Origin of the sequence: Allocatenococcus thiocycli, assembly GCF_921292965.1 — a bacterium.
GTDB classification, from domain to species: domain Bacteria; phylum Pseudomonadota; class Gammaproteobacteria; order Enterobacterales; family Vibrionaceae; genus Vibrio; species Vibrio natriegens.
In genome coordinates, this window is the sequence record NZ_CAKLCK010000047.1 from 115,344 (window position 1) to 173,014 (window position 57,671).

At 43.5% G+C, this 57,671-nt stretch carries 52 protein-coding genes (1 of these 52 only partly in view); 34 read left to right on the plus strand and 18 right to left on the minus strand.

Annotation, left to right across the window (positions count from 1 at the left end):
* Positions 1-1,939 carry the 5' portion of an ATP-binding protein gene (locus L9Q40_RS19895; protein ID WP_498794321.1) on the minus strand. It extends 491 nt beyond the left edge of the window, so only the first 1,939 of its 2,430 coding nucleotides appear in the window; the start codon lies at positions 1,937-1,939; its stop codon lies beyond the left edge, outside the window.
* A gap of 36 nt (positions 1,940-1,975) precedes the next feature.
* Positions 1,976-3,088, minus strand: a complete 1,113-nt coding sequence (locus L9Q40_RS19900; RefSeq protein WP_498794322.1) for a response regulator — start codon at positions 3,086-3,088, stop codon at positions 1,976-1,978.
* A 528-nt stretch (positions 3,089-3,616) separates the two neighbouring features.
* Between L9Q40_RS19900 and L9Q40_RS19905 the strand changes: the two genes are divergently transcribed.
* The 17 genes from L9Q40_RS19905 (at position 3,617) to L9Q40_RS19985 (ending at position 23,155) form a co-directional block, all read left to right on the plus strand.
* Positions 3,617-5,254 (plus strand): BCCT family transporter, encoded by a 1,638-nt coding sequence (locus tag L9Q40_RS19905; RefSeq protein WP_498794323.1) that lies wholly within the window; start codon positions 3,617-3,619, stop codon positions 5,252-5,254.
* Positions 5,255-5,793: 539 nt separating this feature from the next.
* Positions 5,794-6,576 (plus strand): hypothetical protein, encoded by a 783-nt coding sequence (locus L9Q40_RS19910; protein ID WP_498794325.1) that lies wholly within the window; start codon positions 5,794-5,796, stop codon positions 6,574-6,576.
* A gap of 28 nt (positions 6,577-6,604) precedes the next feature.
* Positions 6,605-7,315 (plus strand): hypothetical protein, encoded by a 711-nt coding sequence (locus tag L9Q40_RS19915; RefSeq protein WP_329354125.1) that lies wholly within the window; start codon positions 6,605-6,607, stop codon positions 7,313-7,315.
* Positions 7,315-8,493, plus strand: a complete 1,179-nt coding sequence (locus tag L9Q40_RS19920; RefSeq protein WP_020335415.1) for a hypothetical protein — start codon at positions 7,315-7,317, stop codon at positions 8,491-8,493. The genes L9Q40_RS19915 and L9Q40_RS19920 overlap by 1 nt, the downstream gene beginning before the upstream one ends.
* Positions 8,475-9,872: a hypothetical protein gene (locus tag L9Q40_RS19925; RefSeq protein WP_498794326.1), complete on the plus strand. Its 1,398-nt coding sequence runs from the start codon at positions 8,475-8,477 to the stop codon at positions 9,870-9,872. Before L9Q40_RS19920 ends, L9Q40_RS19925 begins: the two co-directional genes overlap by 19 nt.
* Before the next feature lie 18 nt (positions 9,873-9,890).
* A complete protein-coding gene (locus tag L9Q40_RS19930) occupies positions 9,891-11,189 on the plus strand; it encodes a hypothetical protein (protein ID WP_498794327.1) in 1,299 nt (432 codons plus the stop codon).
* On the plus strand, positions 11,179-11,943 hold the full coding sequence (locus tag L9Q40_RS19935; RefSeq protein WP_498794328.1) for a hypothetical protein: 765 nt from the start codon (positions 11,179-11,181) through the stop codon (positions 11,941-11,943). Before L9Q40_RS19930 ends, L9Q40_RS19935 begins: the two co-directional genes overlap by 11 nt.
* A 23-nt stretch (positions 11,944-11,966) precedes the next feature.
* Positions 11,967-13,283 carry a transglycosylase SLT domain-containing protein gene (locus L9Q40_RS19940; protein ID WP_498794329.1) on the plus strand — a complete coding sequence of 439 codons (1,317 nt, stop codon included), beginning with the start codon at positions 11,967-11,969 and terminating at the stop codon, positions 13,281-13,283.
* 11 nt (positions 13,284-13,294) lie between these two features.
* Positions 13,295-13,873: a hypothetical protein gene (locus tag L9Q40_RS19945; protein ID WP_498794330.1), complete on the plus strand. Its 579-nt coding sequence runs from the start codon at positions 13,295-13,297 to the stop codon at positions 13,871-13,873.
* 145 nt (positions 13,874-14,018) lie between these two features.
* On the plus strand, positions 14,019-14,909 hold the full coding sequence (locus L9Q40_RS19950) for an alpha/beta hydrolase (protein WP_329354113.1): 891 nt from the start codon (positions 14,019-14,021) through the stop codon (positions 14,907-14,909).
* 186 nt (positions 14,910-15,095) lie between these two features.
* Positions 15,096-16,898 (plus strand): Lnb N-terminal periplasmic domain-containing protein, encoded by a 1,803-nt coding sequence (locus L9Q40_RS19955; RefSeq protein WP_498794331.1) that lies wholly within the window; start codon positions 15,096-15,098, stop codon positions 16,896-16,898.
* Between the two features lie 4 nt (positions 16,899-16,902).
* Positions 16,903-17,343, plus strand: a complete 441-nt coding sequence (locus L9Q40_RS19960; RefSeq protein ID WP_020335405.1) for a DUF3015 family protein — start codon at positions 16,903-16,905, stop codon at positions 17,341-17,343.
* Positions 17,344-17,715: 372 nt separating this feature from the next.
* Positions 17,716-18,744 carry a Gfo/Idh/MocA family protein gene (locus tag L9Q40_RS19965; protein ID WP_498794332.1) on the plus strand — a complete coding sequence of 343 codons (1,029 nt, stop codon included), beginning with the start codon at positions 17,716-17,718 and terminating at the stop codon, positions 18,742-18,744.
* 154 nt (positions 18,745-18,898) lie between these two features.
* Complete coding sequence (locus L9Q40_RS19970; RefSeq protein ID WP_317587070.1) at positions 18,899-19,363, plus strand: Lrp/AsnC family transcriptional regulator; 465 nt, start codon at positions 18,899-18,901, stop codon at positions 19,361-19,363.
* A 227-nt stretch (positions 19,364-19,590) separates the two neighbouring features.
* Positions 19,591-20,193, plus strand: coding sequence for a YitT family protein (locus tag L9Q40_RS19975; RefSeq protein ID WP_065301646.1), 603 nt, complete (start codon positions 19,591-19,593; stop codon positions 20,191-20,193).
* Between the two features lie 14 nt (positions 20,194-20,207).
* Positions 20,208-21,401 carry an amino acid aminotransferase gene (locus tag L9Q40_RS19980; protein WP_081281074.1) on the plus strand — a complete coding sequence of 398 codons (1,194 nt, stop codon included), beginning with the start codon at positions 20,208-20,210 and terminating at the stop codon, positions 21,399-21,401.
* Positions 21,402-22,018: 617 nt separating this feature from the next.
* Positions 22,019-23,155 (plus strand): hypothetical protein, encoded by a 1,137-nt coding sequence (locus tag L9Q40_RS19985; protein ID WP_243978715.1) that lies wholly within the window; start codon positions 22,019-22,021, stop codon positions 23,153-23,155.
* Positions 23,156-23,231: 76 nt separating this feature from the next.
* Here L9Q40_RS19985 and L9Q40_RS19990 read toward each other — a convergent pair whose 3' ends face one another.
* Complete coding sequence (locus tag L9Q40_RS19990; protein WP_498794333.1) at positions 23,232-24,263, minus strand: AraC family transcriptional regulator; 1,032 nt, start codon at positions 24,261-24,263, stop codon at positions 23,232-23,234.
* Positions 24,264-24,447: 184 nt separating this feature from the next.
* Between L9Q40_RS19990 and L9Q40_RS19995 the strand changes: the two genes are divergently transcribed.
* Complete coding sequence (locus L9Q40_RS19995) at positions 24,448-25,950, plus strand: flavin-containing monooxygenase (protein ID WP_498794334.1); 1,503 nt, start codon at positions 24,448-24,450, stop codon at positions 25,948-25,950.
* A 30-nt stretch (positions 25,951-25,980) separates the two neighbouring features.
* Positions 25,981-26,784: an alpha/beta hydrolase gene (locus L9Q40_RS20000; protein WP_498794335.1), complete on the plus strand. Its 804-nt coding sequence runs from the start codon at positions 25,981-25,983 to the stop codon at positions 26,782-26,784.
* A gap of 76 nt (positions 26,785-26,860) precedes the next feature.
* Here L9Q40_RS20000 and L9Q40_RS20005 read toward each other — a convergent pair whose 3' ends face one another.
* The 3 genes from L9Q40_RS20005 to L9Q40_RS20015 all read right to left on the minus strand — a co-directional run bounded on the left by L9Q40_RS20005 (position 26,861) and on the right by L9Q40_RS20015 (position 30,404).
* Entirely contained in the window at positions 26,861-27,283 is a 423-nt protein-coding gene (locus L9Q40_RS20005) for an Hsp20/alpha crystallin family protein (RefSeq protein ID WP_014234844.1), read from the minus strand.
* A 138-nt stretch (positions 27,284-27,421) separates the two neighbouring features.
* The gene (locus L9Q40_RS20010) at positions 27,422-28,909 is read right to left on the minus strand and encodes a sensor domain-containing diguanylate cyclase (protein WP_498794336.1); all 1,488 of its coding nucleotides are present in this window, start codon (positions 28,907-28,909) and stop codon (positions 27,422-27,424) included.
* A gap of 433 nt (positions 28,910-29,342) precedes the next feature.
* Positions 29,343-30,404, minus strand: a complete 1,062-nt coding sequence (locus L9Q40_RS20015; RefSeq protein WP_498794337.1) for a DMT family transporter — start codon at positions 30,402-30,404, stop codon at positions 29,343-29,345.
* On the opposite strand from L9Q40_RS20015, the gene L9Q40_RS20020 reads away from it, so the two are divergent.
* Positions 30,350-31,138, plus strand: a complete 789-nt coding sequence (locus tag L9Q40_RS20020) for an AraC family transcriptional regulator (protein ID WP_014234841.1) — start codon at positions 30,350-30,352, stop codon at positions 31,136-31,138. The two genes, L9Q40_RS20015 and L9Q40_RS20020, sit on opposite strands and share 55 nt — an antisense overlap.
* 333 nt (positions 31,139-31,471) lie before the next feature.
* Here L9Q40_RS20020 and L9Q40_RS20025 read toward each other — a convergent pair whose 3' ends face one another.
* Both L9Q40_RS20025 and L9Q40_RS20030 read right to left on the minus strand, forming a co-directional pair.
* Complete coding sequence (locus L9Q40_RS20025) at positions 31,472-32,710, minus strand: ISL3 family transposase (protein WP_498791601.1); 1,239 nt, start codon at positions 32,708-32,710, stop codon at positions 31,472-31,474.
* Between the two features lie 115 nt (positions 32,711-32,825).
* Positions 32,826-33,755 (minus strand): LysR family transcriptional regulator, encoded by a 930-nt coding sequence (locus L9Q40_RS20030; protein ID WP_498794317.1) that lies wholly within the window; start codon positions 33,753-33,755, stop codon positions 32,826-32,828.
* 128 nt (positions 33,756-33,883) lie between these two features.
* Between L9Q40_RS20030 and L9Q40_RS20035 the strand changes: the two genes are divergently transcribed.
* The 3 genes from L9Q40_RS20035 (at position 33,884) to L9Q40_RS20045 (ending at position 36,516) form a co-directional block, all read left to right on the plus strand.
* Positions 33,884-34,798: an alpha/beta hydrolase gene (locus L9Q40_RS20035; RefSeq protein WP_498794318.1), complete on the plus strand. Its 915-nt coding sequence runs from the start codon at positions 33,884-33,886 to the stop codon at positions 34,796-34,798.
* A 73-nt stretch (positions 34,799-34,871) separates the two neighbouring features.
* Positions 34,872-35,810, plus strand: a complete 939-nt coding sequence (locus tag L9Q40_RS20040) for an alpha/beta hydrolase (protein WP_498794338.1) — start codon at positions 34,872-34,874, stop codon at positions 35,808-35,810.
* 88 nt (positions 35,811-35,898) lie between these two features.
* Positions 35,899-36,516 (plus strand): flavodoxin family protein, encoded by a 618-nt coding sequence (locus L9Q40_RS20045; RefSeq protein WP_498794367.1) that lies wholly within the window; start codon positions 35,899-35,901, stop codon positions 36,514-36,516.
* A 318-nt stretch (positions 36,517-36,834) separates the two neighbouring features.
* On the opposite strand, the gene L9Q40_RS20050 is transcribed toward L9Q40_RS20045, so the two are convergent.
* Positions 36,835-38,595, minus strand: coding sequence for an ABC transporter ATP-binding protein/permease (locus tag L9Q40_RS20050; protein WP_498794339.1), 1,761 nt, complete (start codon positions 38,593-38,595; stop codon positions 36,835-36,837).
* Between the two features lie 427 nt (positions 38,596-39,022).
* Between L9Q40_RS20050 and L9Q40_RS20055 the strand changes: the two genes are divergently transcribed.
* The gene (locus L9Q40_RS20055; protein ID WP_498794340.1) at positions 39,023-40,366 is read left to right on the plus strand and encodes a hypothetical protein; all 1,344 of its coding nucleotides are present in this window, start codon (positions 39,023-39,025) and stop codon (positions 40,364-40,366) included.
* 451 nt (positions 40,367-40,817) lie between these two features.
* Positions 40,818-42,275 (plus strand): DUF3360 domain-containing protein, encoded by a 1,458-nt coding sequence (locus tag L9Q40_RS20060; RefSeq protein WP_020335378.1) that lies wholly within the window; start codon positions 40,818-40,820, stop codon positions 42,273-42,275.
* Between the two features lie 140 nt (positions 42,276-42,415).
* On the opposite strand, the gene L9Q40_RS20065 is transcribed toward L9Q40_RS20060, so the two are convergent.
* A complete protein-coding gene (locus tag L9Q40_RS20065) occupies positions 42,416-43,030 on the minus strand; it encodes a 3'-5' exonuclease (RefSeq protein WP_498794341.1) in 615 nt (204 codons plus the stop codon).
* Between the two features lie 218 nt (positions 43,031-43,248).
* Complete coding sequence (locus tag L9Q40_RS20070) at positions 43,249-44,178, minus strand: M14 family metallopeptidase (protein WP_498794343.1); 930 nt, start codon at positions 44,176-44,178, stop codon at positions 43,249-43,251.
* 187 nt (positions 44,179-44,365) lie between these two features.
* Between L9Q40_RS20070 and L9Q40_RS20075 the strand changes: the two genes are divergently transcribed.
* Positions 44,366-45,271: a DUF808 domain-containing protein gene (locus tag L9Q40_RS20075; RefSeq protein ID WP_065298219.1), complete on the plus strand. Its 906-nt coding sequence runs from the start codon at positions 44,366-44,368 to the stop codon at positions 45,269-45,271.
* A gap of 86 nt (positions 45,272-45,357) precedes the next feature.
* On the opposite strand, the gene pyrC is transcribed toward L9Q40_RS20075, so the two are convergent.
* Positions 45,358-46,386 carry a dihydroorotase gene (pyrC, locus tag L9Q40_RS20080; RefSeq protein ID WP_014234745.1) on the minus strand — a complete coding sequence of 343 codons (1,029 nt, stop codon included), beginning with the start codon at positions 46,384-46,386 and terminating at the stop codon, positions 45,358-45,360.
* Positions 46,387-46,544: 158 nt separating this feature from the next.
* Entirely contained in the window at positions 46,545-46,709 is a 165-nt protein-coding gene (locus L9Q40_RS20085; protein ID WP_014234744.1) for a YqaE/Pmp3 family membrane protein, read from the minus strand.
* Between the two features lie 198 nt (positions 46,710-46,907).
* Here L9Q40_RS20085 and L9Q40_RS20090 point away from each other — a divergent pair, with 198 nt between their 5' ends.
* Positions 46,908-48,725: an MOSC N-terminal beta barrel domain-containing protein gene (locus L9Q40_RS20090; RefSeq protein ID WP_498794345.1), complete on the plus strand. Its 1,818-nt coding sequence runs from the start codon at positions 46,908-46,910 to the stop codon at positions 48,723-48,725.
* Positions 48,726-48,801: 76 nt separating this feature from the next.
* On the opposite strand, the gene nadE is transcribed toward L9Q40_RS20090, so the two are convergent.
* A complete protein-coding gene (gene nadE / locus L9Q40_RS20095) occupies positions 48,802-49,632 on the minus strand; it encodes an NAD(+) synthase (RefSeq protein WP_065298221.1) in 831 nt (276 codons plus the stop codon).
* A gap of 216 nt (positions 49,633-49,848) precedes the next feature.
* On the opposite strand from nadE, the gene L9Q40_RS20100 reads away from it, so the two are divergent.
* Positions 49,849-50,382, plus strand: coding sequence for a nicotinate-nicotinamide nucleotide adenylyltransferase (locus L9Q40_RS20100; RefSeq protein ID WP_014234741.1), 534 nt, complete (start codon positions 49,849-49,851; stop codon positions 50,380-50,382).
* Between the two features lie 14 nt (positions 50,383-50,396).
* Positions 50,397-50,879: a hypothetical protein gene (locus L9Q40_RS20105; protein WP_014234740.1), complete on the plus strand. Its 483-nt coding sequence runs from the start codon at positions 50,397-50,399 to the stop codon at positions 50,877-50,879.
* Between the two features lie 107 nt (positions 50,880-50,986).
* On the opposite strand, the gene L9Q40_RS20110 is transcribed toward L9Q40_RS20105, so the two are convergent.
* Positions 50,987-51,595: an AraC family ligand binding domain-containing protein gene (locus L9Q40_RS20110; protein WP_498794348.1), complete on the minus strand. Its 609-nt coding sequence runs from the start codon at positions 51,593-51,595 to the stop codon at positions 50,987-50,989.
* A gap of 192 nt (positions 51,596-51,787) precedes the next feature.
* Here L9Q40_RS20110 and L9Q40_RS20115 point away from each other — a divergent pair, with 192 nt between their 5' ends.
* The gene (locus tag L9Q40_RS20115) at positions 51,788-52,894 is read left to right on the plus strand and encodes a 1-acyl-sn-glycerol-3-phosphate acyltransferase (protein ID WP_409389259.1); all 1,107 of its coding nucleotides are present in this window, start codon (positions 51,788-51,790) and stop codon (positions 52,892-52,894) included.
* A 65-nt stretch (positions 52,895-52,959) separates the two neighbouring features.
* On the opposite strand, the gene L9Q40_RS20120 is transcribed toward L9Q40_RS20115, so the two are convergent.
* Together L9Q40_RS20120 and L9Q40_RS20125 are read right to left on the minus strand one after the other, a co-directional pair.
* Positions 52,960-53,559 (minus strand): hypothetical protein, encoded by a 600-nt coding sequence (locus L9Q40_RS20120; protein WP_498794350.1) that lies wholly within the window; start codon positions 53,557-53,559, stop codon positions 52,960-52,962.
* Between the two features lie 145 nt (positions 53,560-53,704).
* Positions 53,705-54,004 (minus strand): DUF406 family protein, encoded by a 300-nt coding sequence (locus L9Q40_RS20125; protein WP_014234736.1) that lies wholly within the window; start codon positions 54,002-54,004, stop codon positions 53,705-53,707.
* A 510-nt stretch (positions 54,005-54,514) separates the two neighbouring features.
* Here L9Q40_RS20125 and L9Q40_RS20130 point away from each other — a divergent pair.
* Both L9Q40_RS20130 and hutZ read left to right on the plus strand, forming a co-directional pair.
* Positions 54,515-54,976, plus strand: coding sequence for a TetR family transcriptional regulator (locus L9Q40_RS20130; protein WP_014234735.1), 462 nt, complete (start codon positions 54,515-54,517; stop codon positions 54,974-54,976).
* Between the two features lie 148 nt (positions 54,977-55,124).
* Positions 55,125-55,646 (plus strand): heme utilization protein HutZ, encoded by a 522-nt coding sequence (hutZ, locus tag L9Q40_RS20135; protein WP_422834958.1) that lies wholly within the window; start codon positions 55,125-55,127, stop codon positions 55,644-55,646.
* 69 nt (positions 55,647-55,715) lie between these two features.
* Here the strand turns inward: hutZ and L9Q40_RS20140 are convergent, their stop codons facing one another.
* Complete coding sequence (locus tag L9Q40_RS20140; protein ID WP_498794352.1) at positions 55,716-56,630, minus strand: chemotaxis protein; 915 nt, start codon at positions 56,628-56,630, stop codon at positions 55,716-55,718.
* 255 nt (positions 56,631-56,885) lie between these two features.
* On the opposite strand from L9Q40_RS20140, the gene ppiC reads away from it, so the two are divergent.
* Positions 56,886-57,164 (plus strand): peptidylprolyl isomerase PpiC, encoded by a 279-nt coding sequence (gene ppiC / locus L9Q40_RS20145; RefSeq protein ID WP_005375342.1) that lies wholly within the window; start codon positions 56,886-56,888, stop codon positions 57,162-57,164.
* A 72-nt stretch (positions 57,165-57,236) separates the two neighbouring features.
* Positions 57,237-57,581, plus strand: a complete 345-nt coding sequence (locus L9Q40_RS20150) for a YajD family HNH nuclease (protein WP_014234732.1) — start codon at positions 57,237-57,239, stop codon at positions 57,579-57,581.
* Positions 57,582-57,671: the final 90 nt, after the last annotated feature.

Consider the following 57,671-nt stretch of genomic DNA (forward strand, 5'->3'; position numbering starts at 1 on the left):
GGTAGCTGTCAAATACGACGGCCTGATCGTGTTCAGATAAACCAATCCCCGTATCCATGACACTAAATAGCAGGTGAATATGGTTTTCACTTCTTTGCACGACACTGACTGCGATGGTTACATCTCCTCCTTTAGAAAACTTGATGGCGTTGCTCACGTAGTTCAGGAGGATTTGCTTAATACGAAGTTGATCGCCAACGACCTGAGGAATGGACTGATCAACTTTAGTCATAAGATGAACATCGTTTTTTCTGGATTTATGCTCAACAAGGTCGTGCACATCCTGAATTGTCGCTCGGATATCGAATGGGACCTTCTCAATATCAACCTTATTTGCTTCAAGCTTAGAAAGGTCCAGAATGTCGTTAATCAGTGTCAGCAAGTGCTTGCCTGACTTATCGATTTTCAACAGGTTATCTTTTTGCTCAGATGTGAGGTCCGAATTTAACAGGATGTGAGATAACCCGAGAATCGAATTCATCGGCGTGCGGATTTCATGGCTGACATTTGAAATAAACTGGCTCTTGGCTAGGTTAGCATGTTCAGCCGATAATTTTGCCTCAGTCAGTTCGGAAGTGAGCCTATCCAACTTGCCACCCATGTTGATGATCGCGTTTGCTGTTTCGTTGAGCTCTTTTAAGCGGAAGCCTTCATGAGCTAAGTGAAAATCGCCCAGCCCGACTCGATTGACCATGCTCTGAATCTGAGTTAATGGCTTGGCAATAAATTCGCTCATCTTCTTGGACGAACGCCAGATGAGGATAAAGAACAAGGTGTAGAATGCCACTAAACCGAAGATCAGAATGTAACCAATGTTCTGGTATTTTTGTTCTAGCGCACGAGAAGTCGCGTACATTTCCTTCTCACCAACAATCATCAGTAGGCGCCATTGGGTTTCTGGTATGGTCGACCACGATAGCAGTTTATTTTCACCATTCAGTTTGAGCTGCATAAATCCATTGGTGTTATTGAGTAAACGCATGCTCAAGTCAGCGGTGTTATCACGTTTATACAGGTTAAACGCGTCAGGCTTAAAAATCTCTTTCGTGATTGCTTGCTGGTAGCTGTGCTCAGTGAGTTCTTTCAAGCCAAAATCGTGTTCGCCTTGTGGTGGCAAAGCCATAATTGTGCCGTTACTGCTCGCTAAAATAGCGTAGCCGCCCCAAGGAATGGCAAGATTTTGAATGCTCTCTATAATGTCACTGACTTTGATATCAAGCCCGACAACCCCTTCGAGAAAACCTTGGTTGTAGACCGGAGCGATAGCCGATGCCATCCAGCCGTGACCCGCAGGATCAATGTAAACATCTGTCCAAACTGTCTTTTTGTCAGGATTGTTTTCAGCGTTCGCCAGATAGTAAAAATTGTAATTCGGGATCTCCATTTTAGCAGGATACTGATCGATGGTAGAAAACCATGGGTAAATTCGGTTGTATGAATCCCAGGAATTAAAATAAATCGACGCAACTAATTCGCTGTTATTTTCGATTTGTTTCATAAGTGGATCGAGGTGAGCAAGTCTATACACCTTCTCCCAATCTTTCTCCGCGGTTAGGCCAGAGTAGAAAGAAGCTGAGCCCCCTAAATCTTGTTTAGAATACAAGACACCCTCTTCGCTCACCGCAAGGTTAGATTTTTCTGAGCGGTCAACGGTGTCTGTTTCTGATAAAACACGTTCGGTTTCGTTTTGGTATATGGTTGTTAAGCTTTCTATTGAGAGCAGTTTTTCTCGAATGATTGCCGCTTCTCTATCAGATGAAATTTTCAATTCTTCATTTACTTGTGTGTAAATGTATTCCATGTTGTCGGTACTGATAAAGTGATTACTTATTAGGTAAACGGCGATAAGAACCGATTCCACCAGAATAAGTGGGATGATTCCGGTTTTGACCATTGAACGCCACACCCACGATTGTGTGGTGATTTTCTTGTCTTTCATGTTTGTCCCAGAAACGGCTATAAGTACTTGTCTTATCTAGTTAGTGTATTCTTGAGCGATGGCATCGAGTTCATCTGTAATTTCAGCGAAGGCATCGATGATAGTAGGGTCAAATTGAGTGCCTTTGCCCGACAAAATGATGTTTACTGCATCTAAATGAGTAAAAGCAGGCTTATAAACTCGCTTGCTGATCAGTGCATCATAGACGTCGGCTATCGCCATGAGTCTGGCTGACAACGGAATTTGCTCTCCGGCAAGACCTAATGGGTATCCTTGACCATCCCAGCGCTCATGATGCGAGTAGGCGATCTCTTTTGCGACAGTCAAAAATTTCATTGGCTGATCGCTTACTTTCTCTGCGTTTTTAATCGCTTCATAACCGATGGTGGTGTGAGTTTTCATCACCTGAAACTCATCGTGTGTTAGCGGGCCTTCTTTCAATAAGATAATGTCTGGAATACCTATTTTCCCGATGTCGTGAAGGGGGGCTGATTTATATAATAAATCAATAAACTCATCGTTTAGTTCTGATACATAACGTGTGCTTTTTCGCAATTGTTCCGCTAACCGTTTTATGTAGGCTTGGGTACGTTTGATGTGGTTACCCGTTTCGTTATCACGGGTTTCAGCCAACGATACCATGGCATAAAATGCAACATCTTGAATAGCGTGAAGCTCTTCTTTTTGGCGCAGAGCTTCGGCGGTTCGTCTCTCGACTTCTTGCTCTAGCACTTGATTCTTGTCTTTTAAAATATCGGAAGCCACTTTGAGAGACACATGAGTGTTAACACGTGCTTTAACGATCTCTGGGTTAATCGGTTTGGTTATGTAGTCAACGGCACCCAGTTTTAGCCCTTTATGCTCATCGACTCTTTCAGCTTTCGCAGTGAGGAATATGATTGGGATATCACTGGTTGCAGGGTTTGATTTTAGTTTCTCACATACCTGATAACCGTCTATTTCCGGCATCATAATGTCGAGCAAGATCAAATCGGGGTTAGCGGTTTCTGCAAGTGCAAGTCCTCGCTCACCGCTGTTTGCACCTTTTACTTTGTAATCATCTTTAAGTAATTGGTACATCAACGTGAGGTTCTCAGGGATATCGTCGATAACCAACACCGTTGGCTTGGATGAAGAAAAATCGAACATCCGTTCTCCTTTTGGCAGCAATACGGCAAATTGCCAATTAGTGCTTAATATTTGTGTCAATAATCACTTAATGATCTTGCACTATTATTTTTTATATTAGTTGCACCTAAAATATCACAAGTCGTTGTTACATATAGTGATGGCCTTCAACTTATAGTGATCTCTATTCCAAATTTGATTGGGGTTTTTGATATGAATTCGGCGTCCAATAATGCTGCTGAGGATAAGTCACGTATAGGTTATCGACTTCATAAATCGTCATATTTGAAATGTATAAAAGAGAGCTTTTATACTCTCGTTTAGACACGTTACTTAAAGCACTTTGTTACTGAAATACGTCACATTTTTGCTTTGCGTGCTTGCATTTAGGTGTCTAACACATGCCGTTTATTTTCGACTTTTTCAGTTGGTTTGAACGCATTCGAGATGTTTTCATTTATTAAGACTTATACTTATGGCTAATAAGTAGTTGTTAATTGATCCATACCTTTCACCTATTTAGGTTGTGTAAAGATAAAGGAACATTCAATGAGTAAAGATAATGGTGGTATTCCTAAACACAGCGGAAAAGCCAACCCTATAGATACCGATTATCAAGTCGGTCAGGACAACGTCGTATTATCCGTTGGACCTTTTGGTTTAGATATTCATAACCGAGTGTTTGCGGTCTCTGGGTTAGCAATTGTGATATTCGTATTTGCTACCTTAATTTTCAGGGAACAAGTAGAGCCGATTTTTGTCCATATGCGATCCTGGCTAACCTCTAGCCTTGATTGGTTTTTCATCCTTTCCGGTAACATATTTGTTTTAGTTTGTATCGGTTTGGCTATTTCTCCACTGGGTAAAGTTAGGATAGGCGGGACGGAGGCTTTACCTGACTATAGTTACGCTGGCTGGCTGGCAATGCTGTTTGCCGCAGGTATGGGTATCGGGCTGGTATTCTTTGGTGTATCGGAGCCAATGTCTCACTTCAGTTCTTCGCTCGCAGGGCCTGTGCTTGAAAATGGAGTCCGAACAGATTGGGCACCTCTCGGCGGCGCTTTAGGTGATATCGAAGCAGCTCAGTCATTGGGTATGGCTGCAACGATTTATCACTGGGCTTTGCATCCATGGGCCATTTACGCCTTGCTGGCATTGGGTCTCGCCATATTCTCGTATAACAAAGGTCTACCGCTAACGATGCGTTCGGTTTTTTACCCGGTTTTCGGTGAACGTATTTGGGGCTGGCCAGGGCACATTATTGATATTCTTGCCGTAGTAGCGACAGTATTTGGTCTTGCTACTTCATTGGGTTATGGTGCTTCTCAAGCAGCAACAGGTTTGAATTTTCTGTTTGGCGTCCCGCTAACAGACACGACACAAATTGTCCTGATTATTGTTATCACCGCATTTGCGTTGATATCCGTACTTGCGGGATTGGACGGTGGTGTTAAACGACTTTCCGAAATTAACATGGTATTGGCGGCATTATTGTTGTTCTTTATTGTTATTGTTGGGCCAACCTTGTTTATCTTGACTGGTTTTTTCGACAACATTTTTTCGTATATGGAAAACTTCCCAGCATTGTCGATGCCATTTAATCGCGAAGACGTTAACTACTCTCAAGGTTGGACTTCATTCTACTGGGCTTGGTGGATTTCATGGTCGCCATTTGTTGGTATGTTTATCGCACGTGTATCGCGCGGACGTACCGTTCGTGAATTTATTTTCTGCGTACTCATTGTCCCTTCAACAGTCTGTGTTTTCTGGATGACGGCCTTTGGTGGAACAGCAATTAGCCAATTTGTAAATGATGGTTATGAAGCCGTTAAAGATGCCGAGCTTCCGTTGAAGTTGTTTGAGATGCTGGAAGTTATGCCTTTATCAAGCATTACCTCTTTTGTAGGTATCATTCTGGTTGTGGTGTTCTTCATTACATCATCGGACTCGGGTTCGTTGGTTATCGATACTATTGCAGCTGGTGGTAAAGTCGATGCACCGACACCACAGCGCGTATTTTGGTGTACGTTTGAAGGCTTAGTGGCGATTGCATTATTGTTGGGAGGGGGATTAGCCGCTGCGCAAGCGATGGCAGTGACGACAGGTTTCCCATTCACAATTGTCTTATTAATCGCCACATTCTCTCTGATATTAGGGTTAATGAATGAGCCAAGAGCCCAAAAGTAAGGGCACATTCATCCATTAAGCAAGGGGCGTATCCGCGAGGATACGCCCCTTTTCGTTGTTAAGAGGCCATTTAATCAGGCTCTCATCAAATTACTTTTGTCTGTTTTTCAATCACTTAATGTTGATCGAAGTCACACATATTGAATTTATGCATTATTAATAAATGTGTTACTAATTCATTGTTATGAATATTAGTAACTTAGAAGAAGTCTTATTATTGAGTCATGAGTTAAAATAATTACCTTTCTGTGTAAGGTTTCTGTCATATCTGCATTTAGTGGAACTGATATCACATTTATTGTTTGTTTGAATAATAATTCAAAAATAGTGACTTATTGTTTGAATGTTGTTCACTTGAATAAAAAGGCGTGGTTTCATATCTTGCTGAGCTCATTATCAAGTTAACGAATTAGGCTTAGAGTTTGTTCCGCTGTTTTCTTATTGTTTTTAGCCTCTTAGTTGGGGTTGGCTGTGCTAACGCACAGTCTTCAGATCGTTTTATCTATGTTTTAGGAACAGGAGAAACGATAGATAAGGCTGTGATTGATGCAAAAAAACAATTAGCACTGAATATTTATAGCAAAATAGAAGTTCGTGAAAAGAGTCTATTCACCAAAATCGACAATCAAGTATCGAGTTCATTTGAGCAAGAATCTTCACTTCGTTCACTTCCAATAGAAATTTCAAACCTCGAACTGGTTACCTCTGAGTGCCAGAACAACCTGTGTGAATACCGTTTTAAAATTGATCGCCTGGCGTGGTCGGAAAAACTCACACGCGAGTTAAACAACAGCTTTGAACTAGCTGAACTAAAGCTTGAGAATTTGGGTAATCGTTGGGTTGATTTCAAAAGATTTTCACAGGCAAACGATATCGTTGCGAAAAGTAACATTAATATGAAGCTTTTGAGCTCTCTTAGTGCGAAAGATGCAAAGGACTTAAGCGCCCGGCATCACCGTGTTCAGCAACAATTAGAACGCTCTGCGCACCAATTTTCGATCTCATTCCGTTCTTCATCAGACGCATTTGCTGGCCAATTACTGAGTTTACTGTCGAACAATGCCATTGCTAGCCCTCAAGGCGCGATTTCGATTTTCATAAAGACTTCTGCTCGAAATGGCAGAGTTGGGGGCAATTTTGTTGTACGACAAAACGTACAGCTAAAAATCTTTGATGCAGCAGCACCCGGAGTGATGGTTGCTCAAAAATTGGTGACGGAATTAGGTGAGTCACCAAAAAGCTTGGCAGCAGCAACGAATGACGCTAGGCAAAAACTAATTAAAAAACTGACAAGTGAGTCTATCTATTCAATTTTTGATTGAAAGAATTAACACAATTAAAGGATAAAAAATGTTTAAGAAAACAGCAGTGGCTACTCTATTCGTTTCTGTGCTTGCAGGATGTTCTTCAATTCCAGGTATGGAATCAGCAACCGTAGATCGTAACGAAATGAGCACTCAACTAACAAAAACGTGTGCTGAGTTAGGTTCTGACTACACCCCAGTCTCTGTTGCCGTCGATCAAGTGTCAAAAATCATGGTGTCAATTCAAGAGCGCCAATGTTCTGTTTTCCAAGACTACCGTACGCTTGCAGACAAACACGCTGATGTTGCAGGTTTCCTAGCAATTAATGCAGACAAATCTGATGAAGACTTGCTAGTTGCAATGAATGCGTTTGATGAAGGTAAAACAAAAAACAAAAAGATCCGTCCTCAGGTTGAAGCTTACAAATCAGCATCAGACTCAATCTTTGATAAAAACGTTGAACTAGCTAAAGATATCGCTATTGAGTCTGGTAAAATTGCTTACATTGCATCTCAAAACCCTAAATTACTTCTTGTAGAAACAACGGGTGGTGTTTTGAAGAGCATTCCTCTTTTTGGATCATCTGATGATGAAAACGCAGAAGAAGAGGTTGCGCCTATCGTTGCTGCATACAACGAACTAAAAGCGCGTTCAGTACTGGCTTACGACGCTAACGAAATGATTTCTCTGGATCAAAATACAATCGATCAACTAGAGAACTTGGACAACGTTGTCGCGGAGCAAGTGAAGTCATAATGAAATATTCAAAGATCGCAACGTTGGTCGCTGCTGGTCTTGTGCTTGCTGGGTGTAATAGTACACCCAGTCAGCAGACTTACGCAGTAGAAAGCAACGCTGGCAACTCGTCACTTATCATTGGTAAATCCGCTTTTGATTTTGAAGACAGCGATATTGAAGTGCCAGCGTACTTTAATACCCAAGGGCTTCAATTTTGTTCTTATGAAGCCAACGAAAAGGATACTCGTTGTCCTCTAGCCAAAAAGACCATTCGCCTTTACTTCGGAGATGTGAAAACGGATGTGAGTGAAAGCTTGCAAGGAAAGTCTGCGGATGTATTTAACTCTATGCACAGCAGTATTGGCCAGTTTGAGACCAAAGCACTTGAAAATACTCTTGAAACTCAGTTTGCAGGTGTAAACCGTTTCCGCATCCTTACCCGTGATACCAAATCAGTAAACGCGGCGTTAGAAGAAATTCTAGCGGATGAGGGTGCTGCCAATGTTGCTCAAAAGATGAGTAGTCGTGAGAAGCTTTCTACCGATTACATCATGAAAGTAGATGTACTCAAAACTGGTGACATGCTGTTTGGCTCGACGCAATCTCTGTTCCAAACGTCAATGGAAATGACGACAGGCGTTATCGACCCGTATACGCGTGAAAAACTCAGCTACCCAAATATCGGTAAAATTCGTGTTTCGAACTTCGATGTGCGTGACAAGAAGAGTTTTACCACCGTTATTGCCAATGGGGACTACTACCGCGGCTTTAACTACACCAGCAGTAAAGATGTTGACTCTGTCATGAATGAAATGGCATCTCGTGGATTCGATATCATGCTGACCCGTCTATTGAAAGAAATGCCAGCAACCGCACAGGTTCAGGGTATCAAAGGCGATCGAATCTCGCTTGACCGTGGCCAAAATGCGGGTGTTTTACCAAATGAAACCATGGTGGTCTTTGAGTACAGCGCAGGGTTCGTAGAGCCGATTGGTGTTGCGACAGTCAACCCAAGCCAACAAAGCGCACAGGGAAAAATTGTGCGTTGGAAAGACAGCGATCTCGCAGACCAAGTACGTGATGAGGCTGAAAATGGTATCTACCGTCCGGATCGTCAGCGTCGAATTTTTGCGGTTAGTGTCGGCGTCCCAATGGAATTCATGAAGGAACGCAGCACATGGGCACAAGAAGGCTAAGAACTGCTCTAGTCTTAGGTGGTTTGTTTTCCGCTACTCAAGTTAACGCTCTAGAACTTGATAAGAGCCAGTCGGCACTGGCTCTGATTGAGCAAGGTTGCGCCTACGGTCGTGGCTCGCTGGCTATTGAAGCGGCCAAAGCTGATGCACTTAACAATCTGCGTTTTTTCCTGAACGGTCAAGTTAGCATGTCGTTGTCAACCGATGATACCGAATTGCTAAACGATCAATTTAATCAGGCTACGCGCGACATGTTGGTTGAGGGTATTGATCAAGGGTTGATTAGTGCTGATTTCAGCCAGCCAGAGCTCATGGGTGACGATACTTGTGTTACCGCACGTGTAACCCCTCCGAAGATAGATCCATCTTTGAACGAAGATGACATCTCTTGGGATTCTGAGCCAACGGTTTCTGTGGTAGTTGTCGGAGAAGGCATTGCAAGCAAAGCTCGCGGTTTAAGCGCGCGTGAAGTAGCGGAGCAAGATGCGTTTCGCAGGGCTATTAGTCAGGTACTTGGAGTTATGGTTAAGTCCGGCTATCTGCAGCAGTCTTACTCCAGCATGTCGGCGAACTCAACAAGTGATGACTTCGACCTCCACGATGTAGCGGTGCAGTCTCTTTCAATGCAGTCACAAGGCATGATTACTGGATGGAGTGAAATCTCCAGTCAGACGAAGCCTAATGGTGTATTCACTATCACTTTAGATGTCTCTGTTGAGCGTCAGAAAGTGCAAGCGAAAATTGCTCAACTGATTAAGAGCTTAGGCCAGCCAGCTGTTTACGTAGATGCTAACCTTCCCGTAGTACGCTCTACTTTTTCTAACTCATTGGCAAATATGGGATTTGACCTTTCATCTGCGCCCGAGTTGGCAACGGTCATCCTCAAAGTGAATGAAACCAAGAAAGTGACGCCTTCTGGTTTACAGTTGGCGTTGTCAGCGCAAATGCAGGATCGTAGTGGGAATTTGTACGGGGAGTGGCATAACGACCCAACCTTAATGACCCTGCCAAACAAAGAAGGCATGCTCAATGAGCTCGCTTCTGTTCACCTGGCTGTTGAGAAAAACAAAACTGCTTTAACACAGGCTTTGCATGGCGCTGTACAAAAAATGGCGATGCGTGGCGGTCCGGTTCGAGAACTTATCTTCACGCCAGCGGCAGCAGGAAAACAAGGGCAACTTTTCACGCTTATCAGCGCCATTAACGGAGTGTCGGATATCAAGATTGAAAGCCGCTCTGGCAGAGTTGTCGTTAAGCTTCGCTCTCTCAATAACGCCAATGATCTCGCGCAGTATATCGAACCAACTTTGCGCATCCATCAGCCTAATTACCCGTCAAAATTACGTGTCTTAAACGATTATCAAATTAACGTACTTTAGGACATTTAAAGGATTATTATGTTTAAAAAATCACTCCTTTCATTGGTACTTGCGAGTGCCTTTAGTACTGCACACGCAAGTGCAGATTTTGATCTTAATGATCTCGTCCCTGCAACGAATACTGCTGAAACACAGGCTGTGAATACTGATAGTGTCAAAGAGGTTGGAGACGTAGTCGTTGCGGCTGACCCTAAAGCAGCAGTCCTTGTTTCTCACCAAAGCTTGATTGAAGAAGAAGGCGACGGCGTCAAAATGATCGCTGTCGGTTCTGGCATTGGTATTCTGTCTACAGGCTCTGGTAGCTACGAAACGTACGAAAACCGTAATGCAACGCTACTTTCTAAACGCGCGGCGTACATGAAAGCGTTCCAAATTGCTAAAAAGCAACTGGTTGAAAACATGGAAGGCATGAGCAATATGTGTGCGACTGCCATCAACGAAACCATGGATATTATTGATACCGCAACAGAAAGCACTGCGAATACAACAAGTATGATGAGTGATAACTGTGCTGAGTCAGTAAAGGGTGCGCTGGCTGGTTACGTAACTTTTGATGTCTTTGATGACCCAAGTGAGAACCTGGTTCGCGTTAGCTTAATTTCTACACCAAAAACTCGTGAACAAACCAAACGTAAAGTTGGTGCTATCACGCAAACTACTGAGCCAAACGTCATCTTCAAACAGATTATTGCCGAGCTCCAATCCGGTGTTTTACCTCCAGTTGGCGCGAAAGTCATTACCAATGCTGAAACGGGAGAGTCTTTTGTTCTGGGTTTTGGCTCTTCAATTATTCGCGATAACAAGAACAATGCCGTAAAACGCAAATTGCTTAATATGTCTAAATCTCAGGCACAGGCTAAAGCGCGTAATGGTTTGATCGCCGTAATGCAAGGTGAACAAGTTTTCTGGGAAGGTGGCTTCACAGAGAATCAGCTAGAGAAAAATGAACAGTTCGAATACGAACCAGATAGCATCAATCCAGCAGATGCGAAAGTGTTGGCAGAAAACAAGCACACTTTCCTAAACAACATGAAGAGTGCGGATTCATACAAGTCGTTTGCTTCGGGTAAAGTGCCTGCAGGCGTTTCTGTGAAAACCTTTAAGAGCCATGATGGCGACTGGATGCTAGCGGTAGCGGTTTACGCACCTTCTTTGGAAGCGGCAGCAAAACAAGCGGCAGCAGAAAACAAACAGCGTGTGCGAGAAGGCCAGACAGTAGGCACAAACCATAAGATCTCTACGACAGGTGGTTTGACTGATGGTGGCAACAATACTCAAGGCCCATCAGGCCAAGTGAGTAATGCGAATGATCTGTAACCGCAGATACGCGTTAATGCTGGCGGGCTGTATATGCCTGCCAGCCTTTGCTTCAGAACCGCAAACCTGGTCATTTAATGGCACAGATTATCTCGTTAGTGATCGTGATGCTGAAATTTCGGTCGTGGTGTCAAGAGAGCACGCACTGACAGCCAAGCAAATGAAATCGCTCTGTCGTAAAGGCTTAGGGCTGAGTTTGAGAAAGCAATATGAAGACAAGCTGGTTCAAGGAGAATGGATTAGCGAACGGCTTGATACCTGGCCGTTTGCGAACCTGACCTATGAGTTAACCAGTATACAGTTCTCATCGCTGGAGAAAGCTCAGGCTTCATGCTCTGCGGTTATTAATGATACTGGGTATAAAACCAACCTTCAAACGACTGCGCTGAACTACGCCATTGCGTATTACCAGACCGAGCAATTTGCGAAAATAAAGCCCATTCTGCCGTTGTTAATGAAAGACTCAAGCGTCGCTATGGACGCGGCAGGGATCGTTAGCTTGCTGCTGGCTCAGTCAGACACCGATAAGGCGGATAGCTACTATCAACAGTATGTAGATAAGCATCTTATTACGCGAAATGAAGTAAAAATCTGGCTTGCTCAATGGAAGTATGACCAAGGTAATCTTGAAGAGAGCCAGTTGCTTGCGAAGTCTTGCAGCAGTAAGCAATGTGAACGTTTAGTGCTGGATATCGAAGAAACTCTATTTGAGCAACAAGCGGAAAGCGCAGGGGATCTCTCCTCTTACTTTTGATGAGAAAGATGACGGTAGCAAGAATGATGAAACTAAAATATTGCGCACTGACAATACTATTGAACCTAACTGTCACGATGCCAAGTCATGCCAACGACCCGTTCGCGGAGTTAGATCAAGAGATAGAGCAGCTTACTGTTGACGATACGGCCGAGTTTGAGCAATGGTACGCAGCGCACATCAAAGAGTTCAACCAGTGGCAACAAGCGTATTTAGCAGACTGGGACAATAAACAAAAAGCATCCATTGAAAAATGGAGTGACAATAAAATCTCCTCACCAGAAGTTATTGTCGTTTACGACAAGAAACACGATGCGCGGACGGTTGTCGATTTGGAGAAAGGCGAAGTCACAGTAAGTTACCTGCCAAAGGATGAAACTGAAGCCAAAACAGGGAAGACTCAAGACGCCGACGTTGTTAATGCTGTGATTAAGAACAATGCCCAACTATGGGGAGAGGTTGGTGTACCGCAGCCTGCTGAAGCAAAGCCGACAACGGTTATTGTTGAAGAGGTGAAAGTTCAGGAAAAAACATTCGACCAAGTGAAGCAAGAAATTGAAGAACAGACAGAGCGCCAAATGAGTCAGTTAGACATGTTCGTCGCTCAAGAAGCTTCTGTACTAAGCGAACAAAAGGCTGAGCAACTTGTTTCTGAACAAAAAAATGAGATGAATAAGCAAAAAGAAAAACGCATCGTAAAGATGAAACAAGCGCTTATTCAGCAGGAGCAACAGCTGAAAAAGGCACCGCGCAAAGTGGTGGCTTATACAGTGAAGATCCCGAAGTCATCTCTCTCTGACCGAGCAAACAAATATTTACCTGCAATAAAGGAAGAGGCGGAAAAACGTCAGTTAGCACCGGCTTTAGTGCTTGCGATCATGCATGAAGAATCTCACTTTAATCCAAAGGCGAAATCTCACGTACCAGCGTATGGGTTGATGCAAATTGTCCCAACTACAGCTGGGCATGACGTAAACAAGCTTTATCGTGGTAAAGACAAGCCAATGCGTGAAAATGATCTCTATGATCCAGCGGTCAATATTGAAACGGGCAGTGCTTATCTGAAGATTTTACAAAGCCGATATTTGAAGGGGATCAAAGACCCTAAAAGTGCAACGTACAGCATTATTGCAGCTTACAACACAGGTTCTGGCAACGTTGCTAAAGCGTTTGGAGAGCGACGCGTATCCCGAGCAATAAAAAAGATTAATAGCATGAGTTCTGATGAAGTATATCAGCAACTTATCAAAAACTTACCTTACCAAGAGACGCGCAATTACCTCAAGAAGGTGAATGATAGAATGCAAACTTATCAAGCGCAGTCAAACTCAGTCATTTAAAAGGAATGGGGATGAAACATCATATTCTTACCGCGGCAATCGGTGCTCTGGTTTTATCGGGGTGTGCAAGTCAAAGTGCGCAAGTAGAAACAGCAAAAATTGAAACGAACACAGCAAACAATGTACCTAGCTGGGTTCTAAATCCGGCTTCGGCAAATGGCTTTGCGGCGTCAAACTGCGTGGAGTCATCAGGTAATTTTTCTATCGACCGTAATCACGCGGTTTCTTTAGCTCGTAATACACTCGCACAAAACTTAGATATCAAAGTGAGTGTGCTGGAGAAAAACTATCAAAAGATCAGCAGCTCTGTAGACGGACAATCTGCGGGCACTTCTTTTGAGCAGATCGCGAAACAGGTCTCGAATACTTCAATCCATCATAGTGAAGTAGAGCAGATCTCACTGGTTGAAATTGACGGTGCGAAGCAGGTATGTGCTTTGGTTGTCATGCCAGAAGTTGAATCTGAAAAGCTGTTTAATAGTGCGTTAACAGTGTCATCTATCGATCCAACCGATAAAGCGTCTCTTTATAAAGAGTTTGTTAGCCAGAAGACCACGAAACAATTAGAAGATCAGGCAGAAGCGCTGTAAGTTGTTTGTGGCCTATTAAGAAAGCGAGCGTGGGGCTCGCTTTGAATTTATATACGCGATTGCTTTTAAACACTTACTGGGCTTTGGAAGGGGATATTTACTAAATAAAAAGGGTACGTAAATTGTTCTAAACTTTGAGTACATCATGTCAGAGGTGCTCAAAATGGAGCGATATAAAAAAGCAACTGTTGGTCTCCTTGCTCTTTTTTTTCTTTTCGGCTGTGAAAGTCTATTTTTTTGGCCGACCAAAAATCTTGTTGGGTCACCGGAACACTTTAACTTCAGCAAACAAGATGTTTACTTCACGACAGAAGACGGTCTCAAACTGCATGGATGGCGGCTTCCTGCTGGTGGTAAAAGCAAGGTTGGAACCATATTTTTTCTACACGGTAATGCTCAAAACCTAAGTTATCATATCGCTAACTCCTACTGGCTTATTAATGAAGGGTGGGAAGTCGTAATTATTGATTACCGAGGATATGGATTGTCTGAAGGCGAGCCAGATATATCTTCGATACAAAAAGATGCTTTGGCTGGCTATCAATCAATTTTATCTGAGCGTGAAGATAATTTACCAATTATTGTCTGGGGGCAGAGTCTTGGAGCCACAGTTGCAATTAATATGGTAGCAGAGCTTTCTACAACAGATAAACCTCAAGGACTAATCGTGGATAGTGCGTTTAGCTCGCACCGAAAGATAATGCAAGAAACGCTAGGTAAGTCTTGGATTACCTGGCTGTTCCAATACCCTCTTAGTTGGTTTGTACGTACTGACTATTCGCCATCATTATTCGTTGGTCAGATAGAAGATGTCCCACTACTAATCGTTCATAGTGAACGAGATCCGCTCATTAATATTGAACACGCGAAGGAATTATATGAACTAGCTAACTGGCCTAAGGAACTGTGGATATCGGAACAGCCAGGACATATTAATATATGGGATGATCTAGTTTGGCGTGAAAAACTAGTTTGTCAGCTTGGGGATTGGCCCGATCTCAAACCAATGGAAAATGTATGTGAACATCACAATTGAAGTGATATTACTCACTAATGTATTAAGAAATCGATATTTTTTTCATAAATGCATTGAGTTGATTATGGAACAAAGTTAACATACTGCCATAATTATCTTGACGTATACAATTGGTTGAATTTTAAACATATTATTCTCTGTCTCGTTGTAAGTACTTGTGTTTCTTTATTAGGAATGAGCAGTAGTATGGCGAGCGATAGAGAGTTATTAGAAAAAGCAATACATGAATCGATAACTCGTGAATTAGCAGTGTCGAAAAAATGGCTAGGTCTTATCCATTTTGAAGATGGTGTAGTGTCTTCGAGAAGCTCAATAAACAATTCGGATTTCTTTTTATCCCCTTTAGGGTATAAAAGTCCACAAGCAGAATTAAAGGCAACATTAGATAAGTTTATTCATTCCCCTATAACTCAGTGTCGCTTTCCGGCAAGAGTGCTCTGGTTAAAGTCGGTTATGCCAAACTTGATATTGCCGCAAGTTCACTGTGCTGAATATGATTCATATATGAAGGCCTTTCGTACCGAAAGTGTAAGCGTTCTGTATGCCAGTGGCTACCTCGGAAACCCGGCCTCGATGTATGGCCATGTTCTTTTAAAGTTTAATGGTTCTGAGAATAACGATTTACTTGATAACACGTTCAGCTATGGCGCTATTGTATCTGAATCTGATAATAAGCTTACTTATATCTATAAAGGCATTATGGGAGGTTATCAAGGACATTTTGCTAACCAGAAATATCACCATCAAAGTTTAACTTACAATGAGTCTGAGTTACGTGATTTATGGGAGTACCGCCTTAATCTAACTCAGGACGAAATAGATCTGTTATTGGCTCATCTATGGGAGATTGAAAACTCGAGCATGACATACTATTTCTTCAAGCAAAATTGTAGTTATCAACTTGCAAAGTTGCTAGAAATTGTTGTCGATAGACCGCTGTTGGCACCAAATAAGTTATGGGTGATGCCTTACGATCTGATTATGATGCTTAATCAACCGGGTGCTGCCGATTATATTGACGATTTTATCTATCATGGTTCGCGCCAAGAAAATTTATACAATAGATATAAACAACTTAATGATAAAGAGAAAGACTGGGTTCAACGCATCATAAACCAGTCGTCTGAAAATACTCGGAGTTTGCTACTTTCAATTGGTGAAGTCTCTGCAAAGAGAATAATTGATACACTATATGACTACTATTCATTTTTAGATATAAAAAATGAAGGATTGTCTACCGAGCAAGCTAATAAACGGAAGCAGTTACTATTAGTACGGTTTGAACTGCCTCCTGAGAAAATTGAGTGGGAAGTATCGAAGAAGAAACCACCGCATGCAGCACAAAATACGGCAAAGCTACAGGTTTCTCAGCTTTACAATGAGTCATTTGGACAGGGTAATATATTACGATTCCGAGCCAATTATTATGACATGCTGAATTTGAATGCAGCTCGTATTCCATATTCAGAGCTAAGTACTTTGGACATTAGTTTTTTATACACAATGGAAACCGACGCATTAAGGTTGCGTGAGTTTTCACTTTTTAATGTGGTAAATCTAAATGTTTCTAAGACAGGGTTGCCAGGTGATGAATCCAACGCGTGGGCACTGAAAGCAGGATATAAACCAACGAGTTTGGACTGCATTAATTGTTCAGATATATATCTATCAGGATTTTATGGTAAAAGCTGGCTAATCAGGGACAATTTTGTCGGTTATTCGGCACTAGCTGGAGAATTTCAGTTTTCGGACTTCACAAATAGTAACTTGCTTGGTGGGCCGGAATTTGGATTGGTGTTGGATATAACACCTTCATGGGCGACGTCTTTAATTTTTGGTCGCTCTTATAACTTAATAAGTTTAGCGGAAAGCAAAAACTATTTATCTTGGGAGCAGCGCTTTTTAGAGAGTCGTGATTTCGACTTCAGAACCACTGTTCGTTATGACGAAGTTTTTGAATATGCTATCAACGTTTCAATGTATTGGTAAATAAATGAAAAAATTATTAGTAAGCGCAGTGGCGCTATCAACTCTATTGGCTGGCAACGCTGTGGCTGCAGATAAGGTTAACCCTTGGAAACACTGTGGTATTGGAGCTATGATTTTTGATAACAACGGTGCGGCGGCAGCGATATCAAACATTATTTGGGATTTAGGTACAACCGCTGTTTCATCTAAGGTGTCTTCTGAAGACTCTTGTGAAGGTGCAAACGTCAAAGCTGCTCAATTTATTCAAGACAATTACAATCAAGTTCTTGAAGAGACTTCTCAAGGCAATGGCGAACATGTGACAGCAATGTTAGACATGCTAAGTGTAGAAGAAGCTAAACAGCCTCAAGTTTTAGCGGCTATCCGTACTGAAATGGCTGGTAAAGTAGCGAATGAGCAAGCAACACCTGAAGCTTATTACAATGTGGTAATGGCTAGTCTCTAAGCATACACCGGACTTAAAAGTTTCTTTACGAGACTTAGTCAAATCAACTTAGCCCTGAGGTATCACTTTCTTTCAGGGCTAGGTTAAAAAGTTTTTGAGCTGATAAGGATTGTTTAAACTAAGGCTGATAACTTAGAAACCTCATTCTCATTGAGGAGACCAATAGACTTCGCCATTCCCTCATCTTTTAACTCAAGCCAACTATCTTTCAACCACTTCCATTCTCCATTACCAAAGCCGTTACGATTAACTATGCGTTAAATGAACGGTATCTCATTTGTAGCTAATGAGTGTTTTATGCAATCTATTGAGTTTTCATGTCAGATAGGTTTAGAGTGAATAAGGCCTAAGAATCAAACGGAGGAGTATTCTATGCGCATTGGATTAGTTGGTTACGGTGTTGGTGGTCAGTATTTTCATGCACCATTTATCGAGGCGTCAGAAAAGTTAGAACTGACAGGTATTGTTGCTCGCTCTGAATCTAAACGAGCACAGATCGAAAAAGATTTCCCAGGCATGCCGGTGTATGAGAGCTTAACAAGCATGATTCATTCAGGCACTGTGGATGCCGTTACCATCACGACTCCTCCTGAAACTCGTCGCGACTTAGTATTAGAAGCTATTGAAGCAGGGCTCCATGTTGTCGCAGATAAACCATTCGCACCGAATGCCCAAATTGCAAAAGGGTTGTTCGACGCGGCAATCGCAAAAGGAGTGGTATTGTGCGCTTTTCATAATCGCCGCTTTGATACTGATGTACGCACTCTACGTAAAGTAATGGATGATGGGCGCTTAGGTCGTATTTGGCGTATGCATTCTCGTTTAGATTGCGATGATCCAGTCACTCTTGAAGCTGGCCCAACCGGTGGGTTATTGCGCGACTTGGGAAGCCATGTTGTCGACCAGGCAATTTATCTCCTTGGCCCAGTGACTTCGGTCCATGCTCACCTGGATGAAGTTGAGCTTCCTGAAGGGCCAACTAACGCGAGTTTTGCGTTAACCTTAAATCATAAAAACGGTGCCACTTCGTATTTGTCTGCCAGTAAACTGAATCGTATTCAGATGAAAGAGTTCCTTGTGTATGCTGAGAAGGGAAGTTTCCAATCGCAAATGTCTGATGTTCAGGCTCAGGCTATATTCAGTGGTCAGCGCCCAGTCAATGATCCTCAACATTGGGGATATGAAGTGGAACAGCGTTGGCCGTTACTGCGAGACGAGAGTGGTGAACTCGCGATTCCTTCCGAGCAAGGTGCTTACTTTGATTACTACAATCAATTTGCTAAAGCGGTGATGGAAGAAGCAGAGCCTCCAGTATTACCAGAGCAAGTCCTACAGGTGCTGAAAATTCTTGATGCTGCTGTAGTGAGTGCTCAGGAAAACAGAGTGGTGACAATTGATTGAGAGTGTTCGCGCACCGATCACCAGTGACAACATTTTAAATCCTTTATCCCGAAATCATCTGGATATATAAAATCCAGCAATTCAGAACCGAAAAGTAGTCGAGGTTGCGAGGAGTTGTTACACTCACGAGCTGGTAAAAAGGAGTAAGCTTTACATGGCCAATGAACTGGATGACTACGACGTAAAAATTCTGCAGTTATTGCAAGATAATGGACGCCTGACAAATCAAGAGCTTAGTGAGTTGGTTGGGTTGTCAGCCTCGCAATGTTCTCGCCGTCGCATCACATTAGAAAACAATAACCTCATACTTGGCTATCATGCTCGCTTATCACCAAAAGCGCTAAAGCAGGAAGTGATAGCGATGATAGAGGTGAAACTTCTTAATCACGAAGCTGAGAAAACTCATAACTTCTTGAACTTTATTGATAATGAATCGTGTATTGTTGAAGTGTTTAAAACCACCGGAGATGCGGATTATCTTATAAAGTGCTTGGTCGCTGACCTGAATACGTTAAACGATTTGATCAACCGCATCTTCACTACTCAACTCATTTCCCATATTAAGACTTCCGTCGTGCTTGAGCGTGTAAAAGAGTACGGCACTACCCTCCAATCTTGATAAATGGTTGCACCAAAATAGCTCGCCCCCTGCGGGTTTGGTGCAATTAATTTTTAATCTATGCATGAAATCGTCATTTATATGTTTTTACTTGCACGATATATTTGTTGTGTTATTAATAATGCACAAATCACGCATGTTGTTGTGCGAGGGCAGTGATCAAGGAATAGGTTGATTGCTGGGGTGTAAGTGTTAGTTAAGGGATTAATAAAGTGTCAGAGGCGACAATGACGAACACAGACCATAAGTGGTTTGAAGACGTGTTCGCTCTTTTTATGGGAACAAGCTTAGTATCGTTTGGCGTGTTGTTTTTAAAACAAGTGGGAATGGTGACAGGTGGCACTGCAGGGCTATCTCTGTTCCTCAGCTACAACTTTCAATTGGAGTTTGGCACCATCTTTTTTTTGGTAAACCTACCGTTTTATTATTTGGCTATCCGTCGTATGGGTTGGTTGTTCTGCCTGAAAACCTTTACTGCAGTAGGTTTGGTCTCATTTATCACCAATACACAATCCAACTTTGTTGAAATCAGCAATGTGCACCCACTATATGGGGCGATTTTTGGCGGGTTTTTATTTGGTACTGGGTTTATCATCTTATTTCGTCACAAAGCCAGCTTGGGTGGCTTTAATATTCTAGCGTTATACCTTCAGGACAAAATTGGTTTACGCGCAGGCTGGTTCTTAATGGGCGTAGATGTGACAATTATGTTAGTGTCTCTATCCGTTGTCGGTTATGTCGAACTGGCTCTATCAATACTCTGCGGTGTCATATTGAACTTTATCATTGGTTTAAATCACCGTGCAGACCGTTATCAAGTTAATAATTAACAAGGAGAATTTCAGTGCTTAATCATGTAACAGCCTATGCCGGAGACCCAATATTGTCTCTGATGGAACAATTTATGGCGGATGAACGTTCTGAAAAAGTGAATTTAAGTATCGGCCTGTACTACGATGAAAATGGCAAAATTCCAACGCTACCATCTGTTGCAACTTCGCAGCAGCAGCTAGCCGCAGAAGAAAGTCAGCCTTGTATTTACTTGCCGATGGAAGGCTTAGCACCATATCGTGCTGCGGTTCAAGCTCTTGTTTTTGGTGAAAGTCACCCTGCGTTGGAAGAAAAGCGAGTAGCGACGATTCAATCACTCGGTGGTTCTGGTGCGCTGATGATCGGTGCGGATTTCCTTAATCATTATTTCCCAAACTCGAAAGTGTGGGTGAGCAATCCTACATGGGAAAACCACAATGCCATTTTTGCGGGTGCTGGATTCGAAGTAGGTACTTACCCGTACTTTAACCCAGAAACGAAAATGCTCGATTTCGATGGCATGGTTTCTCAGTTAGAAGCGCTACCTGCAGAGAGTATTGTTCTGCTTCATCCTTGTTGTCATAACCCTACGGGCGTTGATCTTACTAATCAACAATGGGACAAAGTGATCGAAGTGGTTAAAGCACAAAAGCTGATACCATTTTTCGATATGGCTTATCAAGGATATGGTGAAGGGATTGCTGAAGACGCTTACGTTATTCGTCAGATTTCTCTGGAAAAAGACGTAGTGAGCTTTGTAAGCAACTCATTTTCTAAAACTTTCTCACTTTACGGTGAGCGAGTTGGTGGTCTGTCTGTCGTATGTGGTAACGATGAAGAAGCATCCCGCGTGCTTGGGCAGTTAAAAGCGACGGTTCGCCGTAATTACTCAAGCCCGGCAAAACACGGCGCGGTTGTGGTTTCTAACGTGCTCAATACGGAAGAACTAAAAACTCAGTGGTTTGGCGAAGTAGAAGGCATGCGTAGCCGTATTCTGACGATGCGTGAAACCTTGCACGAACAGCTAAAAGCGTTACGTCCTGAAAAAGACTTCAGCTTTCTAATCAAACAAAAAGGCATGTTCAGCTACACGGGTTTCTCGCAAGCGACCGTTGAAAAGCTTCGTGAAGAGCACGGTATCTATCTGATTAACAGTGGCCGTATGTGTCTAGCAGGTCTGAACGAACAAAATGTTGCACGAGTTGCTGAAGCATTTGCTGCTGTTTAATAAGACATTAGATTAAGAATATACACCCAAGTGCTCTTAAGTTGCTTGGGTGTTTTTTTATGCTGTTAGCGAAGTGCATATTAGCCCCTGATACCCTTGCCTGAAAACAATTCAGATAGTTATCTTGGCCATATGAATTGGTATTAATAAATTTATCATTATCTATATAGCCAAAAAGAATAACTGCTATTAGATTAAAAAGTCTAAAATTTTAGAGTTCAAAACCCTTCTCATATCGTTAAACATCCATCTCTTTTAGGTCCGGTTTTATCGCTGTCTATTCGGGGCATACTTTAATGAATATCTCACTAACCTTTTGCAGCTAAAGGTGAATCTGACCAATTAGCCACCCTCGTTTGCTCCAACGGCTACTTTGGCTTGAAACTTTTGCATGCCATCCTATCGTGTTCTTTGCTTTATGAGAATTGAAGCGCTTCTCCTGCCTAGCACATCGTATGTTTACATTTAACCGTTTACGAGACGGTAAGTTTCATATTGTTATTACTATTTGATCTGATGCATATGCATATGGGTCACTACACTTTTACAAATGCTTAACAAATTAAATGGTTCAATGTCGAGCCATTTTAGTCACCACAAAACAAGGAAGAGCAGCTATGAACAAGACAATGCTTTTTGTTTTAATAAGTTCACTGTTGAGCACTGGCGCATGGGCTGGTCCGCCGGGAGAAAATACGCATGGTAGTACAACGATTTCGGTATCTGAGAGTATTCTAGGAGCGGATACATGCATAAATCCAGCCTCTGCCATGGCAAATGATTCAGATAGCGATGTATCAGCTGATGCTTTAGCTTACGCGATGTCCGAGGCTTCTTCATATATCGACATCAGTTATTCTGGGGGCGTGACTCTAGACTTAACAAGGCACGGAAACAATGGCGCTGTACATCAGGTCGAGTTAAACGCGAGTATGGGAAGTGGTACTCTTTTTGCCCAAGTGGCTGAGTCCGACACAGAAGGGGATTCAGAGGCTTCTGCTTATACTAGTGCAGAAGCGGAAGCCGCAGCTACGATGATTGCACAAGCCTACATGAGTGTATTCCAAGGTATTAATGAGGATATTGACCTCGTAGTAACAGAGATCACCATTAAGATTGGTACCGAAGCGACAGCATCAGCTGTTGCCGGAGTTGAAGGCTCAGCAGAGAGCGAAGCAGTCGCAGAGTCTGAAGCTAGTGCGGATGGCGATAGTTCTGCTTCTGCAAGTGCAACTGGCGGAGGTATATCGTCGAGTGGATCTTCATTCTATGTACAAGGAGCCAATATCGAAGAGTTTACAACACAACTGGGTGTTGCAAGCGGTACTGTATTCAATGTTCAGACTTCAGCTCTTGCGCAAGTATACGCTGACGCGATGGCAACATCATTCGTTTACGCCATGGCAGAAGCATCAGCTCAAGCGCAGGCCGCTGGCAAGCTTACGTTTGAATGGGACTTACCTGTTTTAGGGACAGGTTCGTTACCCATTGTGACCGCTTTTGACTCTGCGGCTGATGTCGCGCAACAAATAGCAGATGCCACTCAAGAGATCATTTCGTATGCGCAAGCTGCCGCTACCTCTTCTGCAAGCGCTTTAGGTGGTTCTTCCGTTAACATGAATATGATGGTTCATTATGAGAATCTACCTGGTACCGAAGATTTATTGGAAGTCGTGGGAGGTGGTAGCCTTGCTTTAGACTGTTCTCAAGCTTCGGCCAGTGCGACTGCAAGTGCAGAGGCTGAGACTAATTAGAGACTTAGTTTAGCCAAAACAAATACCAAGTCATCCAACGCATGAGTTGGATGACTTTTCTTTTATGTTCGGATAGCTATTTAAAATCAAGCTCTTCCAGAAGCTGGGCTCGGTAAGCTCGCGGAGTGACTCCAAACCAAACCCGACAGGCGCGGTTAAATGTGGCTTGTTCTGAGTAGCCTAGTAGTCCACTGATCTGACTTAACTTTAGGTTTGGATCTTTCAAATACTTGGTCACGATAACTTGCCGCTCACTCACTAATATTTGCTCGTAGGTAGTACTCTCTTGGGCGAGTTTTCGTTGCAGTGTTCGCTTGTGCATAGAAAGGTGAGAAGCGATGTTTTCACTGCTACATTGGCCTGTGGGAAGGAGACCTCTAATGAGTCTTCTTACATCATCAGAAACGGAACTGGCAAAGGGAATGGGTTGTGATTCCAGGTAGTGCCTTGCCAGTTTACAGGTTTGCTCATCTTCGCTGGATAGCGGAGTCGCGAACGCCGACTCTGGGAGAATAAATCCGCACCAGTTCTGATTAAACTCGACTGGACAGCCAAATACGTTTTGATACGACGCCTCATCTCCCAGCCGAGAGTGCATAAAGTGCGCAGAGATGGGTTTAAAGTCGTTTCCGCATAATAACTTAATCACCTGCATCGCATTCGCCAATCCCAGCTCATAGCACTGTACAGAGTAGTCAATGCCACGACCCTGCACGCAGTATTCCAACTTTATTGTTCGGGCTTGTCCCTTTGTTTGAACGATTTGTTTTGTCGTTAATGCTGAACAATGCAGGTGTAAATAATTGGAAATATTTTCCAGTGCATCACCAACCGTCGCCGAACTGCGTGCAATCACCGAAATCGGGCCAAGAATGCCCATACCCTGATATTCAGCGAGTCTCAGGCCGAAGTCCGGGCAATCGAGAGCGGTTACCGTGTCTTCCAGCAAAGCAATCATATTACGAAAGATGAGGAAGGAATCCTCATCCCGTTTGTCTGCACTAGGGATGTGATATTTCGACAGCAGATAGAGAGGATCTCCACCCAAAGATTGCGTGAGATTATCGTATCCGCGAAGGTTTGTCGCTCTAATTAGAATATGCACCATGACTCCCTTGTCTCTATTTTTCCATTCTATCGCTGATACAGTTCAGTTAAAAATATGGAATTAACATTTTAGTAACATTGTCGTGTTTTATCAAAAAATAGTCGTCATTCATCAATATTGTTTGCCTTACTTTCTGAAATATTGAGCAATGTTTAGTCAATAATAACGACAAAAGGAAAACGTTATGACCGCTGCGCACTACGACACTATCATCATCGGAGCCGGACTTTCAGGGATTGGAACAGCTTGCCACCTAGCCTCTGAGCACCCTGATAAAACATTGGCGATTTTAGAAAGAAGGGAACGAATGGGAGGTACCTGGGATTTATTTCGCTACCCAGGAATTCGTTCTGATTCAGATATGGCGAGTTTCGGGTTTGACTTTAAACCTTGGTATTCCGATAAAGTTCTGGCAGAAGGAACAAGCATCCGGGAGTATGTTGCGGAAACGGCTGAAGAGTTTGGCTTTGACGACAAGGTGCAATACGGTTTGGCAATCACTTGTGCAGACTGGTCTGACGCTAAACAGCGATGGACTGTGACCGCTACGCACGAGTCGTCAGGTGAGGAAAGAACATTTACTTGCTCGTTTTTGATCAACTGCGCTGGCTACTACAATTTTGATAAAGGGCATCGACCACATTTTGAAGGAGAGGAATCGTTTAAGGGCGATATGGTTCATCCTCAGTTTTGGCCTGAGGATTTTGATTATTCGAACAAGAAAGTGGTCGTCATTGGTAGTGGTGCAACAGCCATAACACTTTTGCCGAGTATGGCGGAAAAAGCTGCTGGTGTGACTATGCTCCAGCGCTCGCCAAGCTACATTATGGCGGTTCCGAATACGGATAAAATTTCTGTTTTCCTTAATCGTTTTTTACCGAAAAAGTGGGTGTTCAATCTGATCAGAAAACGCAACATTCTCATGCAACGAGGTATGTATCTGGCGTGTAGAAAATGGCCAGAAAGAATGCGTAAAGTGTTGCTATCGCATGTTCGTAAGCAAGTTGGTCCAGAATTTGATATGAGTCACTTCACGCCGAATTACAACCCATGGGAGCAGCGCTTGTGTGCAGCGCCAGGCGGTGATTTTTTCAAAACCTTGCGTTCAGGTAAGGCGAATATCGTCACTGATCATATCGAACACTTTACGGAAAAAGGCATTAAGCTGAAATCTGGACAGTACCTAGAGGCTGATGTGATTGTGACCGCAACAGGTTTGGATATCCAGTTAATGGGGGGCATGGAGTTTTTGCTAAATGGCGAGCCAATCAACGTTCCGAATCGCATGATATATAAAGGGATCATGATTGAAGGGGTGCCAAATTATGGTTGGATATTTGGCTATACTAATGCGCCATGGACGTTAAAAGCGGATATCGGCGGACGTTATTTGTGTCACTTGTTTAGTCATATGGAACAACATGGTTTTGCCGCTGTTCGACCTGTGGACAACGATAATGCCAACACGGGTGTCAGCATGCTAGATGGCTTTGCGCCGGGTTATATGGAGCGGGCCAAAGAAAGAATGCCGAGACAAGGAAAAGAAGGGCCTTGGGTTGTCACTATGCACTATGGAAAAGACAAAAAAGCGTTGACTGAAGATCCTATCGAAGATGGCGTTTTACAGTTTTCTCCTGCTGTAAATCAAGATAAAGCAATGGTTCAGGAAGTTGAAGCGACAGCATAAGACGACTTACCTTAAGTGAAGGACTTGAATATGAAAATACCTGATAGCACTAAGCCGCCAGTGGTACTTATTCCCGGAATGTGGAGTATGGGAGAAACCTTATCAGAAGTACAGCAGGCTTTTGTAGCGCAAGGTTATGAGGTGGATTCTCTTTGTCTTCCTGAGCACAAGAACAAGCTCGAATACAGTCAAGCGGATAAAAGCCGACTTGCTACGACTACATTACAAGACTACGTGGATTTCATCGTTGCCAGAGTTAAGTCGCACGATCTTGCCCCTATTTTGGTTGGGCATTCAATGGGAGGATTGTTAGCACAATTAGTGGCGGCTAGGGTGCCAGTCAGTAAATTAGTGCTGCTCTCATCTGCCGCTCCTGGTGGCATTAATAGTTGGAGTTGGTCGGTTATTCGTACATTTGGGCTCAACTTATTGTCATTTCCACTTTGGCGTAAAGTCACGGAAGTTGGCGAGAGTAATGTCCGCTATGGCATTGCTAATTCTCAAAGTGACTCTGTTCAAGAGCAAATCCTGGACAATATGACCTTTGAGTCGGGCATGGCAACGTTTCAGATTGGCGTTGGTGGCTTTTTCAAAAGTGGTTTTTCACGGGTTGATGCAAAGCAGGTGACGTGTCCAATACTGGTATTGGGCGGAACCGCAGATCGTATTACGCCTATCAAGGTGCAACGCGCTATCGAGAAAAAGTATGGGAAACAGGCTACTCTGGTCGAATTACCAGAGGTATGTCACTGGACAATAGGGGGAAGCAATTTACCCCACGTTACATCGGTGATCTTTGACTGGCTTGATGAACAAATACACATTGCCGCGTAGATACAGCGTTTTTATATTGAACTGCATGTTTGAAAAATGCCCTCCTGTTAAAGGAGGGCATTTTGTTTACTCTTAGCTAGCGAATTGGAATCTTGTGTTCTTCTTCGCTGTGTCCGGCTAGTTTAGGTACCACGACAGTCAAAACACCGTCGGAAAAATCAGCGCTAATTTCTTCGACATTAATGTTGTTACCGAGCGTAAAACTTCGAGACATTTTGCCACTGTAGCGTTCACTGTGGACTACTTTACCTTCTTTTTCTGTCTCTTTTTTAGTTTCGATACTGGCTTCGATGGATAACACACCTTGCTGGCAGCTAAGTTTGATATCTTCTTTTTTCACTCCCGGCAAATCGGCAGTGACTTCGAAAGCTTGGTCTTTCTCGACGATATCAACTCGTGGTGAAAAAGACCCTTCTTCGAATCGTGTCCTCAATGCAGGAAATGAATTGTCAATGAACCGGGAGAAATCTGCCCAGCTATCACGAGGAACCAAGCTCATAAGTGCCTCCTAATTCACTCTTTCCTAACATCACTATAAGTGTAATTCGGGCGTGCGAATTTTCAGGAAAAATTACTGCTCTGTTTGATAAATATCAAATATTCAGCGGGAGGTTTTTAACTCTCAAAAAACGTCCTACTACTTAATCTCAGACCATTTTGTTGTTTGATTTCGCCCCTGCCTTTTAGATGTATAAAGCGCTTCATCTGCTCTGTCTACAATGCTATCTATGTTCTTATCACTTGGATGTAATTCGGCCACACCCAGACTGATTGTAAGTGGTTGACCCGGACTGAATAGGAATGACTCTGTTTCTTTTCGTATCGACTCAGCCACTTTCACCCCGTTATCTTCCGATGTGTTGGGCAGTAGAATAATGAACTCTTCGCCCCCCCATCGTGCCAAAATATCACAATGCCTTATTCGATTTGACACAAGCTCACTCAATTCTTTGAGGTAGACATCACCGACATTATGCCCAAACTGATCATTAATGGATTTGAAATGGTCAACATCAAACAGGATGATGCTAAAAGTAGAGGTGAGGTTTTTACCCTGTACAAATTCATATTGTAAGTGCTCGGTGAACTTGTTGCGGTTGAATACTTGAGTAAGAAAGTCGGTATTCGAAGCAGTAGTGAGCCTTTGATTATGTCTGTGGCTAGCGAATATGCTCCAAGCGGTCACGGCAGAAACCAACAAGATAAGTAATAGGTATATCAGATAGTTATTGCAAAGCTCTTTCAGCCTCGCGTCTTGCGTACTGGAGATTAAGTACGCAACATGTTCACCCTTGATATTTTTAATGGATAAAAAGCTCAGTATGTATGTATTGTCACCGATAGTAATATCGTGGGAGAAGCTATGTTCGTCTAGGGTTAGTGAGCTTAAAGACTTTTTAAGCGTGTCCGCGTTGTCTAACAAATCTCTGTATTTTATTTTCGGTAAATGTTGTTCGAATACGGCTTTATCAAAATAGTAGTTATCGGATAAAAAGCTGTTTAGATAATTGTATGCCATGTCGTCGAAGAGCTTAGACTCTACGGTCGATTTGTTGATGATAAAATGGAAATCATCATCGGGGTACAATTCAAACAGTAAGTCGACGATGCTACCCATGGAAAGAGACACTTCTAATGTACCAACTTGTTTATCGTGATCGACAACCGGGTACACGAATCGGTAACCATTAAATATCCGGCCTTCTTCGAAGCCTTCGACAAAGCGTTCTTCGACATTCGCTAATCTGACGGATTCTCTTATGGAGAATAGGTTATCGCCAAACTTTTCTGGTTTATGAACTCTTAGGAAACTGTCGCCATTTTTGAAGTGAAAATGCAGTTGCCTAAAATTGTACTCCTTTAACAAGGCGTAGTCTTTTTTCAACAACTGGTAGATCTTCTGTCTGTTTTTGTTCCTAACTTCTTCACCAGAATAAGCTGCAGCCGCGAATAAAGGGACGATTTCCTTATCTCTCTCGATTTGTTTAAAGACATAGTGAGAAAACTTGCGATATACACCAATACTCGACTGAACTTTGGATTCAAACGTTGTGGAATAGTTGTTAAGGATAGTTGATTTCTGCTCGTGATAGCTGTCGAAGAGCAAAATGAATAAGGAGACCAAAAAGAGGCCAAGTGCAGCATAGCGGGTGGTTAATTTATGGGGTGTTAACCGAGAAAATTTAGGCGTATTTCGTGGCGACAAACGCTAGCCTCTAAAACTTTAAAAAATAGATTATGACAGTAGGGGCATAGTACAAAGATGTTATTAAATTTAATAGGTTTTTTAGTATATTGTTAGATTGCGATCAGGTTTATGTTTTCCGAAAAGCACATCTTTTTGTGCCCAAACATAGCGCCCACCAGAACCGTGGTTGAGCGCTATCGAATCTCGTTCTTATTAGTCTGTGTATAATGGTCCAATTCATTCAAGTTTGTGCTGCAATGTTAGCGATAGGATGAATCAAAGAGCCCTTTTAGGCGCTTCTGTTATTACGCGTCGAAGGTTAAATGCTACTCCCTCAGTTCAGCACGAACTTCTCTACAATCTAATTCGTTTATGAAATGGTCGCTGAAGACAACTCTTGGGTGTGTTTGCTGTTTTTACGGCGCACTTTGATCTGCGAGAGAATAACACCGGAAATAACAAATAAGCCGCCAACAATATGGTAGAGATGAACTTCTTCGCCTAGTAATGTCGATGCTAACGCCACTGCGACCACAGGCATTAAATTCATGAACATGGCGCTGGAGTCAGCACCGATTAAATCTATTGCTTTCACCCACATTAGTGGAGCGAAAATTGAGGCTGCAATGCCTGCGTAAGCAATCATCGGGAATGCTTCTTGGCTAGGGAGAAGATGATCACTGGTCAACCACAGTGGTGCCAGCATGATCACTGAGAAAAATCCTTGCATGTAAACCAAAGTCAGGCTGTTAAATGGCATCTTCCAGCGTTTAAGTAGCACGCAGTAAGTTGCGTAAACCAAGGCGGCAAGTAACATCAAACTGTCACCTTGAGTCATGTCCTGATGTAAGAAATAGGTGATGTCTCCGTGGCCAAGCATAAAGGCTAACCCTAACAATGAAATTAAGCCGCCAACGATACTCAATTTAGAAATCGACTTACCTAACAGAGGCACACTCAGAAAGACGCTAATAAGCGGAACCAATGACGTAATCAGTGCCATGTTAGAAGCCGTGGTCGTTAAACCAGCGTAATAACCCAGTGATTGATTTAAAACCATACCGAGCATAGCGAGACAAGCCAATTTACTGAGATAAGGGCGAATAACGTGACGCTGCTTAATCACAGCTGGCAGACAAAACGGTGTCAGTATCAGCAATGCGATAAACCAGCGGTAGAAACTCATTGCACTCGGTTCAATTGCGCTGGCTGCCATTTTGTTGACGATAGCATTCCCACCCCAAATCATGACGGTAAAAAACGGAAGTAAATAAACCATAAAAATCCTATCGCACAATAATTGATGACGATAGTCTGGCAGGTCTTTATAATGAAAAGTATCTCCTAAAAGACATAGTGAGCGATAGGAAGACAATTTTGAAAAAGAGTTCGCGAAACCTCCACCCTTCATTATCAATTGATAGGGCACCATCCGATGTATTTATGAATTTCGAAGCGTTTTTGTCGAATACAGAGACTCGAATTCACAGCCATCCCTGGGGGCAGGTACAGTTGATCAGTGGTGGCATCTTGGAAATTGATGCAGAAGACACTCGCTTTTTAGCACCACCTCATTTGGCTATCTGGGTGCCTGCGGGAATTCGTCATACCAGTTATAACAGAAAGCCGATCGAGTATTGCTCGCTAAATATTTCTCCTGAATTGACGGCACATTTTCCGACCAAAACCAGTTTGATTAAGGTTACGCCAGTCATAGCTGCGATTATTGAGGATTTTCGCCAACGAGATATCAATGTCGCGCATAGTGATGAAGACAAACGTCTAGTGCAGGTACTGCTCGATCAACTGGCAAAACAAGAAGTGGAGCACCATTTCTTACCGACTACCGATAACAAGTATCTGGAACCTATCCTTAAAGCGGTAGAAGAATCTCCCACGGATGAAATCAGTTTGGCAGAGTGGGCCGTAAAGGTGCACACCACCGAGAGAACGCTAGCGCGTCATTGCCAGAGTGAACTAGGGATGAGTTTTACAGAATGGCGATTACGTGTCCGCTACCTGCATTCTATGGAGCTGCTACGCAAGGGACAAACGGTAAAAGAAGTCGCATTGACCCTAGGTTACAATCAGGCGAGCCCTTTTATTGCAATGTTTAAGAAATACTCCGGCATGACACCGGAGCAATATAAGAATCGTTTGTTATAGCAGGCATACCAATTAATTGAGGGTAATCGAAGGTTGGTCTACCTTCGAACTATCATCGGAAAGCTTTATCCAAAGTTTAGAACGTCTCAGCAAGCTTGGGGTCACTATCGGAGAATGATTTATATAACAATTATTTAAGCTTCAAGGTGCTTTTTATAATCAGCTAGAAACGATTTACCCCAACTTACCACAAATAGAGATTTTGGTGGAAAATCACCAAAGGGGTGTCAGACCGATATGTTGTGGCACGTTCGTGTCCCGTTATGAGTTTTGTTAATGGTATTTTGTTCTATCAGTCTCCGCGCTTTCCCTATTTAAAGGGTTCTTCTCCGCTTAGGTGAGCTTGATATTTGGGTAAAAAGTTGAGTGGGTATCAGGAACCGATGTTTGTCTGATCTTCAACTTAAAATAATCTGTATCTCTTACTCCTCTGGCTCTTCGTCTGAGTAACCCTATAGATACATTGCCAGCCTCAACCCGAGCGTTGGTCAGCTTGTATTTTGCGTAGTTACAGATACCTACTTTTCTTTCTAATATTGAGTCTGCAAAGCTGCTTAGTGACATTATCCGAGTTGACTTTGCTAGACGGCACCAAGCTTCAAGAGCGGCTGTCATGGTCTCGTAACAAGGCTCATCCCATATCGCTTGTAGCTGCTCTTTTAGCATATAAATCACGCACAACGTCTTGTTACTCTCAAGTAAATCGTCGAGTCTGTCAGACTGCTTGTCATCCAATTTCTGTGCATTTTTCAGTAGGAGGAAGAGTGTGCCTTTAAGCATCCTTTTCTCATCGTGCGAGCCAATCCTAAAAGCTTTCGCTCTCTCTTTTCTGATTAAAATGCAGTAGTTTTGCATCACATGGAATCGGTCAAAAACGATGTCTGCATGAGGTAACATTTTTCTTACCGCTGATTGGTAAGCTTGCCCCATATCCATTGATACCGCTTTAATTCCAGCCTTTGTTTCCTCTGATAGTTGCTCGAAAAATGAGATAAGGACTTCTGCTTTTCGTCCATGTTCTACCCAAATTAAATGACCAGAAACAAGGTCGTAAACGACGGTCATATAATCGTGTCGTTTAGCTCTAGCTACTTCATCAACGCCAATGTGGAGTAAGTTCTTTAGTTTCTCGGGTTCTAAAGCTGGCAGGCTTGAACGCAAGTATTCTCTATCGATGTTTTTGACTGTTTCCCACCGAATACCTAAATGCTGAGACACGGCATGTATGCTCATGTGGCGGCATAATCCACTGATAAACTTGCAAAAGCGAGCGGTATAGCGACCTCCTTTAGAGACATAGTCAGTATCTTCAATTAGCCGTCTTCCGTCTTTATCTCTGGTTTTAGCCAGTTCAACTTCTATCGTGCATGGCCGTCCGCTAACAGGCAGATCCTGAAGTCGTCTTTTGACATAGTGGTCTACGGTGCAGGTTGCACCTGTGATTGGATCTTTGACCTTATATCTTCGGTCTCGACGGCAACGAACGAAAACTGATTGGGACACTTCTTCTATTGAACAAGATTCGACACACTGACCTTTAAAGCAAAACAACGAGGAATACAAAGACGACAAAATACACTACAAACTTATAATAAAAATAAGCATTATAAATCATGTGATTATGATAGGTTCATTGATGTTGTTTGACTCATGAAAGCGGAGAAGAGCCTTTAAAGTAATCTGATAACTACTCTTTGGGTTTCAGAAGTTCACGCTTTTCGATTAAAAAATCCATTAACACGCGGATTTTTTTAGGCATGTTCTCTCGTGAAGGTATGTATAAATAAAACCCCGGAAACTCTTTACACCAAGGTGCTAGAACTCGAGCTAGCCTTCCTTCACTTATGTGCTTTTCCACCCACAAATCAATATGTTTCACTAAACCCACACCCTGTATAGCGGCCTTTAACATACTATAGTCATCATTAAAAATAGCATTGCCTTTAGGCTCGAAAACGACGGTGTGTTTTTCAACATCAGGAGAGGTTAGCGACCAATGGTCGATTGTTCCGCTCGAGGTAAAACGATAAGCAAGGCAATTGTGATCTTCTAAATCATCAGGAGTCTGAGGTAGTCCATTTCGCTTAAAGTATTCAGGAGAGCCCACTATTGCCGTTGTTAACGGTGGGGTAATAGGAACCGCGACCATATGTTCATCCAAGCTTATTCCTAAGCGAATGCCAGCATCAACGCCTTCTGCAACGATGTTAGAGAATCCATCATCCATGATTAACTCTAAGCGTATTTTTGGATAGAGAGTGAGGAACTCGCCAAGGTGAGGTTCAATAAGAAGCCGAGCTGCGGTTCTCGAAACGCTTATACGAATTAATCCAGAAGGTTCTAGATGGGATTCGTTCAGCTCATTAACGACTTGTTCAATGCTAGTCAACGACGGCTGCAAAATATCAAGCAGACGTTGGCCTTCTTCCGTCAACGACATGCTTCTGGTTGTTCGATTAATTAACCGAACTTGTAGCTGTTGTTCTAACGCTTTCAGGTGTTGTGATAAGGCGGCACGGGTTATCCCCATTTCTGAGGCCGCTTTAGTGAAACTGCGATGGCGAGCAATATGTGCAAACCATGTCAGTGATGAAAGTAAAGAAGGTTCTATTCGCATTTGTTAAGTATAACTAAACAGTCATGTAGGTAAAACGATATTTATCCGAAACAGTCTGTTGGCTAATATTACATCGAAGCTTAGGTCAGCCTGAGATGAACAGTTAACCTCTAACGGAGAATGTCGCTATGTCTAAAGTCACTTTCAAAAATCTAAACGGTCAAGGTATCGAGATTTCGGCGGTTATCAACTTCCCTAAAGATTTTGACGCAAGTAAACAATATGCAGCCGTTGTTGTTTCGCACCCAGGTGGCGGCGTGAAAGAGCAAACCGCAGGCTTATACGCGAGTAAACTTGCGGAAAACGGCTTAATCGCTATTGCTTTTGACCGTTCATACCAAGGAGAAAGCACGGGTCAACCTCGTCAAATGGAAAACCCTTATATAAGTACTGAAGACGTGAGTGCAGTCGTCGACTACCTAACAACTCTAGAGTACGTCGATAACGACAAAATTGGCGTGATGGGTATTTGTGCCGGTGCGGGTTACAGCGCAAACGCTGCTATTAATGACCGTCGTATTAAGGCGCTGGGTATGGTTAGCGCAGTAAATATCGGCCAAATGTTCCGTAATGGTTGGGACAATTCGGTTAACGATGCTGACGCCCTTGGTTACTTAGAGTTTGGGTCGAATGCACGTACAACTGACGCTAATGGCTCTGAATTCGCAATCATTCCTCTAGCTCCGATGCGTGAAGAAGATGCACCAAACGCAGAACTGCGAGAAGCATGGGAATATTACCACACACCACGTTGTGAACATCCAAATGCTCCGGGTTTTGCTCTAACCCGTAACTTAAACCAGATCATTACTTACGATGCGTACCACAAAGCGGAAGCATTTTTGACTCAACCAATCCTTGCTGTCGTTGGTAGTGACGCAGGCAGTAAGTGGATGAGTGATGACCTGATGGATCGAGCTGCGAGTTTAGATAAAACCTTGTATATCATTGATGGTGCAAACCATATGTCGCTTTATGATGTTGCCGAATACGTCGATGACGCAGTATCCCAACTCGCATCTTTCTTCCAACGCACTCTTTAATATTCCCCAATGAAAGGCTCAATAGCTTTGAGCCTTTCTACTCTCAAGGCTTTTTACTCTCAAGGTATGGATTATGAACATGCAAAAAATCACTTTCAGAAATGCTGATATGGCTTGGGATATGTCTGCATTAGTTTTATTCCCAGAAGGCTTTAATGAATCAAAACGCTACCCAACAATGATAAGCGTTCATCCTTTTGGTAGCTGTAAAGAACAAACATCCAGCGCTGTCTATGGTAAGGCTCTTGCTGAGTTAGGTTATGTCGTGATCGCATTTGATGCGAGCTTCCAAGGAGAATCGGGGGGATTGCCTCGTTACGTAGAAGATCCAAGTCAACGTGTTGAAGATATCAGTCGCGTTATCGACTATGCAGTGACTTTACCTTATGTCGATGAGAATAGAATTGGTGGACTAGGTATCTGCGGCGGTGGTGGTTACATCATCAATTCAGCCCTAACCGAAAAGCGCTTGAAAGCTGTCGTAGGTATTACGCCTGTCAACTTAGGCCGCTTGTTCCGTGAAGGTTTTAGTATGTACGACCCTATCGCCAACCTGGAAGCTATGGCTGCACAGCGAACAGCCGAAGCGCGTGGCTCAGAATTGCAAATCAATGAACTTCTTCCTCCAAGTGTTGAATTTGCAAAAGAAAATGGATTAACAGAACGAGACGTGTTCGAAGCTACCGAATACTATAAAACGCCACGTGGACAAACCGAAGGTGGAGCAACACGTATGTTGTTCTCACATGCACAGAAAACGCTAAGCTGGGATGCCTTTGCATTCGCAGAAACGTTATTGACTCAGCCTGTTATGGCCGTGGTCGGCCAAAAAGTAGGGGCGTTTGGTGCTTATCGTGATGGACAGGAAATTTATGGTCGCTCTGTTCAATCAAAAGACCGCCAACTGGTTAATTTGGAAAACTGGTCTCACTATGAACTGTATGACCATCCCGAAGCGGTAAGTATGGCAATGGACAAGGTTTCTGCATTCCTTAGAACACACCTAAAGTAATCTAAGCAGTTCGAAGCGTTTTGTATGGTTACAAAGCGCTTCTTTTTAACACCGTAAGATTTAGTTTGAAGTGGGTAAGTCAGTAAATATGACACGATGGATAATTATAATTGCAGTATTCGCTATTATAGTGGCCTTAACTGTTGCTTTTGTGGTGACGCGAGTTGAAAGCTCGCAGTTTTCAAAGAATAAGTCATTAAGGCAAGTCGGCTCTCTCCCTGTAGCGACTCAATCAAAAGTTGCTGTAGTTGTGTTCTCTCGCTCTGGGAGCACTGGTGTGCTCGCAAACCATATAGCAGATAAAAGGAATGGACACCTCTACGAGATTACAGCGGAAGACTATGATCTTGGAATTCCTGGGTGGATAAGTGCGTTAAAGGATGCCCGCAACAAAATTGCTGATATCAGTCCTGAAACTATTGACCTATCAACTTATGAAACAATTTATTTAGGCTCGCCTATCTGGTTATACAGCCCAGCGCCACCAATATGGCAGTTTGCTAAAAATAGCGATTTCACAGGTAAAAATGTTGTCCTATTCAATACCTTTAACAGCAAGTTTGAAGACAGTTTCATCAGAGATTTTGAATTATTAGTTCGTTCCAAAGGTGCGGTTAGCTTTAAACATCAATATGTGAATCGTGGACGTATGGGTGATCAGATTTCAACTCAGGAAATGCTAAACAACTTTGATAAATTTGAGTGAGGTTAATAGCGTCAAGACAGTCAAATAGCATAAAAATGATTTAGCATGATAGACATGCAAAGCTGTGAGAATGTTTCTCATATTCAAACTGCTAAGGCGTTGCCGATTTTTAGTAAATGACACCTTATGGTTACCATAAATGTCACTTTATGGTCCTAGCCACACCAATTATGGATGGAACCATATGGTTTTAGCCACAGAAAAACATAAATTATCTAAATAACTTCATGTCTTGTCAGTCGTCATAGCATTCTCCTGTGAACAACACTTACGTGATGCACTTTAATCCCACGACTGATAGCGAGTTTAACTACGTGTTCATTCCAAGTGCTTAAACTGCAACGCCACCAGTCGCTGATAGAGCTCACAGCTTTGCATCAATGATTGGTGGTTACCAATATCGACCAGTGCGCCATTGTCTAAAACCGCTATCTTATCTGCATGTTGGATGGTCGATAAACGATGAGCAATGATCAGTGTGGTACGGCCTTTCATTAGCGCCTCAAGCGCTTGCTGAACATGATGTTCACTTTCGCTATCGAGGGCACTGGTGGCTTCATCAAGCAGTAGGATTTTTGGATCTTTAAGAATGGCACGCGCAATCGCAATTCGCTGTTTTTGCCCTCCTGATAGCCTTACGCCGCGCTCGCCTAAAAAGCTGCGATAGCCTTCAGGCAGCTTTTCAATAAACTCATGTGCATGGGCTTTTTTCGCCGCTTCGATAACTTGTTCGTCCGTTGCCTCTGGGTTGCCGTAGCGAATATTGTGGAATACGTCGTGGCTAAATAAAGCGGGTTGCTGAGGAACGAGTGCCATTTGCTGACGAAGCTCTTTCGGGTCAAACTGGCGAATGTCCACGCCTCCAAACAGAACCTGACCTTGTTGTGGGTCGTAAAAACGTTGTAGTAGTTCGAAGAGTGTCGTTTTACCAGCACCTGACGGACCAACCAACGCCAATACTTTACCTTGCTCTGCGGTGAGATTTAATTCCTTAATGGCCGGTTGGTCGGGGCGAGACGGATAGTTGAAATTAACCGAGCTAAATGCCACCTCTGCTGAGAAGGTTGTGCTTATTGGTAAAGCATGGTCTGGCGCACTAATATCGCTTGCAACTTGGAGAATCTCAATCAACCTTTCAGTGGCACCAGCGGCCCTTTGTAGCTCGCCAAGTACTTCAGAAATGGTTGCTGTAGAGGATGCGACCATAATGGCATAAAACACAAATGCTGCTAGGTCACCGGCTGACATTTTACCGTGGATGACATCGCTGCCACCTACCCAAAGCATGCCGGCAATCGCGCTAAACACGATAACAATAACACCCGATATTAAAATCGCGCGTTGTTTCACTCGCTGTCTACCGACCTCAAATGCTTTTTCCACCTCCACGGCAAAGGCGGCTTTCTCATGTTGTTCTGAGCTAAAGCTTTGTACTGTTTTAATATGCTCTATCGCTTCTCCTGCATAGCTGCCCACATCTGCCATGGAGTCTTGGCTTTGGCGGGATAGTGCACGCACTCGTCGCCCATAGACCAAAATAGGCACCAAAACGAAGGGCACAGAAGCCAGTACAATCAGAGTGAGTTTAAAGTTGGTCGCAAACAACATAATGATCGCGCCAATACACATTAACGCACTGCGCATGGCCATCGAAAATGAGGATCCGATAATGCTCTGCAGCAAAGTCGTGTCAGTGGTGAGGCGCGACATAATATCGCCACTGCTGTTGGTCTCAAAATAACTCGGGTGCAGAGAAATAACATGGTTAAACACCGCGAGGCGAATATCAGCGCTAACGCGTTCACCTACTGATGAAACAAGATAGAAGCGAAAGAAAGTACCGATAGCAATACACAGAGTGACACCGACAATAAATTGAATCGCACTCGTTAGTTCTTGCAATGATTGTTGAGCAAACCCTTGGTCGATCAGCATCCGCACTCCATAGCCCACCGATAGCGTCAGGCTTGCGGTCGCGACTAGTGCGATCAAGGCTGCGGTAACTCGCCACTTATAAGGAGAAACAAAGGTGTTTAGCTTAAGAAGAATGCTGAGGTTTTTGTTATTTTTACTGCTCATGAGTGATCCACAAACCTTTAATAGTATTTGGAATAGTAAGTCACTTAGTCTGGTGAAACCAGTAGCGTTTACTTTTGAGGAACGATGAAGGGTATTACTATAAAAATGAAAAGATAAACTGGTTATACAAAAAGTGGGTGGCAAATGTGTATAAGAGCTTTTTTCTTCTTAAAAGAGCTTGAGCTACTTTCACCGCTAAAACGACCATGTTTCCTAACGGACTAATCTGATGAGATTGTACAGACAGCGCTAATTTCTGGCTTTTCAAAACAGTTGAAACTAATACTTAAGTTAACCTTATGTTCTTTGCCAAATGATGTTTACTCTAATAGCTGAGTAGAATTAATAAGCATCTGCTGTAGGTAAATGTACTTAGATAAATGTTCAACTCTATAAAACGAGACAGCGGATGTTACTAAGACAATTCATGTCCTTAAAACTGTTATTAAGTTCATCCATCCTATTCCTATTAACAAGCTGTGCGATTATCCCTGAAGACTTAGTTATGTCGAGCCCAGGAATGCATCTCACAAAGGCTGAAGCCACCAATCAACTGGCAATGGATGAATTAGCACTACAATCGTTAATCATGTCGATGGCCGATGATTACATCGCTTCTGTTTCTGAAGTTGCCTTCCTGCACTTACGACCAAAAACTGAAAATAGTCACGAACGAGTGTTAGTTCAATCCTTTATGCGTAACAGTTTAGGGGCTGCAACAGAAATAGCTGCAGGACGAAGCCCTGATATCGCGTTACTCGATCTCCTTGTGTTATCAACATTACAACGCTCAACTTTCGAGAATTATTGGATACCCAACATATGGGGAGCCGAAAGAGCTCAGGATGCTTTAAATCAATTAAAGAAAACAGAAGATCGCCTTTGGCAGCGCTCCTCTCGGCTGTTGACACCTTCGCAGCAACAGGTACTTCGTGACTTGATAGATGTTTGGCTCGAAGAAAATCCGGATAGGCTAGTCGTTGAGCTAACCCGATTTGACTCCTTCACAGATGCTCGTTGGATACCTCAGCATCGGCACCGACAAGAAGCCAAAGGTTTACTCGAAGAGATCGATTCTGCTGTGAGCACCGTTGATAGAGCATTGCTGTTTGGCGAACGTGCAATGTGGTATTCCAGTCGCTTGACTTATATTGCAGGCGAGCAGGTAGAACTATCGGCTTACCGTATACTTGCTTCTCCCGAGATTCAGGAGATGCTAGCTCGATACGATGAAGCGAAAGAGAGGTTTGAAGAACTCCAATCGACATTGGCTTCGTATCCGACCTCACTCGCTGAACTAGAAAATAAGCTTGTTGAAGACATCCAGAAAGAGCGTGAGCTCGCGCTCAACCAACTTTTTGAATACATTGCCTATGAACGGGAACAGATCTTTGAGTCAGTTTCAAACAGTAGCAATAAAGCAGAACAGATGTTGCCTGCGACACTAGAGTTAGTAAAGGCATCTTCGGACCTGGCTGACAAAACCAACCAAGCGAGTATTAATATTGACCGTTTATTAGCGCGCTTTGATGAGAGTTCAACTGATTTAGCAGGAGGACCTCCAGTCAACCCACTGGAGCTAATTCAGGCGTCCAGCGATCTTGCCAATCAGTTACAGCAGCTAATCTCGCATCTACAACGCGATATCAATGAATTGGAAAGGCTATCTACCAACGTGCTGGACCATATCTTCTGGCGTATTGCCATTCTGATCCTGCTTGTTTTCATTGGCTTAGTCATCCTGCGGTTTATTCCAAGACGGCTGAAATAAAATACACTGAATAGCCTCCGCGTCAGTAGACACTAGATAGCTTCTCTTGGAGCGTTCCCCCTTGGCTTTCTGTTTGAAAATTACTCACGAAAGATCAGCACGCCCTAATGAGATGTTAAAATTTTGTGCAATAAGTGAGATTTTTGTTGTTCTTTTACTAATGTCTAATATTCCTACCGATAGCAATACATGCTTAATAAGTTCAGTTCAAAAATTGGCTCCAAACCTCTTTCTTAGTGTGGCGTCGATGTTTGATGTGAATGTTTGGCAAGATACTTTTCAGTTTTCTTGTTTTCACTAGCGAAGTAAATCCATGTTTTCTTCGTTTATGAAATCAATAAAGGTGCTCGGTAGCACTTAGGGTGTTGTCTCGTATTGGTCGAAGGTCTGTATACCAAGCGAAACTCTGGTTGACATAGTTCAACTTCGAAACATAACAAAGGATAACTAAATGTCTGACACAAGTAAGACTTTTTACAGGGATGTGCGCAAAAAACCGCATGAATTTGAAAACCGAGAAGACTTTCTAAACCATGATTTAACCATCATGAGCTTTCGCCGCTGGGGTATTCATTTACCATCTCGTGATTACAGTATTGAAATCGAAGACTGGGTACCTGCATTAGCCGCAACCATTGGTAAAGTGGTCATGGTAACCGCTATGGTTGCCGCCTTTGCTGCTCAGTTCGGTTTATCTCCTGAGTTTGTCGCAGAAAACGTGCGTTACGAACTGCTTATCGCGGGCGCTCTGTTCGTTATCCTGTTCTCTGCCATCCTAAACCCGAACGCAAACTTAGCCGGTACTCACGGCCCCATGATACCGCTGATTCCAATGATTGCAGCAGCAGGGGGCCATCCACTGGCTCTCGGCTTGATGGTATGTGCTTTTGGTTTAATTCTCGCTTTTACCAAGGGTGGTTCTAAACTCATGACCCTCACTGGCATTGGGGTTCGAGGTGGGTTGCTGATTTACCTCGGCGCAGTTGGGTTGATCGGACAGATTAATAAGACTGAAGTGTGGGCTGCGAGTACGGACCAAAGTTACATTTCGTTTGTGGTCATTGGTCTAACGGTGTTGGTTTATGCCTACTTAGCCAAGATCAACAAACGTTGGTTGGCCATCCCGCTGTGTTCTGCACTAGCGGGCATTGTCGCTTATGCAATGGGCGCTGAGTTTGCTTTTACCACGGAGCCGGGCCTGCCTAATTTCAGTCCATTCTACTGGTGGGGTGAAGATACCGGCTGGCAACTAGGCTGGCCAACCCTGGAGCACTTTATTGCCGTTACGCCATTTGCTCTACTAGCCGTCGCGATGTGGTCTCCTGACTACCTCGGTCATCGTGTTTTTCAAGAACTTAACTACCCAAAAGAAGCAAAAGGCGTACTAATGGATGTCGACGACACTATGGTCGGAGCGTCTGTTCGTCAGGGCGTTGGCTCACTATTAGGTGGCGGTAATCTAGCGTCTTCTTGGGGTACGTACATGATTCCGGCGGCAATTGCCAAACGTCCTATTCCAGGCGGCGCGCTGTTAACGGGTTTAATGTGTATTGCGGCAGCAGTAATTGGTTACCCGATGGATCTAGCAATGTGGGAGCCTGTTCTACGCGTAGCGCTGATTGTCGGTGTATTCTTACCACTTCTTGAAGCGGGTATGCAGATGATACATAAGCATAAAGATTCACTCAGTGCAGGTATCTGTATTTTTGCCTGTGCATTCGTTAACCCAGTCTTTGGTTGGGCAATAACTATGCTGCTGGATAACCTCGGACTTATCGGCGACCATGAGCGCGCCAACGAGCTATCGGGCAAAGATAAATACCTGATTCCTGGTGTTGCCTTTGTCGTTTGTGCTGGCTCACTTGCTGTAGTTGGTCAGCTTCCGGGTATTCCCGCTCTGATCGGTTAATTGAACCTCGCTCTAAAGGCATAGGTGGTCACCGCCTATGCCTTTTCTCATTTGACAAGCAATGGCTACTTACAAGCAATGGCTACTTAGAACGAATGTCATTCTTTTCTGTTATCCAAAAATGCATTTAATCAGATGCGTTAAATACTACTTTTAGCGAGTAGCAGGTCCACTTTGCCTTTTGCTGTCTTACTAACGGTTTGCATAAACTGAAAGCTTGGCTTGTTGATTCCTGATTGCTCTAACTCCTCGACCATTTGAAGCCAAAGTTTGGCTGTCATTTGTGCATCTGCTAACGCACGGTGAAAAACACCGTCGTTTTCGATGTTTTTGTAGCGAACGAGCTCACCAAGTTTGTGTGACGGCGCATCTTGAATCAGTCGTCTTGCCACCAGTAACGAACAAGCGAACTCACCTGAATAGCCTTTGTTTACTCTCTCAAGCTCTGCGTCGAGAAATCGTTTATCGAATGAGGCGTTGTGAGCGATGAGGTTTTCATTGGCAATAAACTCACTAAACGATGCCATCACCTCATCGCAGCTTGGTGCGGTGCGTAACATGTTATTGGTGATGCCAGTATAACTTTCAATGAATGAGCTTACTCTGAAGCCCGGATTCATGAGCTGCTGAAAACTATCGACAACCTCACCATCAACTAATTTTACTGCTCCAATTTCAATTGCGCGGTCACCAAGGTTAGGGGAGAGGCCAGTGGTTTCAAAGTCGAGCACAACCACGGAATTTGCTTGAGGCATGAAGTTTTCCAACTAAAAAATAATGTGCAGAGTATCCTAGAAAGCGCCAGAAAAATAAAGGCGATGCACTGCCATGAACGTACGCTGGGTGTCTTTCTGGCATTGAATAATGCGTTGTATTCTTAGACTGATAAAAGGAAAGCTTCCACTTTCATAGTAGGGCACTGTATGAAAGTGGAAGCGGTAACTTATTGGAATGAAATTAAGATATGAGCGGCTTACACAGCGGGCTTGAGCTGTGAAAGAACGTAATCCAGTCCGCCTACAACCGCTGCAACCTGAGCATCATTACATTCTTCGTCAGTGACTTTTGGGCTGTCTGGGTAGACTTCAGTTGTCGTACCATATTGGCAGTTAGTCACACCGCCACATAATCCCAGTTTCACCATCGGGTAGTTGATCACGCCAAACTGAACAACAGGGGAGCCGATGATTTCGCCTTGATCGTCCGCAGGGGCAATGTGCGTCACTTTCGCTACCGATTCAATCACTGCTTTTTGGAACTCTGGCTGCGGATTCTCAGTGTCTCCGACGGTGTAAAAGCCGTCAGGAATCAAACCTTCGATGTATTCAATACCATCGCGAGCGGCTAAAGCTGGGCGGAACTCTGTTTCATCCGAGTCAGTCGTCTCGTGAAGATCAATGTGCATCAATACATCGCCCAGTGTCGCAACAAGCTGGATAAGGTTCGTGGATTCTTCCGCAGGGCTGTTTGCGTAGAAAGAGCGATTCGGGTCAATCGCGTTTGGATTCCAACGGTTAATCACCTCATAACCCCAAGGGCTCACGCATGGTGCAACAACGATATTGAAGTGCTCTGCGTAACGCTCCGCTTCTGTGTCCACGAATTTTAATGCTCCATGTACACCACTGGTTTCGTAGCCGTGCACACCACCGGTGACAAGAACAACAGGTTTTGCTGAATCCCAGTTACGTGTTTTGATGCAAAATAGTGGGAAACGATCTTCGTCATATGAGAGCGCGCCGTATTGCTCGACATCAAAACGGTCGCGAAGTGCGTCGATTTTACTGACGACTTCTTCCTGATAGCTGCGTTTTACATTGCGTTCGGCTAACCAGGCTTTACGTTCAGCTGCGCCCCAAGGTTGACCTGGGGTACCAATTGGGTAAGTGTATCCGCTTTTCATCTATACTTTTTCTTTTGTTTACTCAAAGGTAAGACAAGACTAGACGTGTCTTATCTCGACAGCAATATAAAATACCGTCCGTTATCATAATCTTTGCCAGATAATCACTTTGCTGAGCATATTTGTGGTGATACATTTTAATTTTTACTAGGTTTAATGTAACTAATTGCATTTAAAGAGATAAAAAATGGCTGGAGCAAGTTTACTCACACTGTTAGACGATATTGCCACGGTACTCGATGACATCGCGGTGATGTCAAAAGTGGCGGCAAAAAAGACAGCAGGTGTGTTAGGAGATGATTTAGCATTGAACGCCCAGCAGGTACAAGGTGTTGCCTCTGAACGCGAAATACCTGTGGTTTGGGCTGTTGCCAAGGGATCGTTTAAGAACAAATTGATTTTGGTACCCTCTGCACTACTTATTAGCGCCATTATTCCGTGGTTGATCATGCCATTGCTTCTGCTTGGTGGTCTCTTCCTCTGCTTTGAAGGCACAGAGAAAGTACTAGAGAAACTCTTCCCCCATGCTCACTCACATGAAGACAAAGAAGAGATGTTGGATAAAGGAGAGTCAGTAGAAGAGTTCGAGAAACGGAAAGTCAATGGGGCGATTCGAACGGATTTTATTCTCTCTGCTGAAATCATCGTGATTGCTTTAGGTACGGTTTCAGAAGCCAGTTTTGTCACTCAGGTTATTGTGGTGAGCCTGATTGCGATAGTGATGACCATTGGTGTTTATGGCTTAGTTGCTGGGATAGTTAAGCTCGATGACTTGGGCTTGTACCTTGAGGTGCGAGCGAAAGGAAAAGGCTTCATGGCAAAAGTCGGTAACGCACTGGTAACCTTTGCGCCGAAGCTGATGAGATTGCTAACCATAGTGGGCACAGCAGCGATGTTTTTGGTTGGTGGGGGCATCATTGTTCACAATGTGCCAGCCATTCATCACTTTGTAGAGCCAATTCTGATGGACTTTAGTGGTCACTCTTTTGCCACCGCAGTGTTACCGATTTTACTCAACGGTCTTATTGGGTTTGTTGCTGGTTTGCTTGTCGTTGGTGCCTGGACATTGATAGAAAAGGTGCGTGGGAATTAAGATCATCAAAAAACAACAAGGGTCATGACTTCTTTTTTTGATAGAAAGCCATGACCCTTTTTATTTGAGCTAGTTAAGCGAAGCGCTTATTTAACTTGCCATTCAATCTGTTCGTTCGCGCGGATAGGCACAACGATGTCATTGCCAAACGGCATTGTTTCTGGCACATCCCAAGCGGCTTTTTCTAGGGTAATTGTGTCTGTGTTACGAGCAATACCGTAGAAGTCTGGGCCATTGAAGCTTGCAAATGCTTCCAGGTTTTCCAGTTTACCTTCTTTGTCGAATACCTCAGCATAAAGCTCAACGGCTGCGTGTGCGGTGTATGAACCCGCACAGCCACAAGCCGATTCTTTCGCACCTTTTGCATGTGGCGCTGAATCTGTACCTAGGAAGAACTTCTTACTGCCGCTTGTTGCCGCTTCAATCAGCGCTTGCTGGTGGGTATTACGCTTTAGGATTGGCAGACAGTAGAAATGTGGCTTAATGCCACCGACAAGCATGTGGTTGCGGTTGAAAAGTAGGTGGTGAGCAGTGATTGTCGCCGCAACGTTATCAGACGCGTTTTTAACGAAGTTAGCTGCGTCAGCGGTGGTGATGTGTTCCAGAACAATTTTTAGATTTGGAAAATCATTAACGATAGGAGCAAGAACCGTATCAAGGAACTCTTTTTCACGGTCGAAGATGTCAACGTCGTGATGTGTGACTTCGCCATGAACCAACAGTAGCATGCCGACTTCTTCCATTGCTTCCAGAACGTGGTAGATGTTCTTTGCATTGGTCACGCCAGAGTCTGAGTTGGTGGTTGCGCCTGCTGGGTAAAGTTTTGCTGCAACAATTTTGCCAGTTGCTTTTGCGGCACGAATTTCGTCTGGAGTGGTGTTATCGGTTAGGTACAGCGACATTAATGGTTCAAATTGCTCGCCGTGCTGTTCTTTAAGGATTCTATCTCGGTAGGCTAACGCCATTTCAGTGTTGGTAACAGGTGGGACGGTGTTTGGCATGATCAGTGCGCGACCGTTGTAACGGCTGATATCGCGAACGGTGTCTTTAAGAACATCCCCATCGCGTAAGTGAACGTGCCAGTCGTCAGGACGAGTAATAGTCAGTGTTGTCATTAATTGCTCCCACCATTGAAAAAGTTGTCTGATTGGAGCCTAAACGAAGCACTGGCATTGTTAGCAAACGCTTGCGCTTAGGCGACAGGATGATAGAGGAATTGACTTCACATTTCATCCCATTTTTCACTTTTCTACGATTGTGGGAGCGCGATAAGTTATTTCATCGTCAACCAAAGCGCATGAATCGTACCTGGCAGGAAGAAGAAAAAGGTCAGAATTAAGTTGATGAAGAAGTCTTTATTGAAACCTCTTTCCATGAACACCGCGACAGGTGGAAGAAAGATACACAGTAAAATGAGAACGAGTTTTCTAGTATCCATGATAAGCCTCTAGTCAATTTGTCGTTGTTGTCAAAAGAGTGGCGAATTATGTGTCTTGTATCACACTTTATCAATCAGCGTTTGGTCAGCGTGTTGTAAAAAACGCAACGGTTAGATTTAGTTAAGTCAATGCCTTACATTAGTTAAGACTTCTCCTTACAATAGTGCAACAAATAAAAGCACTGCAGGAAGAAAGCCATGTCACAACCCATCTTATCCCAAATAAATGTCTTTCCGGTTAAATCAGTCGGAGGGGTTGCTCTCTCGTCTGCGTGGGTAGAAAAGCAAGGCTTGAGCTTTGACCGCCGATTTATGCTTGCCAAAGCAGATGGCTCGATGATCACCGCAAGGAAGTACCCACAAATGGTCACCGTGAAATCTGCAATACTCGCCGATGGTGTTGTGTTTAGCTCCTTAGGTATGGAGCCGCTTAAAATCCGTTATCAAGATTTCAAAATGCAGGAAACGTCTGCAACGGTTTGGAGTGACACGTTTACCGCCTATACCACAACGGACGAAGCCGACGACTGGTTTACCCGTGTTTTAGGGCAACGAGTCGAGCTGCTTTTCTGTGGTGAACAATCGAATCGAGTACGAGATAAGTTTGGTCATAATGTGAGCTTTGCTGACGGTTATCCGGTATTGGTCATCAGTCAGGCTTCTCTCGATGAGTTGAACAAGCGAAGCTCTGAGCAGCACTCAATGGATCAGTTTCGAACTAATCTGGTAGTGGCAGACACGACGCCGTTTGAAGAGGATTCTTGGAAACGAATTCGCATCGGTGAGGTGGAATTCGAGTCACTTAAGCCTTGTGAGCGTTGCATTCTTACAACGGTCAATACGCAAAGAGGCACGTTCCGCGAGAGTAAAGAGCCGCTAAAAACGCTACAACAGTTCCGTGCCAATGAGCGAGGCGGGGTCTTTTTCGGGCAAAACCTTGTAGCGCGTAACGAAGGCATTATCCGCCAAGGTGACAAAGTCGAAGTGCTTGAATATAAGGAACCGGAGTTTTATGAGGATAACTCTCCTGCGCGTTTAACGTTAACTTGCGTCGAACGTGAAGAAATAGCACAAGATTTTGTGACATTTTGGCTAGAGCCTAGTAAAGGCAAGTTACCTAATTATCTGCCGGGACAACATTTACCAATCGATGTTGAAGTTGAGGGTAAAAAAATAGGCAGACGTTATACTCTCTCTTCGAGTCCTTCTCGTCCAGGGCGATATGCTGTTTCCGTTAAGCGAATTTCTGGTGGCCGTGTGTCGAATTCGCTATTGGATAATCTGCAGGTTGGCGACGTATTAGAAGCGGAAAACCCAGATGGGGAGTTTCATCTTAAGCCGCATCACACTCAGCGTCTATTGTTGCTTTCAGCGGGCAGTGGCGTTACTCCAATGCTGTCGATGGTGCGTTACCTAGCCGATCACAATCAATTAGATGACGTCGTGTTCTACCATCAGTGTCGCACTGAAAAAGACATTCCTTGTAGAGCTGAACTGGAACAACTGAAGCGAGAGCATCCGGGACTAGAGGTAAAATTCTGCCTGACTCAGCCTGTGATCGATTGGTTTGGATTGAAAGGTCGACTCAGCCTTTCGCACATCAAACAAATTAAAGATGCGGAGCAGCGTCAGGTGTTTGTTTGTGGCCCTGATGGCTTTATGCAAAAAGCGAAAAACTTGCTAATGAAAAAGGGGCTGCCTGAAGAGAGCTACCATCAGGAAGCGTTTGGTGTCTCTGCGGTAACAGCACAGCCAGAGAAAAGTATCGAAATCGAGTTCAACGGCGCTAGGATTACGGGTACTAATCAGAAAACACTTCTAGACCAACTTGAAGATGCCGGAAAGGACATCAGCAACAGCTGCCGCGCAGGGTTATGTGGCGCTTGTAAAGTACAATTGAAATCGGGGCAAGTTCACCATCCTGACGTACCCGCTTTGAGTGTTGAAGAGCGTGCCATGGGGACGGTATTAGCGTGTTGTGCCGTTCCGGAAACCGATGTTACAGTGACTGACTAGTCAGGTTACAATACGTAAGAAAAACGCTGCCCTTGAGCAGCGTTTTTTATAGCAAGCATTGCGTTTAAAATGTTGCTTAGTCGTAAATTGTCGGGATTGGTTGACGTTTGTGCTGCGTAGCTTTGTAAATAGCTACCAGACGGTCACTCACTTGTTGCGACACTGGTTTGCCTTCCAGGAAGTCATCAATTTGCTCGTAACTTAGGTTCAACGCATCCTCGTCAGCTTTTTGTGGAGCAAGTTCTTCCAAATCTGCCGTTGGTGTCTTTTTCACGAGTAGTTCTGGTGCGCCTAATGTTGCCGCTACCTCACGTACTTGACGCTTGCTCAAACCAAATAAAGGCGCAAGGTCACAAGCACCATCACCAAACTTCGTGTAGAAGCCTGTAATGTTTTCTGCCGAGTGATCGGTTCCCAGCACTAAACCGCCAACGTAGCCAGCAATTTCGTATTGTGCGACCATACGGGCACGCGCTTTTACATTGCCTTTCACAAAGTCTACTTTTGCCGCGTCGGTTGGTAGAAGGCCAGTTCCCTCTAGCGCAAAGCTAGAAGCAGCATGCATACCGTCTACACCTTGTTTGATGTTTACTGACACAGAGTGTGTCGGTTCAATGAACGATAAGGCAAGTTGTGCTTCATCTTCATCTTTTTGCTCACCGTAAGGCAGACGAACCGCGATGAATTGGTAGTCGTTACTACCACTCGCTTCATTGAGTTCATTAACCGCAAGTTGGGCAAGGCGACCACACGTGGTTGAGTCAACACCGCCACTGATGCCAAGCACGAGTGACTTACAACCTGCTTCTTGTAGCTTACGCTTTATGAAAGCAACACGGCGTTCAATTTCGAAATGCGGATCAATAGAAGGTAGAACGCGCATTTCATCACGGATGGATTGTTCCATTTAGGGTTCCTTTTCCTGCAAATATGTCAGACACCAACAGCGTTGGTAGTTACCAAAATCAGTAAGAGTGATGAGGTGAATATTCAATAAATGGTGACAAACCATCCAATTGAGGCGCACAAACATCACTTTGGTGTCAAAAAGCTATAAAGATTAGTAGTATCATACCGAAATCATCAAATTAGAAAACTCTCTTAAACCAGGTAATCGCCGGATATGAAAAAAATTGCCATTTTTGGTAGCGCATTTAATCCACCTAGCTTAGGCCACAAAAGTGTTATCGAGTCTTTGGGGCACTTTGATCTTGTGCTTCTAGAACCCAGCATCGCACACGCATGGGGCAAGGAAATGTTGGATTACCCAACCCGGTGCAAGTTGGTCGATGCGTTTATCAAAGATCTCGGGCTTTCTAATGTTCAGCGCTCGAACGTAGAGCAAGCTTTATACCAGCCTGGACAAAGTGTGACGACCTATGCGTTATTAAACAAAATTCAAGAAATTCATTCGACGGACGATCTAACTTTTGTCATTGGGCCTGACAATTTCTTTAAATTTGCTAAATTTTATAAAGCACAGGAAATTACTGAGCGCTGGACCGTTATGGCGTGTCCTGAAAAAATAAAAATTAGAAGCACAGATATTCGAAAAGCGTTGATGGAAGGAAAAGACATCAGCGCCTTTACTACGTTAACAGTCAGTGAACTATTGCTCAACGAAGGTTTATATAGAGAAACTTTATCTGGTAACTGAGAGGTTAAATGTTCATGGTCAGATTAGCCGTATTTAGTACGTGCGCGCTGCTTGTGTATTCGCAAGCAAGTGTAGCATGTAACTATTTTTCTGATCGATCAGTCGTTTTTGCTGACAATACCATGCCTATTTGTGAAGAACTTTTTGACAGCGTAGGTGTGTTAAGTACTGACTCGTTGAATTGGTATGCACCAGAAATCGAACTGGATGGACCCACGAAAAATTATTGGGAAGAGTGGGCGTTTACGCCGAATGAGACACCTATCCTTACTCAAAACCTAGAGAAGAACTACTTTGGTCTTGGTATCTGGATGCCTGAAGACCTTCTAGACGAAGAAAGTGACATGACGACGGAAGAGTGGATTCGCAATCACGGTCTGATGTTTAGTATCGGTTTTGGTGATAAGGGCGATGGTGAGCCCAGAATGCGTTTGGATTATCGTTGGCACGAATACTATGACGCTGACTGGATGATGCAAATTGAATTGCCATTCTGAATAATTAAAAAAAGCGTACATCAAATGATGTACGCTTTTTTGGTTTTTTGAGCACAGGGTTGCTTAGTGTGGGGGCTATTTTAGTAATTAGCTACTTTCGTTAGCAGTTATAAAGGCTCGCCAAAGACCAAGAAACAAAGTTGCTCATACTCTTCGCTATTTCCTGCAAAAAGTGTTTCAACAATATCAGCATCTTTTTTCCCTGATAATTTCATCTTTCTTGCTTCTCTCAGCGTGAGCACCAGACATAGCTCTCTTGAAATACGTACGTCACCCCCTGGCTTCCACTGATTGATGACTTTGCTTAAACCTGAGCTAGAAAGGGCGGGAGAAATCGTAACCACTTCGTGTTTTACTAGTGCAAGTAAATCTAGCTCGATATCCGAACGGGACTCTACGGTCGACAGTTTGTCGAGTAATGCTTTGAGTAGAACTGATGGTGTAATGAAGCCCGCTTGCTGAGGAAAATCATCACTCAACCGCACAGAAAAATCACAACGATGCACACGAGTGTTAGGTAAAAAGGTGAGGGAGCTCAAACATCCCTGAGGAATCCAAAAAATCTGACCCGGTTCAATGGCATACTCCTGCTTACCCAATTTAATGATCACTAATCCTTCAATCACAGATAATAAACTGTGCTTTAGCGCTTTTTTGCGTGCAGTAACATTAAGAAAAGGGTAATTAGCGTCGTGAAATTCAATTGCGTAGTTCATTATTATTACCAGTGATTTTTGGGCGCTAAGCGTAACGCTAAACCTATAGGATTCCAACCGGTTAAAAAAAATTTTTAGCCATACTTTTGTTAGGTGAACTGGTATGACCATGAGAAAAGTATGAGCTGAAATGCTGCTATACAGTAAAACTACGCGTAAAATGTGCCAGCTTTTTTAGATATGTAACGAATAATGACTGCCAATACCGACCCTTATATTGAAATTCGTCCTTATAATGACGAAGAAATTCCAGCAGCGCTGGATCGTCTAATCCAAGATGATGAATTTATCACCGCGATTCTTGATCACCGTTTTGCCAATAAAGCAGGATGGTTTAAAACTCTTATGAGTCCGATTGTTCGCCTTTACCTAAAAGCAAAGTGGAGTAAGCTTGACTCCGTAGAAGCGATCCAGATCGAAGTGAAAAAGTATCTTGAAGATATGCTTGATAAGACAACGGATGGCGTCACTTTCTCTGGTTTAGATAAACTGGACAAAAATACCTCTTATCTATTCATTTCTAACCACCGTGATATCGCGATGGACCCTGCGTTAGTCAACTACGGCTTACACCAAACTGACCACCGCACTGTCCGCATTGCTATTGGTGATAACCTCCTCAAGAAGCCGTGTACGACGGAACTGATGCGCTTGAACAAGAGCTTTATTGTTAAGCGTTCAGCAAAAGCACCGCGCGAAATGATGAAAGCGTTAGGACAGCTGTCGAGCTACATCAAGCATTCTCTCGACACGGGCAACTCTATTTGGATCGCGCAGAAGGAAGGCCGAGCAAAAGACGGCAACGACTTCACTGATCCAGCTATTCTTAAAATGTTTCATGTTGAAGGCCGTAAGCAAAAGATCAGCTTTGGAGAGTACACTCGCTCTTTGAAAATCGTGCCTGTTTCTATCTCTTACGAGAATGACCCTTGTGACCTTGCGAAGGCGAAAGAGTTATTTGCTAAAGCAGAAAGTGGCCGCTATGAGAAAGGTGAATTTGAAGATATTGAAAGTATCATTCAAGGTATTATCGGTTACAAAGGTCGCATTCATGTGGCGTTTGGCGATGTGATTGAGCAAGAATTTGAAACTCCAGAGTCTCTTGCTGCTGAAATCGACCGTCAAATTCACAACAACTACCGACTCTATCCAATGAATTTGCTCGCTGCTGGTCGTGATGATTCAGAAGTGCCTGAAAAGGTAAAACGTCAGTTGACGGAAAAGCTTGAAGAGTTGCCAGAAGGCGCGCGTCCTTTCCTTGTTGCGAGCTATGCTAACCCGGTAAACAATCAAGAGTAGATTGATTGGTTTATTTTTGAATCAAAATACCTCGGGCTCTGTCCCGGGGTTTTTTATATCTGTTGCTATGGTGCGACAGCGCCGCCTAAGGTCAGGTTACTTGGCCATTTAGTGATTTGATTCCCACCCAGAAAGATATTTCCTTTTACAGTCATGGTGTCAGGAAACGCTTTGAGTGCCGAGCCACCAATGTAAAGATTTCCATCGATGATTAAGCCATTAGGCAAAGCCGTTAATGGTGTGCGGATTACACTTAAATCACCATAGACACGAAGTCTTGCAGGAAGCTTTCTTAGTGGAGTGTCAGTAAGGTTTAAATATCCGCCGAGTTTTACGCCTTTTGGCCAGTTTTCAACTTGGCTACCTAATAAGTTGGCATAGCCTTTTATGCTGGTACCAGGCCTGACGGTTTTAAGTGCGCTGTTTGTTGCTTCTAAACTGCCACCGACATTGAGACCATTCGGTAGCCGAGTGATAGACGTTTGGGAAATGTTCAGGTTGCCGTTAATCGACAAATCAGATGGTAATTGAGTAAAGGGTTTGTAGCGTAGATCTAGGTTGCCATAGTTGTCTAGGTAAGCAAGCTTGGTGTAGTAATCCAGTTCGTACGCCACTGAAGGTGTGTTGAATGTTACCAGTGCAATAATAAGTAGGATGAAACGCATGGCTGATGACTTTGCTGGATATAAAACCCGCCAAGCATATCTCAAAGCGCTAAATACGGCTATTCCAAGTGTTAACACTTGAAGGAAAGTAACACTTAAATGGAAGTAAGTAGAAAGCGAGCAGAGTGCTCGCTTTGGAATAGGATTAACGCGCTAATGAACGAGTTTTTAATTCAAAGATCAGCTTTTCTGCACTGACTTCGAACTTGAAGCGGGCTGATGCTTCTTTAGACTCTTCTGTGATTTCACTGACATTATATTCAACGTTAGCACATACTGATTTAGCTAGTTCAATGTAGGCAGCTATTTCAGACTCTAATGCCGCTTTAGACTCTGCGAAAATCGTTACGTCGGCAACTTCGTCGCCTTCTTTAATGACAAAGCCAATTTCACCCGCACAGCCACATGCTTCGCAGACTTGGTTTCCTTCTAATTCGATGCTCATAACGAATCCTCTTGTAAAAACTAAGGGTATTCTAGCAGGTATTTGATCTCTATCTACAAAAATGAATGAATCTGCATAAAAAAGCACACAGATTAAAGGGAATAACGCTCGATAAGACGGAGGAAGGGTATGCCTAATGTGATATATATCAATATTTAAGAGTAATTACACTAGCTACGAACGAGTTTTATGTTTGGTCAGTTGAACTGAAGAACAATTTATAAGAGTATTTATTGAGTGAATAATTCTACATGATTATCATTCTTAACTCCTGAGTGGCTTTGATGGATAGTCTCGTGCAACACCTTGATGTCGTTATCTTTTCATCTAGGGTGCGTATGGTAAACATTGATGAGCATTCCCTGGCATGTTGATGATTGCGCAGTACTTTATCGCTATGACAGAGATCCGCGTTTAGATTAGGAAGCACAGTAATAAAACTGAGGATGATTTCACTCTGGCCTCGTTGAGTTGTGAGTTAGATGGATTTAATAAAGAAGAGCTTAAAATATGCCAAAGCGTAGTAAAGAAGATACTGAAATAACTATCCAGAAGATCATGGATGCCGTCGTTGACCAATTGCTTAGACTTGGTTACGACAGAATGTCGTACACAACGCTGAGTCAGCAGACGGGTGTATCACGTACAGGTATTAGCCATCACTTCCCTAAAAAAACGGATTTTACTGCAGCACTTGATGCTCGCATCTTTAAAATGTTTGTCGAGCACTTAAGGTTTGATAAAGGTTTGGCTACGTTTTCGGATAGCTGGATGACAGCACTGGAAAATGCTGAATTTGTAGCTATTTTAAAACTCCTGTTCCATCACATCGTAGCCACAGAAAACGCCCATGAATTTGCTACAAATGGTATTGATCGCTTGTATAAAATGGTCGGTAGCCAATTTGGGGATGGCAGTGACAAAGAACTTGAATGGTTGATTGGTCGTTCTCTGATTCAAATGAGCAAATAACCGATACTGAATTAACAAAGCCCTGCTAGCAACTAGTGGGGCTTTATGTTTTGGCCCCAACGCCTTTGTATTAAGAGCTCCTAGCCACAGAGCCAGCAATGCGAGGCTATAATACCAATCACAGTGGTAGAGAACCTCAGGAATTAAAATGAATCAACAAGTGAAACAAGAGCGCCTGCAAGGCCGTCTGGGGCCGGAGATCAAAGCGTTTCGTCAGGAGCGCCAAACACTACAGCTAGCTACGGTTGATGCTGAAGGCCGACCTAACGTCAGTTACGCCCCGTTTGTACAAAACCAGCAAGGTTACTTTGTTCTTATTTCACAGCTTGCTCGCCATGCACGCAACTTACTAGAAAATCCTAACGTCTCCCTAATGATGATCGAAGATGAAGGCTCTGCTGGTCAAATTTTTGCCCGTAAGCGCCTGACGTTTGATGCGGTAGCAATCGTTGTGGAACGTGACACCGAGCTTTGGCAACAAATTGTTGCTCAGATGAAAGCACGTTTCGGAGATATTATTGATGGTTTGAGCAACCTGGAAGATTTCGTTTTGTTCAACCTAAAAGCAGAAAAAGGCTTGTTTGTGAAAGGCTTCGGCCAGGCGTATGAGGTTTCTGGCGATGATCTTGTGGACTTTATCCACTTAGAGAAAGGACATCAAAAAATTTAGAGATTTATTGGGTTGAGTAAAACCATTTGGGGGAGGCGTTTCTCGATCTCCCCCTCTCTGCCTGCGAAGTTATGAAGCCATAGCTGTAGCTTCAATCTCCTTCGCCCCTCTCAGCATGGCTTCAATTAACTCACCAGCGTTAAACTTTACCAGAGCCTCGTGTGCACCCACTTGATGGGCGCGATCAACACAGATTTCACTTGAAAGAGAAGTGTGCAAAATACGGTACGAGTGGTTAAGTGCCGAGTCATTTTGTACTTCGAACGCCAGCTCGTAACCATCCAGTCCCGGCATTTCAATGTCGCTGACTAACAAATCAATTGGGCTATGTAGTGCGGCTTGATCTCTCATGAATTGCAACGCTTCCGCGCCATTTTTGCTGATTTGGTACGGGATGTTAATGCTGTCTAATGCATCACTAAGTTGCTTACGTGCAATCGAAGAATCGTCAACGAGTAGAATATTAAGAGCTTTTAAACGTTCACGTTCTACGTCAGTCAGCATTGGAATTTTTGAATGCTCATATTGCGGATAGATCTTGGACAATAGCAATTCAACATCCAGCATTTGAACCATTTTGTTTTCATACTGAGTAATGCCCGTGACAAAAATATTTTGACCAGCGCTCTCTGGTGGTGACTCTATGGATTTCCAGTCACAATCAATGATTTTTTCAATACTTCGAACCATAAAGGCAACAACGGTTCGCAGGCAGTCGGTCACAATCAAGTAACAGCTTTGGTACTCTTCTTCCTGAATCGGCCGGAACCCGACGGCTACGGACATATCAATCACAGGCACGGTTAGGTTGCGAATCGTCACTGTGCCGATTACGTGCTGGTGGGAGTACGGGATCTTCGTGGTCGGCATGTACGGAACAATTTCACGGACTTTAAGAGTGCCTATCGCGAAGTATTGTTGCAGGGTAAGCTTGAATACTAACATCCCCTGAGATTGATTCGCTTTGCTAACGACTTTTGCCATGAAATAACCTTATAAATACCAAATGATTACCTCTAATCTAATCGGATAAACCGGCGGCATCAACAGCCCTACACCGAAAAGTTAAGTTTTCATTCATTCTATTAGCTTTGCAGATGTGAGAATGCTTAAATTCCGCTCAGGTCATGTTAACAAAACACAAATAGAGCTTCCCTTGTAGGCGAGGTGAGAGAAATGTTTGGCGTGCTTGGGTGTATTCGGTAAACTTGCGCTAACAGAACAGCGAGAGATAAACAGATGGCAAATACAGCAGCCGCATTGCATATTCTTGTGAAACACAAAGAACAAGCAGAAGACATCATCAAGCAACTTAAAAAAGGGGCTAAGTTTCAGACACTGGCAAAGAAATACTCGACTTGCCCGTCTGGAAAACGCGGTGGTGATCTTGGTGAGTTTCGTCGTGGACAAATGGTGCCTCAGTTCGACAAAGTTTGTTTTTCAGGTGAAGTGCTAACACCGCATTTAGTAAAAACTAAATTTGGCTGGCATGTGGTAAAAGTATTATATAGAACATGATATTTAGCCCGAGTACAGGAACTTTGTGTTCGGGCTAGCATCTTATTTTAAATCACACGTGAGGTTATACGTATGGCATCAGATTATTACGGAACCAGTGCCAGTTATGCACGTAAAGAAGCCGGTTATCGCGAGAAAGCACTGAAGCTCTATCCTTGGGTATGCGGAAGGTGTGCTCGAGAGTTTGTGTATTCAAATCTGCGTGAATTAACGGTTCATCACAAGGATCATGACCACACGAATAACCCGGAAGACGGTAGCAACTGGGAGTTGTTGTGTCTCTATTGCCACGATCATGAACATAGTAAGTATCTAGAGCATGAACGTTACGGCAGCGAAATAAAACCTGGTGAAGATGAACACCAAGGCGCAACATACAATCCATTTGCTGATTTAGCGAAGATGATGAAGAAGTGATGGTTAAGGGCTAAAGTGGCGTTAGTCATCGATAACGCCACTAGATTGAGTTTAGCCATTGAGCACAGCAGTATACTTCGTTACTTGTAA

Excerpts from the sequence above, each read along its gene's own strand:
- L9Q40_RS20015 (WP_498794337.1), bottom strand. The coding sequence starts at position 30,404 with ATGGTGCCCTATCAATTGATAATGAAGGGTGGAGGTTTCGCGAACTCT.
- L9Q40_RS19970 (WP_317587070.1), top strand. The coding sequence starts at position 18,899 with ATGGCCAATGAACTGGATGACTACGACGTAAAAATTCTGCAGTTATTG.
- L9Q40_RS20050 (WP_498794339.1), bottom strand. The coding sequence starts at position 38,595 with ATGAGCAGTAAAAATAACAAAAACCTCAGCATTCTTCTTAAGCTAAAC.
- L9Q40_RS20085 (WP_014234744.1), bottom strand. The coding sequence starts at position 46,709 with ATGGATACTAGAAAACTCGTTCTCATTTTACTGTGTATCTTTCTTCCA.
- L9Q40_RS20060 (WP_020335378.1), top strand. The coding sequence starts at position 40,818 with ATGTCTGACACAAGTAAGACTTTTTACAGGGATGTGCGCAAAAAACCG.
- ppiC (WP_005375342.1), top strand. The coding sequence starts at position 56,886 with ATGGCAAATACAGCAGCCGCATTGCATATTCTTGTGAAACACAAAGAA.
- pyrC (WP_014234745.1), bottom strand. The coding sequence starts at position 46,386 with ATGACAACACTGACTATTACTCGTCCTGACGACTGGCACGTTCACTTA.
- L9Q40_RS20075 (WP_065298219.1), top strand. The coding sequence starts at position 44,366 with ATGGCTGGAGCAAGTTTACTCACACTGTTAGACGATATTGCCACGGTA.
- L9Q40_RS19935 (WP_498794328.1), top strand. The coding sequence starts at position 11,179 with ATGATCTGTAACCGCAGATACGCGTTAATGCTGGCGGGCTGTATATGC.
- L9Q40_RS20110 (WP_498794348.1), bottom strand. The coding sequence starts at position 51,595 with ATGAACTACGCAATTGAATTTCACGACGCTAATTACCCTTTTCTTAAT.
- L9Q40_RS19960 (WP_020335405.1), top strand. The coding sequence starts at position 16,903 with ATGAAAAAATTATTAGTAAGCGCAGTGGCGCTATCAACTCTATTGGCT.
- L9Q40_RS19900 (WP_498794322.1), bottom strand. The coding sequence starts at position 3,088 with ATGTTCGATTTTTCTTCATCCAAGCCAACGGTGTTGGTTATCGACGAT.
- L9Q40_RS19990 (WP_498794333.1), bottom strand. The coding sequence starts at position 24,263 with ATGGTGCATATTCTAATTAGAGCGACAAACCTTCGCGGATACGATAAT.
- L9Q40_RS19920 (WP_020335415.1), top strand. The coding sequence starts at position 7,315 with ATGAAATATTCAAAGATCGCAACGTTGGTCGCTGCTGGTCTTGTGCTT.
- L9Q40_RS19975 (WP_065301646.1), top strand. The coding sequence starts at position 19,591 with ATGACGAACACAGACCATAAGTGGTTTGAAGACGTGTTCGCTCTTTTT.
- L9Q40_RS20100 (WP_014234741.1), top strand. The coding sequence starts at position 49,849 with ATGAAAAAAATTGCCATTTTTGGTAGCGCATTTAATCCACCTAGCTTA.
- L9Q40_RS19925 (WP_498794326.1), top strand. The coding sequence starts at position 8,475 with ATGGGCACAAGAAGGCTAAGAACTGCTCTAGTCTTAGGTGGTTTGTTT.
- L9Q40_RS20000 (WP_498794335.1), top strand. The coding sequence starts at position 25,981 with ATGAAAATACCTGATAGCACTAAGCCGCCAGTGGTACTTATTCCCGGA.
- L9Q40_RS20125 (WP_014234736.1), bottom strand. The coding sequence starts at position 54,004 with ATGAGCATCGAATTAGAAGGAAACCAAGTCTGCGAAGCATGTGGCTGT.
- nadE (WP_065298221.1), bottom strand. The coding sequence starts at position 49,632 with ATGGAACAATCCATCCGTGATGAAATGCGCGTTCTACCTTCTATTGAT.
- L9Q40_RS19930 (WP_498794327.1), top strand. The coding sequence starts at position 9,891 with ATGTTTAAAAAATCACTCCTTTCATTGGTACTTGCGAGTGCCTTTAGT.
- L9Q40_RS20055 (WP_498794340.1), top strand. The coding sequence starts at position 39,023 with ATGTCCTTAAAACTGTTATTAAGTTCATCCATCCTATTCCTATTAACA.
- L9Q40_RS19995 (WP_498794334.1), top strand. The coding sequence starts at position 24,448 with ATGACCGCTGCGCACTACGACACTATCATCATCGGAGCCGGACTTTCA.
- L9Q40_RS19965 (WP_498794332.1), top strand. The coding sequence starts at position 17,716 with ATGCGCATTGGATTAGTTGGTTACGGTGTTGGTGGTCAGTATTTTCAT.
- L9Q40_RS19940 (WP_498794329.1), top strand. The coding sequence starts at position 11,967 with ATGATGAAACTAAAATATTGCGCACTGACAATACTATTGAACCTAACT.
- L9Q40_RS20070 (WP_498794343.1), bottom strand. The coding sequence starts at position 44,178 with ATGAAAAGCGGATACACTTACCCAATTGGTACCCCAGGTCAACCTTGG.
- L9Q40_RS20150 (WP_014234732.1), top strand. The coding sequence starts at position 57,237 with ATGGCATCAGATTATTACGGAACCAGTGCCAGTTATGCACGTAAAGAA.
- L9Q40_RS20045 (WP_498794367.1), top strand. The coding sequence starts at position 35,899 with ATGACACGATGGATAATTATAATTGCAGTATTCGCTATTATAGTGGCC.
- L9Q40_RS20120 (WP_498794350.1), bottom strand. The coding sequence starts at position 53,559 with ATGCGTTTCATCCTACTTATTATTGCACTGGTAACATTCAACACACCT.
- L9Q40_RS19955 (WP_498794331.1), top strand. The coding sequence starts at position 15,096 with ATGGCGAGCGATAGAGAGTTATTAGAAAAAGCAATACATGAATCGATA.
- L9Q40_RS19945 (WP_498794330.1), top strand. The coding sequence starts at position 13,295 with ATGAAACATCATATTCTTACCGCGGCAATCGGTGCTCTGGTTTTATCG.
- L9Q40_RS19985 (WP_243978715.1), top strand. The coding sequence starts at position 22,019 with ATGAACAAGACAATGCTTTTTGTTTTAATAAGTTCACTGTTGAGCACT.
- hutZ (WP_422834958.1), top strand. The coding sequence starts at position 55,125 with ATGAATCAACAAGTGAAACAAGAGCGCCTGCAAGGCCGTCTGGGGCCG.
- L9Q40_RS20140 (WP_498794352.1), bottom strand. The coding sequence starts at position 56,630 with ATGGCAAAAGTCGTTAGCAAAGCGAATCAATCTCAGGGGATGTTAGTA.
- L9Q40_RS19950 (WP_329354113.1), top strand. The coding sequence starts at position 14,019 with ATGTCAGAGGTGCTCAAAATGGAGCGATATAAAAAAGCAACTGTTGGT.
- L9Q40_RS19905 (WP_498794323.1), top strand. The coding sequence starts at position 3,617 with ATGAGTAAAGATAATGGTGGTATTCCTAAACACAGCGGAAAAGCCAAC.
- L9Q40_RS20030 (WP_498794317.1), bottom strand. The coding sequence starts at position 33,755 with ATGCGAATAGAACCTTCTTTACTTTCATCACTGACATGGTTTGCACAT.
- L9Q40_RS19915 (WP_329354125.1), top strand. The coding sequence starts at position 6,605 with ATGTTTAAGAAAACAGCAGTGGCTACTCTATTCGTTTCTGTGCTTGCA.
- L9Q40_RS20105 (WP_014234740.1), top strand. The coding sequence starts at position 50,397 with ATGGTCAGATTAGCCGTATTTAGTACGTGCGCGCTGCTTGTGTATTCG.
- L9Q40_RS20065 (WP_498794341.1), bottom strand. The coding sequence starts at position 43,030 with ATGCCTCAAGCAAATTCCGTGGTTGTGCTCGACTTTGAAACCACTGGC.
- L9Q40_RS20040 (WP_498794338.1), top strand. The coding sequence starts at position 34,872 with ATGAACATGCAAAAAATCACTTTCAGAAATGCTGATATGGCTTGGGAT.
- L9Q40_RS20005 (WP_014234844.1), bottom strand. The coding sequence starts at position 27,283 with ATGAGCTTGGTTCCTCGTGATAGCTGGGCAGATTTCTCCCGGTTCATT.
- L9Q40_RS20090 (WP_498794345.1), top strand. The coding sequence starts at position 46,908 with ATGTCACAACCCATCTTATCCCAAATAAATGTCTTTCCGGTTAAATCA.
- L9Q40_RS20115 (WP_409389259.1), top strand. The coding sequence starts at position 51,788 with ATGACTGCCAATACCGACCCTTATATTGAAATTCGTCCTTATAATGAC.
- L9Q40_RS20130 (WP_014234735.1), top strand. The coding sequence starts at position 54,515 with ATGCCAAAGCGTAGTAAAGAAGATACTGAAATAACTATCCAGAAGATC.
- L9Q40_RS20035 (WP_498794318.1), top strand. The coding sequence starts at position 33,884 with ATGTCTAAAGTCACTTTCAAAAATCTAAACGGTCAAGGTATCGAGATT.